Source organism: Paenirhodobacter sp., from assembly GCF_047600745.1.
Taxonomy (GTDB): Bacteria; Pseudomonadota; Alphaproteobacteria; order Rhodobacterales; family Rhodobacteraceae; genus Rhodobacter.
This window is the reverse complement of record NZ_JASGKI010000004.1, coordinates 1,014,203-1,069,211: the sequence shown is the minus strand read 5'-3', so window position 1 is coordinate 1,069,211 and position 55,009 is coordinate 1,014,203. Positions and strand designations below refer to the sequence as shown.

Genomic DNA, 55,009 nt, shown 5'->3' with positions numbered 1-55,009 from the left:
GCCTCGGGGCCCGATAACATCGCCCGGATCCGGCAGTTGCGGGCCTATGCGGGGGCGGCGCTGCCGCTGCCGGTGCAGCGCGCGTCCGAGCGGGTCTGGGCCGAGGAAACCCATGTGGTCGAGAACCGCGCGCTTTATGCCGCGAAATTCGCCGATGCCGCCGAGATCTTCGCGGGCGTCAACAGGTTCCGGCTGCCCGATGGCGGCTTCTTCCTGTGGCTGCCGGTCGAGGATGGCGAACAGGCGGCGCTGAAACTCTGGCGCGAGACGGGGGTGCGGGTGCTGCCCGGCGCCTATCTGGGTGCCGAGGTGGGCGGGGTGAACCCCGGCCAGGGCTATATCCGGGCGGCACTCGTCGCCCCAAGAGAAGAAACGCAGCGTGGGCTCATCCGGCTCCGCGACTGCCTCTACACGTGAGGACGGGCATGGCTTCGTATCAGGCACGGCAACGCGATCCGCTTCTGGACCGGAACACGCAGGCGGCGCTGGAACGCCGGTTGCGCGAATTCGCGGGCATGGCGCTCGTGGCGGTGGGGATTCTGGTGGCGATGATGCTGGGCAGCTATTCGCCCGACGATCCAAGCTGGATGGCCGTATCGGACGAGCCGGTCCACAACTGGCTGGGGCGGATCGGGGCGGGGATCGCCTCGCCGCTTTACGTCATCATCGGGCGGGGGGCGTGGCTGGTGCCCGCCGGGCTGATCGTCTGGGGGCTGCGCTGCATCCTGCACCGGGGCGAAGAGCGCGCGGCGCAGCGGGTGGTGTTCTACCCGATCGGCATCGCCATCGCGTCGGTCTATGCCGCGCTGCTGGTGCCGGGCGAGGGCTGGGGGCAGGCGTTCGGTCTTGGCGGCCATTTCGGCGACATGATCGCCGGGGCGGTGCTGGGCATGTCGCCGGTGTCGGGCTCGTTCGGGCTGAAGCTGATGTCCTTCATTCTGGCGATCGCGACGGTGGCGATCAGCCTGTTCGTGCTGGGCTTCGACCGGATGGAACTGCGCGCGATCACCCGGTTCCTCGTGCTGGGGTCGGTCGCGGCCTATGAGAATGCGCGGCGTCTGCTGGGGCAGGGGATGCAGGCATCGGTCCTTGCGGCGGAAGGTCTGGCCGAGCGTCGCCGTCAGGCGAAGGCCGAGGCGGCGCAGCGGGCGGCCGAACTGGCCGATTGGCAGGCGCAGCAGGATTGGGGTGCGGAGGGCGGCTATGAACAGCCCGCGCCGAAGCCCACGCTGATGGCGCGCATCCGCCGCGCGGTCGAGCCGCAATATGACGCGCCCTATGAGCCGGAGACCTATGCCGAACCGGTGGCCCCCGAAGAGCGGGTGAAGGCCCGGATCGCCCGCGCGGTGCAGACCCGCGCCGCGGCGCCGATGGTCCATGCCGAACCGGATTGGGAAAACGAGACGCTGGCCGAACCCGACTGGCAGGCCGCGCCGAACGAATTGCGCGCCGCGCCGCGGATGGAGCCGGTGCGTGAGGCGCCGCAACCCGTGGCGACACCGGCTTCGGTGCTGTCGGCGGTGGCGAAACGTCTGGCGCGTGGGGCAAAGCCCGCTCCGGTGCAGCCGGTGAAGCGCACCGAGCCGCCGCTTCAGGCCCGGCCCCGGTTCATGCCCGCCCCTGCCATGCCCGACCTGCGCCCGCTGCCGGAACCGGTGGCGGAGGCCGGGATCGTGGCGGAGGAAGAGCATTGGTCGGCGCCGGAGGCCCCGGCCTGGACCGAAGAGGACGATTTCGACCGCAACGCATTCGCCGAACTGGATGACGATGTTCCGCCGCTGCCGTCGGCCCTGAGCGGGGCGGGGGGCGCCGCGCCGCGGATCACGCTGAACCGTCAGGCGATCCCGCCCGCGCCGGAGCGCCGTGTAGTCGCGCCGCCGAAGAAGGCCGCCGTGCCGTCGAAACAGGCGATTGCCGAGGCGCAGCCCGCGCTGGCCTTTGAGACGCCGAAGCGTCCCACCTATGAGACGCCGCCGCTCAGCCTGCTGACCAATCCGGCGACGATCCACCGCCACCAGCTTGCCGACGAGGCGCTGGAGGAAAACGCGCGGATGCTGGAATCGGTGCTGGACGATTACGGCGTGAAGGGGGAGATCGTTTCGGTCCGCCCGGGGCCGGTGGTGACGATGTATGAACTCGAACCCGCGCCGGGGCTGAAGGCGTCGCGCGTCATCGGGCTGGCTGACGACATCGCGCGGTCGATGTCGGCGCTGTCGGCGCGGGTGTCGACGGTGCCGGGGCGCTCGGTGATCGGGATCGAACTGCCGAACGCGCATCGCGAAAAGGTGGTGCTGCGGGAAATCCTGTCCGCGCGCGATTTCGGCGACAGCAACATGCGGCTGCCGCTTGCGCTCGGCAAGGATATCGGCGGCGCGCCGGTGATCGCCAATCTGGCGAAGATGCCGCACCTGCTGATCGCGGGGACGACGGGTTCGGGGAAATCGGTGGCGATCAACACGATGATCCTGTCGCTGCTGTACAAGCTCAGCCCCGAGGAATGCCGCCTGATCATGATCGACCCGAAGATGCTGGAACTCAGCGTCTATGACGGCATCCCGCATCTGCTCTCCCCCGTCGTGACCGACCCGAAAAAGGCGGTGGTCGCGCTGAAATGGGTCGTGGGCGAGATGGAGGAGCGCTACCGCAAGATGTCCAAGATGGGCGTGCGCAACATCGACGGCTACAACGGCCGGGTGCGCGAGGCGATGGCCTCGGGCGAGATGTTCAAGCGCACCGTCCAGACCGGCTTTGACGAGGATACCGGCGAACCCGTTTTCGAGACCGAGGAGTTCCAGCCGACGCCCTTCCCCTATATCGTCGTCATCGTCGACGAAATGGCCGACCTGATGATGGTCGCGGGCAAGGAGATCGAAGCCTGCATTCAGCGTCTGGCACAGATGGCGCGGGCCTCGGGGATCCATCTGATCATGGCGACGCAGCGCCCCTCCGTGGACGTGATCACCGGCACGATCAAGGCGAACTTCCCGACCCGGATTTCCTTCCAGGTGACCTCGAAGATCGACAGCCGCACCATTCTGGGCGAGCAGGGGGCGGAGCAGCTCCTGGGCATGGGCGACATGCTGTATATGGGCAATGGCGCGCGCATCACCCGGATCCACGGCCCCTTCGTCAGCGACGAGGAGGTCGAGGAGATCGTCACCCATCTGAAGAGCTTCGGCCCGCCGGAATACATGTCGGGCGTGGTCGACGGACCGGACGAGGAAATGGCCTCCGACATCGACCAGGTGCTGGGCCTTGGCGGCAATACGGATGGCGAGGATGCGCTGTATGATCAGGCGGTGGCGATCGTGATCAAGGATCGCAAATGCTCGACCTCCTACATCCAGCGCAAACTGGGCATCGGCTACAACAAGGCTGCCCGGCTGGTCGAGCAGATGGAGGATCAGGGCGTCGTCAGTGCCGCGAACCATGTCGGCAAGCGCGAGATCCTGGTTCCGGAACAGTAAGTTGAAGAGCCCCGCCCACGGCGGGGCTTTTGCTTTGCGCGCACCGCGCTATGGTTGCGCCATGAAGATGCTTCGTTTCGCCCTCGCGCCCGTTCTCGCCCTGATGCTCTCGGCGCCTGCCTTTGCGCAGGCGATCCCGCTTGCCGAAATCTCGCGCTATCTCAACAGCATCGGCACGGCCTCATCGCCCTTCACGCAGGTGAATGCCGACGGCTCGACCTCGACCGGAACGGTCTACATCAAGCGCCCCGGTCGGGCGCGGTTTGAATATAACGGGAACAAGAGCCTCGTGCTGGCCTCGGGCGGGCAGGTGGCGATCTTCGATCCGAAATCGAACCAGCCGCCGACGCAATATCCGCTGTCGCGCACGCCGCTGAACCTGATTCTGGGGGCGGACATCGACCTCGGCCGGGCGCGGATGGTGGTGGGGCAGAAGTCGGACGGCAAGACGACGACGGTGATCGCGCAGGATCCGGACCACCCGGATTACGGCACGATCAGCCTGGTGTTCTCGGCCAATCCGACGCAGTTGCGGCAATGGGTGATCACCGATCAGGCCGGCAAGAAGACGGTGGTGATCCTTGGCGAGATGAAGAAGGACGTCGATCTGGGCAGCCGGATCTTCAGCATCGACGCCGAGACGCGGGCGCGCAAGAACTAGCGCCCGCAGCTTGCCAGTTGCGCGCCATACATATTCGCGCGCCGCTGCACCTTGTCCGCCGTCGCGATCAGCCAGCCCTTGGAATTGTGGCTGCCCCTGGCGAATCCCTGCCGCCCCTCGTGATAAGCGAGATACTGGCCGCGGGCGTCGGATTTCGGGATCCCGAGCGCGCGGGTCGAGCCGTCCATATACCAGCCCATGAAGTCCGAGGCGTCCTGAAACTTCGCCCAATTCGCGCTGCGCCGCCCGGTGGCCTTCTGATAGTCCCGCCAGGTCGAATCAATCGCCTGACTGTAGCCATAGGCCGAACTCTGCCGCCCGAGGGGGATGATCCCGAGCGCATAGCGGTGCGGTGTCTTGGCGGTGCCGATGAACTTCGATTCCTGATGGAAAGTCGCCATCTGCACATGAACCGGCACGCCCCATCGGGATTCGGTGCGTTTCATCGCCGCGAAATATTGCGGCTTCTCGCGTGCCAGCAGGCAGGCGTTGTCCAGATTCTTCGGCGCGCGGGAATTTCCACTCCCGCAGGAGGCAACCATCAACAGGATGGCCAGCTTCAGGAACTTGTTCATGTCTGCTCTGCCCGATCGGTCTTGTTTTCTGCGATTCTACGGGAAATCCCGGAAAGGTGAAATGACAAAGCGCTGATCGACGGCTGCCGCGATCATCATGGTTAAGGGTTCCCTGATCCGGCGGTTGCGCGGAGTCGTGGGCGTTGTGGGCGGTTAACCTGTTCTGAAAGCGGGAATATTCTGCGAGGGAGTCGGGCGGGGCGGTGATTCAAAACATCTGGCTGCACCGCGGCATTCCGGTCACGGCGGGGCGAAGTCTCGCCGAACCCGCCGTGTCACATGTTTACCTGCGGCGCTTTGAGCGCTAGGAGAGCGTCAGGAATCGGCATCATGCAGACAGCAAGCGCAAAATATCATATTGGGCAGATCGTCCGGCACCGGAAGCACCCCTTCCGGGGCGTGGTTTTCGACGTCGATGCACAATTTTCCAACACCGAAGAATGGTATGAATCCATCCCGGAGGAGAACCGCCCGGATCGGGATCAGCCGTTTTATCATCTGCTCGCCGAGAACGATGACAGCTACTATGTGGCCTATGTCTCGGAACAGAACCTGGTCGAGGACAATTCCGGCGAGCCGATCGAGCATCCGGATCTTCCGGATATGTTCGGAGACCTGCGGGACGGAATTTATCCGCTGCATTTCCAGATGAACTGACCCCGCGGGTCGCAGGAGGATGCTTCGCGGTGTCGAGTCAGGGGCGCGGTCCTGGTTCTCCGCAAGTAGCGAATCGGCCTCTGATCTCGTGCGGCTGATTCATCGCCAACCGGGCCGTGCTGCCCGGAGCTGCGAATGACGCCCCGGATAATCGCTGTTTTGCGGGATTGATCGCGGGCCGGGCAAGAGGCCCGATGATCCGCGTATATTCTTACGTTTCATCCGTCTACGTCGACATGGGCGGTCGCTTGGGACCACACGGGGAGGCGCTAACCCAACCGGGTCGAATGGCGAATCCCGACCTCCTCCGCCCGGGCGTTCCGGAAACAGGCGCAGGGTTTCCGGGATAACAGTGTCCTCTGCGTTGCATTTGGAGCCGGACCGGGGCGTCCGGGCGAGGTTCAATGCGCTGGCCATCGATTTACGGGTCGCCGGGGGGGTAAGACGGCCCAAAACGCCAATGGGCCGGGTCGTTCCCCGGCCCGAAGACTTGGGCTCCCGGCTTGCCCAAGCGTTTTCTGCTGATGGTGAGACGGCATTACGCTTGACGGGATGATCGTGGTGAAGGCTTTTGACCGGCGGAGGTGGACCACCGTTCCGTAGCTTCTCGCCGGGGCGGGGAAGCCCTGTCACCGGCCCGGTTTCGCGGGACGTGTCATGCCGGCCCGGCCAGGGTGCGGCTCTTGATCAAGTTTTGTCCCACGGCGCGGATCCCTGCAACCGCACCGACCCAGCGTTTCGCTTGGAGCGGAAACACCGGCACGCCGCCGGGCCGAGAATGCCTTGGCCCGCTGACGGGCATCGCCCTGCTCTCATGATGGCTCCCTCACATCTGCCGTGCCGGATTCGCCGAATTCGAGCCAGACCGCCGAAACATCGTCGCCCAGATGGCCCCCGGCGAAATCCTCAAGCCGGGCGCGGAGGGGATTCCAGGAACGCCGTTCCGCGCAGATGCGCGCCCGAGGTGATGAGCGAGGCCAGCCCGGCCTCTCCCAGCATCTGGCCCGCGGGAGAACTCGCCTCGGTGATCCCGTCGGAGCCCAGCAGCAAACGGTCTCCGGGTCGCAGCACCGCAGTGATCGTTTCGTAGCTTGCTTCCTCGATCAGGCCGATCGGCAGGCCGCCGGTGCCCAGAAACTCTACCGCGCCGTCATGGCGCAGGATCGCGGGCATCGGATGGCCCGCCTGCACCAGCGCGACCTCGCCTGAGATCAGATCGACATCCGCGTAGATCAGGGTGAAATAGCTTTCGGTCCTTAGTTCCTCGAACACCAGCCGGTTCAGCGTTGCGGCCAGTTCGGCGGGATCGCGCGCGTCGTAGATGCCGAATTCGGTTTGCACCAGCGCGACATTCTGTTCGGGTGAAGCGCCCGACAGATAGCCCGAAATCCGCGCCGCCATCAGCGCCGAGGTGATCCCGTGCCCGGCGACGTCGATGCCGTAAATCCCGACACGCCGCGCGTTGATTGGAAAGAAGCCGACCAGATCGCCCCCGACATGCCCGGACGAGCGCAGCAGCAGCGACACCTGAGCGTTGCCGAAGGACCGGAACGTTTCCTTCACCAGGCTCTGCTGGAGCTTGCAGGCCTCGACCAGATCACGGTCGATCGAATCATAGAGGCCCTGCAATTCGCGCAACGCCGATCCGAGCATCTGGTTCTTCTCTTGCAGTTCCCGCTCCATGCGCAGGATCCGCTCGCCCGCGCTGAGCCGGGCGCGCAGTTCCTCGCCGTTCACCGGTTTCGCGAGGAAATCGTCGGCCCCGCTTTCGAGCCCGACAGCCACGTCGTTCTTTTCGTTCTTCGAGGTGAGCAGCAGGAAATAGCCGTAATGCGCCCGGTCCATCTGCCGGAAAGCCTGACAGAATTCGATCCCCGACATGCCGGGCATCACCCAGTCGGACAGGACGAAATCCGGCGGATCCTGGGCGCAGAGCACTAGCGCCTCCTCGGCGGAATTGGCTTCCTCGACCAGATAGCCCGCGCGCGCGAGCTGGGACGACAGAATGCGGCGCTCCATGCGGCTGTCGTCGACGACCAGCACCCGCCGCGGCTGGCTGGCATCCTCTTGTTTCATCGCGAGCCGGGCCTTTGCCATCACCATCCTGTTTGTTCGGGGAAGGGTCATCCTGTGGGCGGTAGCATCGCGGCGCAGTTTTAAGATCCCGTGAACGTCAACCGGGCAGGTTTTATCAGCCGGGTTAAGGCTCGGGCAATCATTCGGGGGCATTCTGCGGGGACGGGATTTGCCCGGCTGGGGATGGTGATGATTGACTGGGGCCGCGTCGGCGAGTTGCGCGACGAGATCGGAAACGAGGATTTCGCCGATGTGGTGAACCTGTTTCTGGAAGAGGTGGGCGAGACGCTGGACACGCTCAATTCCAATCCGGCGGAACTGGGCGCGCGGCTGCATTTTCTGCGCGGATCCGCCTGGAATCTGGGATTCCGCGCGTTCGGGGATCTGTGCCATCAGGGCGAACAACTCTGCGCCGCGGGCCAGCCGCAGCGCGTGGATATTGCGGCGTTGCGGCGGTGCTACAGCGAATCCTGCGACGTCTTCCTTGCCGGTGCCTAGATCAGGAATTCGGCAAGGGCGGAATCATCGGTGATGTCGCGGTAGCTGAACCCCGCGGCGTCGAGCTTCTGCGTCAGTTCGCGGAACGCCTCCGGACGCTTGGTTTCGATCCCGATCAGGATCGAGCCGAAGTTCCGCGCCGATTTCTTCAGATACTCGAACCGCGCCACATCGTCGTCGGGGCCCAGCATGTTGAGGAACTCGCGCAGGGCGCCGGGGCGTTGCGGCATCCGCAGGATGAAATATTTCTTCGTCCCGGAATAGCGTTGCGCGCGTTCTTTGACCTCGGGCAGGCGCTCGAAGTCGAAATTGCCGCCGGAGGTAACGCAGACCACGGTCTTGCCACGGATCTCTTCGGCCAGTTCGGGCAGCACGTCCACCGACATCGCTCCCGCCGGTTCCAGGACGATCCCCTCGACATTCAGCATCTCGATCATGGTGATGCAGATCCGGTCCTCGGGCGCGCGCAGGATCTGTTCCGGACGGACCCATTTCAGCGCGGCGAAGGGCAGGTCGCCGATCCGCGCCACGGCGGCGCCATCGACGAAGCTGTTCACCTCGCGGATCGTCACCGGGGCGCCCGCGTCGATCGCCGCGGTCAGGCTGGCGCCGCCAGCGGGCTCGACGAAACGGAAATCGGTGTCGGGCGCGGTTGCGCGCAGATAGCCGGTGACCCCGGAGGCCAGCCCGCCGCCGCCGACCGGCAGGATCACCAGATCGGGCGCCTGTCCAAGCTGGTCGAGGATCTCCACCCCCACCGAAGCCTGCCCCTCGATCACGTCCTCATCGTCGAAGGGCGCGAGGAAATGCGCCCCGGCCTCGGCGCAATAGGCCTTCGATGCCGCCAGCGTCTGGTCGAAATAGTCGCCGGTCAGCACGATCTCGATCGCTTCGCCGCCAAAGACCCGGGTCTTGTCGACCTTCTGCTGCGGCGTGGTGACGGGCATGAAGATCGTGCCCTTCGCGCCGAAATGGCGGCAGGCCAGGGCCATGCCCTGCGCGTGATTGCCCGCCGAGGCACAGACGAACTGCCGCGCCTTCGGATCGCGCTCCAGTTGTCGGCGCATGGCGGTAAAGGCCCCGCGCAGCTTGTAGCTGCGGACCGGGGTCAGGTCTTCGCGCTTCAGCCAGATGTTGGCGTCGTAGCGCTTGGACAGAAACGCGTTGCGCTGGAGCGGCGTCGGCTCGAAGAGCGTGCGTAGCGCGCGGGTGGCGGCAAGGGCTTCTAGGGCAAACTGGGTCATGCCGCCGATTAGACCCAGCCGCGCGGAATTGGCAAGATCAGATCAGATCCCGGCCCTCGACATAATAGCCGTAAAGCGTGGTCAGCAGCGACAGCGTGAACATCGTCGTGAACCAGTTCAGCAGGACATTTTCCAGCAGCATGATCAAGATCCCGGCGTCCGGCAGCATCATGCCAATGACAGCGATGACGATGCCCGCAAGCACGACCGCCCCCCAGACGATCACCATCAGCAGCAGCAGGGTGACGGTCTGGCCCTTGGTCGCCGCCCAGACGGTACCGATCCGCGCCCCTTCGTCGAGCGCGGCGCCCGGCAGGCTTGCCATGAGGCGCCAGTAGACCGGGCCGATAAGAACCGTGGCCGCAAGGAGCAGCAGAACAATGCGCAGCGCCCCGGCATCGGCGGGGACGATCCAGTTGACCGCGAGGATAAGGACAGCGGCGCCCAGACCGAGAACGATGCAGATGAGCAGGGCGCGCAGAAAATAGGCGATGACACGCCCGGCGCGGATCCGCGGCAGCCAGCCCACCGGTTCCTTCGAGAAGCACGGCGCGATGCCAGTTGACCGCGCTGACCATCATCACCAGCGTCGTCACGATCACCAGTGCGAAGATGCCGCCCGGTCGAGCTGGGCCGCCGAGGCCGCTGCCGCCGTGGAAAGAGGTGTTGGCGATGCTCAGCAGGCCGACGGTTATCACGACGATCACAAAAAGCCACGGCACCAGCGACACCTTCACCGCCATTCCGAAATTGCGCCACAGCATGCCGAGCGCATGCGTGAAAATCTTCCATGCTACCATGTCTAACGTCCTGAAAATATGTCGCGTTCCGGTTGTAGGAGGGAACCATGCCCGCGTCCATCACAGTCTTGCGGTTTGCCATGCGATTCCCGGTCGCGTGGAAACCGCCGCATCAGGTCAGATCCCGTTGTTCGGCAAAATGGGCGTAAAGCGTGGTCAGCCGCGAGGCCGAGACCAGTGCTCCGCCCAGAGGGAGAGGGCGTTCAGGGGGCGCTCAGACCACGGCGATCGGCGCGCCCGAGTTGAGCGCCACCCGCCCGAAGCAGCCCGCCGGTCTGGGCCGCAGCACCGCGCGATGCTGATGATCGCCGCCATCGCCGTCACGATCTCCTGCACCAGATCGAGGACGGCCCGCTCCGGGCCGCGCAGGCCCAATCCGCCCGCCAGCCCCCCATGGCAGCAGCGGCACCTTCCTCACCACGGGATGGCGGCCCAACATGCGCAAAGATCTTTCATGCCGTCATGATCCGCCTCAGGGTTGTATTTTTGCGCCGCGCCTGAGCCTATCCCTGTGCCCCATACAATTCTTGGCCGCCTCGGGCCTTGAGATGCGGGGCGAAACGCTCTATCCCCGCCCGCAAAGTTCAACCGGAGGCCTTCCCATGTCCGCGCCGAAGAAAGTCGTGCTTGCCTATTCCGGCGGTCTCGACACCTCGATCATCCTGAAGTGGCTGCAAACCGAATATGGCTGCGAAGTGGTGACCTTCACCGCCGACCTTGGCCAGGGCGAGGAGCTGGAGCCCGCGCGGAAGAAGGCCGAGCTGCTGGGCATCAAGCCGGAGAACATCAACATCGTCGATCTGCGCGAGGAATTCGTGCGCGACTTCGTGTTCCCGATGTTCCGGGCGAATGCGGTTTATGAGGGGCTCTATCTGCTGGGCACTTCGATCGCGCGGCCGCTGATTTCGAAGCACCTGGTCGAGATCGCGCAGCGCACCGGCGCCGATGCGGTGGCGCATGGCGCGACCGGCAAGGGCAACGACCAGGTGCGGTTCGAGTTGGGCGTCGCGGCGCTCGACCCGTCGATCAAGGTGATCGCGCCGTGGCGGGAATGGAGCCTGCTGTCGCGCACGCAGCTTCTGGATTTCGCCGAGAAGCATCAGATCCCGATCGCGAAGAACAAGCGCGGCGAGGCGCCGTTCTCGGTCGATGCGAACCTGCTGCACACCTCCTCCGAGGGCACCGTTCTGGAAAACCCGGCCGAAGAGGCGCCCGATTACGTTGCGCAGCGCATCGTGCCGGTGGAGCAGGCACCGAACGAGCCGGAATTCATCGAGGTGACCTTCGAGAAGGGCGATGCCGTGGCGATCAACGGCGAGGCGATGTCGCCCGCCACGATGCTGACCGCGCTGAACGAATATGGCGCGAAACATGGCATCGGCCTGCTGGACTTCGTGGAAAACCGTTTCGTCGGCATGAAGTCGCGCGGCGTCTATGAAACCCCCGGCGGCACGATCCTGCTTGAAGCGCATCGCGGCATCGAACAGATCACGCTGGACAGCGGGGCGGGGCACCTGAAGGACTGGATCATGCCGCGCTATGCGGAACTGGTCTACAACGGCTTCTGGTTCAGCCCGGAGCGCGAGGCGCTTCAGGCGCTGATCGACAAGACGCAGGAATATGTCACCGGCACCGTGCGGCTGAAGCTCTACAAGGGCTCGGTGCGGACGGTGGCGCGCTGGTCCGACTATTCGCTCTATAGCGAAAAGCATGTGACCTTCGAGGAAGATGCCGGCGCCTATGATCAGAAGGACGCGGCGGGCTTCATCCACCTGAACGCGCTGCGGCTGAAGCTGATTGCGGCGCGCAATGCCCGTGTGAAGAAATGAGCGTCAGGGCCGCCATCGTCACCGTATCGGACCGCGCCCATGCGGGCCTGTATGAGGACAAGGGTGGCCCGGGCTGCGAAGACTGGCTTCGGGGCGTGGTGACCTCGCCCCTGAGCATCGACCGGCGGATCATCCCGGACGGGCGCGAGAGCGTCGCCGGGACGTTGCGCGCGCTGGTGGCGGAGGGGGCGGACCTGATCCTCGTCACCGGCGGCACCGGCCCCGCGCCGCGCGACGAAACGCCCGAGGGCGTGGCCGATGTGATCGAAAAGGTTCTGGACGGATTCGGCGAGGAAATGCGCCGCGCCTCGCTCGCCGAAGTGCCCACCGCCATTCTCTCGCGGCAGACGGCGGGGATCGCGGGCAAAAGCCTGATCATCACCCTGCCGGGCAAGCCTTCGGCCATCGCCACCTGCCTGAACGCGGTGTTTGCGGCGGTGCCCTATTGCCTCGACCTGATCGGGGCGGGGAGGATCGAAACCGATCCGGCGAAGATCACGGCGTTCCGTCCGAAGACTTGAGCACATCGCGCAGCACGACGGCATCGTTGTGTTCTGTGTCGTGGGCGGCATAGACCAGCGTCACCACACCCGCCATGGCCCGCAACTGCGCGAGCGCCGCGCCCTGCGTTGCCAGTTCGGCGTGGTAGCGGCGCTGGAACTCCTCCCATTTCGCCGGATCATGGCCGAACCATTTGCGCAACTCGGTGCTGGGCGCGATCTCCTTCATCCAATCGTCGATCCGCGCGGCCTCCTTCGACAGCCCGCGCGGCCAGAGCCGGTCGACCAGAATGCGCCGACCATCCTCGGGCGCGGGCGCGTCATAGGCGCGTTTCAGGCGGAAGGTCATCGCTTCACGCTCGCCGTGACATAGTTCACCGACAGGTCGCGCGACGACAGGCTCCAGCCCCAGGTGACCGGGTTGAACACCATGCCCTTGCGGTCCACCGGGTCGAGCCCGGCCTTGCGGATCAGGGTGAACAGCTCGTCGGGCGTGATGAACTTCGACCAGTCATGCGTGCCGACGGGCAGCCAGCGCATCACCCGTTCCGCCCCGACGATCGCCATCAGCCAGCTTTTCGGATTGCGGTTCAGCGTCGAGCAGATCATCAGCCCGCCGGTCTTCAACAGCCCCGCGCAGGTATCGGTGAAGCCCTGCGGATCGGCGACATGTTCGATGATCTCCATCGCCAGCACCACGTCGAAGGTTTCGCGAATGTCCTCGGCGGCACAGTGGCGATAGTCGATCTCAAGGCCCGACTGTTCCGCATGCAGCCGCGCGACGGGGATGTTGCGCTCGGCCGCATCGGCGCCGACCACCGTCGCCCCCAGCCGCGCCATGGGCTCCGACAGCAGCCCGCCGCCACATCCGATGTCCAGCAGCCGCAGCCCCTCGAACGGGCGCGGCGCGCGCAGGTCACGCCCGAACTGCGCCGCGATCTGCTGCGTGATGTAATCCAGCCGGCAGGGATTGAGCATGTGCAGCGGCTTGAACTTGCCCGTGGGATCCCACCATTCGGCTGCCATCGCCTCGAATTTCGCCACTTCGGCGGGGTCGATCGTGTTCGTCGCGGTTTCCATGCCACCCCCTGCAAATCCGTGTCGTCCCCGGTAGCGGGGCGCGCTGAGCCGCTATATAGTCCGCATATGGACAGAAACGCAGGGCAAAAGCGCAGCGCCAGCGCCTTTCTTTACCCGCCGGTCGAGCCCTTCGACCAGCGGATGCTGGACGTGAGCGACGGCCATCGGATCTATGTCGAGCAATCCGGCCATCCGCAGGGCCGCCCGGTGGTGGTGTTCCACGGTGGGCCGGGGGGCGGGTGCAGCCCGGCGATGCGGCGCTTCTTCGACCCGGCGCATTACCGGATCATCCTGTTCGATCAGCGCGGCTGCGGCAGGTCGCGGCCCCATGCCTCGGTCGAGGCGAATACCACATGGCACCTGGTCGCGGATATCGAGCGGATCCGCGAGGTGCTGGGGATCGGTTCCTGGCTGGTGTTCGGCGGCAGCTGGGGGGCGACGCTGGCGCTGGTCTATGCGCAGGCGCATCCGGACCGGGTTCAGGGGCTGATCCTGCGGGGCGTGTTCCTGGCGATGCGGTCGGAACTCGACTGGTTCTATGGCGGCGGGGCGGGGCAGTTCTTCCCAGATCTGTGGGAGCAGTTCATCCGCCCGATCCCGGAGGGCGAGCGCGGCGACCTGATCGCGGCCTATCACCGGCGGCTGTTCTCGGGCGACTATGCCGAGGAAGCGCGCCATGGCCGGGCCTGGGCGATGTGGGAAAACGCTTTGGCTTCCGTCGATTACGACGGTTTCCCCGGCGAGGCGCCGGCCGATTACGCGCGGGCCTTTTCGCGGCTGGAGAACCATTACTTCACCCATGGCGCCTTTCTGGAGGAAGACGGCCAGATCCTGCGCGACAGCCGCAGGATCGAGCATATCCCGGCGGTGATCGTGCAGGGGCGGATGGACATGATCTGTCCGCCGGTTTCGGCCTGGCGGCTGGCGCGGGGCTGGAAGCGGGCGGACCTGCGGCTGATCCCGGCGGCGGGCCATGCGCTGAGCGAGCCGGGTATCACCGCGGCGCTGGTTGCCGCGATGGACCGGCTGCGCTGATCGCGGACCGCCTTCCCCTTCGGTCGCGGTGCCCGTCTGACCGGGGTCCGGATGCTGTTCACGAAGGAAAATCCGCATTCCGACCCGTCCGTTGCCGAAGCTGTTGCGGCGGGTCGTGCCGGTCACCGACCGGGCCGTCACGCTGAAGCTGCCGAACCGGGCGGGCAGGGTGGTGCCGCTGCTGTGCGCGCTGGTGGTGATCGAATGCGCCGATGTCATCTTCGCGGTCAATTCGGTGCCTGCGGCATTCACCCTCACCACCGATCCCTTCGTGGTCCCTGCGTCGATCTTTGCCGTTCTGGAGCTGCGGGCGCTGTATTTCGCGCTGTCGCTGCTTTGCCTGGCTGAAATACACGCTGCTTCTGGCGTTCACCGGCGCGAAAATGTTCATCGCGGGCCTGATGGGATGGGGGAAACTCCCGCCGGTCTGGTCGCAGGGCATCACCGTGGAGATCCCGATGGCGGGGATCGCCGGTTCGCTTCTGAAGACGCGGGCCCGAGAGGCTTGCAAACTCGGGGCATTTGCCTTATATGAGCATCAACAGCGGCGCGCCGGGGTCCATACCCGGTGCCCACCGGGAAATATCAACGGGCCGCTACGGCCCGTTTTTTGTTATTCAGGGGATCGGAACATGACCGACCTTATCGCCAAGACAGCGCTCGATCGCCGGTTGGCCGAGATCGTCACCCCCGTGATCGAGGGGCTGGGCTATGAACTGATCCGGCTGCGGATGCAGGGCGGTCGGCACCCGCTGTTGCAGATCATGGCGGACAAGCCCGAAGGCGGCATCGACGTGGAGGATTGCGCGACGATCTCCACCGCCGTTTCCGCCGCGCTCGACGTCGAGGATCCGATCGAGGAGAAATACACGCTCGAAGTGTCTTCCCCCGGCATCGACCGGCCGCTGACCCGGCTGAAGGATTTCGACCTCTGGGCGGATTACGAGGCCCGGCTGGAAACGACCGAACTGATCGACGGCCAGCGCCGGTTCAAGGGGTTCCTGCGCGGCACCGAGGGCGACGAGGTGCTGATCGAGATCGAGCAGGGCAAGGAAACGGTGACGATCGGGTTGCAGTTCGATTGGCTCTCCGATGCCAAGCTGATCCTGACGGACGAGCTGATCGCCGAAATGCTGCGGCAGAAGAAGGTTTCCGAAACGGTCGACGAGGCCGCTTTCGACGCGATCGAAGAAGAAACGAATTCCCCCGACGAGGAGCACTGAGTCATGGCCATCACCTCTGCGAACCAGCTTGAGCTTTTGCAGACCGCCGAAGCCGTTGCGCGCGAGAAGATGATCGACCCGGATCTGGTGATCCAGGCGATGGAAGACAGCCTCGCTCGGGCGGCGAAGTCGCGCTATGGTTCGGAGATGGACATCCGCGTCCATATCGACCGCAAGACCGGCCGGGCGACCTTCACCCGGGTGCGGACGGTGGTCGAGGATGAGGCGCTGGAGAACTACCAGGCGGAGCTGACCGTCGCGCAGGCGAAGCAATACAAGTCGAATCCGCAGGTCGGCGACGAGATCATCGACGAGGTTCCGCCGGTCGACCTGGGCCGGATCGCCGCGCAATCGGCCAAGCAGGTGATCTTGCAAAGGGTCCGCGAGGCCGAGCGCGACCGGCAGTATGACGAGTTCAAGGACCGCAAGGGCACGATCATCAACGGCGTGGTCAAGCGCGAGGAATACGGCAATATCATCGTCGATGTGGGCCGTGGCGAAGCCATCCTGCGCCGCAACGAGAAGATCGGCCGCGAGAGCTATCGCCCGAACGACCGGATCCGCGCCTATGTGAAGGACGTGCGCCGCGAAGCCCGCGGCCCGCAGATCTTCCTCAGCCGCACCGATCCCCAGTTCATGGCGGAACTGTTCAAGATGGAAGTGCCGGAAATCTATGACGGCATCATCGAGATCAAGGCGGTGGCCCGCGACCCGGGGTCGCGCGCGAAGATCGCGGTGATTTCGCATGACAATTCGATCGACCCGGTGGGCGCCTGCGTCGGTATGCGCGGCTCGCGCGTGCAGGCCGTGGTGGGTGAGCTTCAGGGCGAGAAGATCGACATCATCCCGTGGAACGAGGATCAGGCGACCTTCCTCGTCAACGCGCTGCAACCGGCGGAAGTGTCGAAGGTTGTCGTGGACGAGGATGCGGGCAAGATCGAGGTCGTGGTGCCGGACGAGCAACTGTCGCTCGCCATCGGCCGGCGCGGGCAGAACGTGCGGCTGGCATCGCAACTGACGGGTCTCGACATCGACATCCTGACCGAGGCCGAAGAATCGCAGCGACGGCAGGCGGAATTCGCCGAGCGCACGAAGCTGTTCGTCGATGCGCTGGACCTGGACGAATTCTTCGCGCAACTGCTGGTTTCCGAAGGGTTCACCAACCTGGAAGAAGTGGCCTATGTCGATATTGACGAGTTGACCGCGATCGAGGGGGTCGACGAATCGACCGCCGAGGAATTGCAGGCGCGCGCCCGCGATTACATCGAGGCGCAGAACGCCAAGGCGATCGAGGCGGCCAAGGAACTGGGCGTCGAGCAGTCGCTGTTCGATTTCGATGGCCTGACCCCGCAGATGGTCGAGGCGCTGGCGAAGGACGGCATCAAGACGCTCGAAGACTTCGCGACCTGCGCGGACTGGGAACTGGCCGGTGGCTGGACCACGGTGAACGGGCAGCGGGTGAAGGACGAGGGCATCCTTGAGAAGTTCGGCCTGAGCCTTGAGGATGCGCAGGGCCTGATCATGACCGCGCGCGTTCAGCTTGGCTGGGTCGATCCGTCCGAGCTGGAAGCGGCGGAAGAGGAAGAGGTCGCGGAAGAATGACTCGCGGGGGCCGGGACAAGATGAACGACGAGCCGGAACGGCGCTGCATCGTCACGGGCGATGTGGGGCCGAAGGCCGGGCTCGTGCGATTCGTGCTCGGCCCCGACGGGATGATCTATCCCGACCTGGCGGAGAAGCTGCCGGGCCGGGGGATCTGGGTGACGTCGGATCGCGACGTGATCGAGAAGGCGGTGAAGAAGGGGCTTTTCGCGCGCGGGGCCAAGGCTCCGGCGCAGGTGCCCGGAAATCTTGCCGATATGGTCGAGGAAGGGCTTGCGCATCGCGTCGTTGAGCTTATCTCCTTGGCACGAAAGGCTGGCTACGCTGTGGTCGGCTTTGAAAAGGTCAAGGGCTGGCTGGCGGATGGCAAGGCCAGAGTCCTGTTGCAGGCGTCGGACGGCTCCGACCGGGGGAAGGGGAAATTGTGGACCCCTCCCGGCGGGCGCTGGTTCGGCTGTCTGACTTCGTCGGAATTGGGTTTGGCTTTCGGTCGCGATCATGCGATACACGGCGCGCTTGCGGCGGGGGGACTCACCAATCGCGTGATAACGGAAGCGGCAAGGCTTGCGGGGATGCGCAAGCGGGACGGCGGCGCGACCGCCATGAAGGATACGAAGACGGCATGAACGATACGGACGGCAAAAAACCTCTTGGCCTCGGCGGTGCGCGCCCCGGTTCGGTGAAGCAGAGCTTCAGCCACGGGCGCACGAAGAACGTCGTGGTCGAGACGAAACGCAAGAAGGTTGTGGTGCCGAAGCCGGGTGCCGCGGGCGGCAAGCCGGGGAACCCCGCGCTTGGGGATCCGTCGCGCCGTCCGGCGGGGATCTCGGATGCCGAGATGGAGCGCCGTCTGGCCGCCCTGCGCGCTGCCAAGGCCCGCGAGGCCGAGGAAATCGCGCAACGCGCCGCCGATGAAAAGGCGCGCGAGGAAGAGCGCGAGCGCCGCCGGGCCGAGATCGAGGCCAAGGAGCGCGAAGAGCGCGAGCGCGAAGAAGCGCTGCGGCTGAAGGCCGAGGAAGAGGCACGCAAGGCCCGTGAGGCCGAGTTGCGCGCCCAGAAGAAAGAAGAAGTCCGCGCGAAACCCGCGGCCAAGGCTGCGCCGGCGGATCCGGCTGCGGCGGAGGCTGCGGCGGCGCGCGCGGCGACCAAGGGTGTTTCGACGCTTGCTCCGCGCAAGACTGATCGTGACCGCGATGATCGTGGCGGCGACCGCGACCGCAATGCCAAGGGCAAGGGCGACGAAGGCCGCCGTTCGGGCAAGCTGAGCCTGAGCGACATCGAAGGCGAGGGCGGGCGTCAGCGCTCGCTGGCCGCGATGAAGCGCAAGCAGGAAAAGGCGCGTCAGAAGGCGATGGGTTACGGCCAGAAGGCCGAGAAGCAGGCGCGTGACGTGCAGCTGCCGGAAACCATCGTCGTGTCGGAACTGGCGAACCGGATGGCCGAACGCGCTGCCGATGTCGTCAAGGCGCTGATGAAGATGGGCATGATGGTCACCGCGAACCAGACCATCGACGCCGATACCGCAGAACTGGTGATCGACGAATTCGGCCACAACGCCGTGCGCGTGTCGGATGCCGATGTGGAACAGGTCATCGACCAGGTTGCGGACAAGGACGAGGATCTGCAATCGCGCCCGCCGATCATCACGATCATGGGCCACGTCGACCACGGCAAGACCTCGCTGCTGGACGCGATCCGCAATGCGAATGTGGTGTCGGGCGAAGCCGGTGGCATCACGCAGCATATCGGCGCCTATCAGGTGAAGACCGAATCGGGGGCGGTGCTGACCTTCCTCGACACGCCCGGCCACGCGGCGTTCACCTCGATGCGGGCCCGTGGCGCGCAGGTGACGGATATCGTCGTGCTGGTGGTGGCGGCGGATGACGCCGTGATGCCGCAGACGGTCGAGGCGATCAATCACGCCAAGGCCGCCAAGGTGCCGATGATCGTGGCGATCAACAAGATCGACAAGCCCTCGGCCAATCCGCAGAAGGTCCGCACGGATCTGCTGCAACATGAGGTCGTGGTCGAGGAGATGGGCGGCGAGGTCCAGACCGTCGAGGTTTCCGCCAAGACCGGGCTGGGGCTCGACAAGCTGCTGGAAGCGATCGCGCTGCAAGCCGAAATCCTGGAACTGCGCGCCAACCCGAACCGGGCGGCGCAGGGTGCGGTGATCGAGGCGAAGCTTGACGTGGGCCGTGGCCCGGTGGCGACGGTTCTGGTGCAGAACGGCACGCTGAAGCGCGGCGACATCTTCGTTGTCGGCGAACAGTGGGGCAAGGTCCGCGCGCTGATCAACGACAAGGGCGACCGGGTTGAGGAAGCCGGCCCTTCGGTTCCGGTCGAGGTGCTGGGCATCAACGGCACGCCCGAGGCGGGCGATGTGCTGAACGTCGTCGAGACCGAGGCACAGGCCCGCGAAATCGCCGATTACCGGATTTCGGCGGCGAAGGACAAGCGCGCCGCTGCCGGTGCCGCGACCACGCTGGAACAGCTCATGGCGAAGGCCAAGGCGGATCAGAACGTCGCCGAGTTGTCGGTCGTCGTGAAGGCGGATGTTCAGGGTTCGGCCGAGGCGATCGTCCAGGCGCTGGAGAAGATCGGCAACGATGAGGTCCGCGTGCGGGTCATCCATTCGGGCGTCGGCGCGATCACGGAAAGCGATATCGGTCTGGCCGAGGCTTCGGGCGCGCCGGTCATCGGCTTCAACGTGCGGGCGAATGCGCCGGCACGGGCCGCAGCGAACCAGAAGGGCGTCGAGATCCGCTATTACTCGATCATCTACGACCTGGTGGATGACATCAAGGCGGCCGCCTCGGGCCTGCTGAAGAACGAGGTCCGCGAAAACTTCATCGGCTATGCCGAAATCAAGGAAGTCTTCAAGGTCTCGGGCGTCGGCAAGGTCGCCGGTTGCCTCGTCACCGAAGGCGTGGCGCGCCGTTCGGCGGGTGTGCGTCTGCTGCGCGACAACGTGGTGATCCACGAAGGCACGCTGAAGACGCTGAAGCGCTTCAAGGACGAGGTTAAGGAAGTGATCTCCGGCCAGGAATGCGGCATGGCCTTCGAGAATTACGATGATGTACGCCCGGGCGATGTCATCGAAATCTTCGAGCGCGAGGAAGTCGAACGCAGCCTGTGACCACGGGGCCTTCGGGCCCCGATCACCTACTGGAAATGAAAAAGGGGACCCGGTGGGTCCCCTTTGTTTTCATGGTATGGGTTGTGTGGGTGCGGGGGGTGAAAACTACTGGTTACAGAGCCTCGAGGGGCTCATTTCGTAACCGGACGACCGACATAAAGGCGATCATCCACACGCACGACAATGCGCCCATTGTCGAGTTGAGTTTCAAACGTACCTTGCACGGATACGCAGGTTCCGACGGTGATGGTGCGAAGCATGGGGTGTCTCCTCCAGTCCTTGTAATAAGAAACGTCGCATGAAATTCACGGATTGCCAACAGAAAAGCCATGTTGGCGAAATAAATGTTTGTTTCTGCGGCGCGGCGTAAACTATTGTTGCTCGGAGGGGAATATCCTTGTGCGCGGTGGATAAGCGCAATACATGCGGAGATGTGGTATTATATTACCTGATCTTGCAGAGCATGCTGCTGCAATGATCGAATGATCATGATGCAGGCGCAGCATGCCCGTTTGCAGGCGGTGACCTTCAGGTCACAGCCATTGTTGAAGGATGGGGATCAGCGGCTCATCTGCGGGCGGCATCGGGTAGTCGCGCAGTGCGGAGGGGCGAATCCAGGCCAGTTTCTGGCCCTCGCGCGGGGAAGTGATTCCCTCCCACCGGCGGCAGGCGAAGAGCGGCATCAGCAGGTGGAAGTCGTCATAGCTGTGCGAGGCGAAGGCCAGCGGCGCGAGGCAGCTATGCCAGGTGTCGATCCCCAGCTCCTCCTTCAACTCGCGGATCAGCGCCAGTTCGGGCGTTTCGCCGGGTTCGACCTTGCCGCCGGGGAATTCCCACAGGCCCGCCAGCGACTTGCCCTCCGGGCGCTGTGCGAGCAGCACCCGGCCATCGGTGTCGATCAGCGCCACGGCGGAGACCAGCACGATCCGTTTGGGCGTGGGGGCGGGGGCGCCTTCCGGCCCGCACCCGCCGCTCACGAGCGGTAATCCGCGTTGATGTCGATGTAGCGATGCGTCAGGTCGCAGGTCCAGACCGTCTTTGCCGCATCCCCCAGGCCCAGGTCCACCGAGATCACCAACTCGTCGTTCTTCATATAGGCCGACGTGGCTTCCTCGCTATATTCCGGCGCGCGCCAGCCGTTTTCGGCAAGCACCAGATCGCCGAAGCTGATCCGCAGCCGGTCGCGCTCGGCCCGGGCGCCGGACTTGCCGACGGCCATCACCACGCGGCCCCAGTTCGCATCCTCACCGGCACAGGCGGTTTTCACCAGCGGCGAATTGGCGATGGCAAAAGCGACCTTCCCGGCATCCGCGTCGCTTTCGGCCCCGGTCACCCGGACCTCGATGAACTTCGACGCGCCTTCGCCGTCCTTCACCACCTGTTTCGCCAGATCGAGCATCACGTCCTTCAGCGCCGCCTCGAAAGCCCGCGCGGTTTTCGAGCGCAGATCGCTGATTTCCGCCGCCGGGCTGCGGCCCGTTGCGGCCAGGATCAGCGCGTCCGAAGTCGAGGTGTCGCTGTCCACGGTGATCGCGTTGAACGTGTCGCCCACATTGCGCGACAGCATCTTTTGCAGGTTGGCCGCCGAGATCTTCGCATCGGTAAAGAGATAGACCAGCATCGTCGCCATGTTCGGCGCGATCATCCCCGAGCCCTTGGCGATGCCCGCGATCCGGATTGGCCCACCGTCACCCGCGATTTCGGCGGTGGCGCCCTTCGGGAAAGTGTCGGTGGTCATGATCGCGCGGGCGGCGGCCTCCATGCCTGCGGGGCTCAGGCCGTCCTTCAGCGCGCCGATCGCGGCGACGATCTTCTCATGCGGCATCGGTTCGCCGATCACCCCGGTCGAGGAGGAGAACACCCGCGATACCGGGACGCCAAGCGCCTCGGCCACCGCGCCGGTGACCGCATCGACCGATTCCTGCCCGCGCGCGCCGGTGAAGGCATTGGCATTGCCGGAATTGACGATAATCGCCGCACCGGCCTCCGGCGCGACGGCCGCCTTCAGCTTCGCCTGACAGTCGAGAACGCAGGCCGCGCGGGTCGAAGACGTGGTGAACACCCCTGCCAGCGCCGATCCCGGCGCGATCCGCGCCAGCATCACATCCGTCCGGCCCTCGTAGCGCACCCCGGCCGCGATGGCCGAGAATTCGACGCCCTCGATCACCGGCAGGGCGGGGAAGGCTGCGGGGGCGAGCGGCGAAACCGGGTTGAGCTTCTTGTTGACCTTGACCAGAACCTCGGTCGCCTTTTCGGCAACCTCGTCGAAGACGTCTTCCGCGACATCCTCTGCCTGGGCCTTCAACTCCCGGACTTTCGCCTTGAGCCGGTCGATCTTGTCCTTCAGCTCGCGCTTCTTCGCCATCTCTCTCTCCCCCGCGAAATCGCCCCGGCCTTACTGGCCGAGGATCGTGTTGTCCTTGAGAACGGCCGGGTCGATCCCGTCCGTCATCTTCTCGACCTTGGCGGCCTTGACCGTTTCGGTCACGCGGTCCTGCACGGCCTTCTGCTTCAACTCGCCCACGATCTGGTCCTTGACCTCATCGAGCTTCGGCGCGGTGGCGGGGCGGCTTCTCGAACAGCTTCACGATGTGCCAGCCGTATTGCGTCTGCACCGGCCCGACGACCTGACCGGGCTTCATGTCGACGATGACTTCGGAAAACTCCGGCACCATCTTTTCCAGCGTGAACCAGCCGAGATCGCCGCCGTTCGAGGCCGCGCCGTCCTGCGACTTGGCCTTCGCCTCTTCGGCGAAATCCTTGCCGCCGTCGATTTCGGCCTTCACTGCCTTGGCCTCGTCCTCGGTCGGCACGATGATATGGGCGGCGTGATATTCAAGGCCCGGCTTGGTCTTGGCATATTTCTCGTCATAGGCCTGCTGGATCAGCTTTTCATCCGCAGCGTCATTCGCGGTCTTGTCGAGCACGACCCCCGCCAGATAGGCGCGCCGTTCCACCTCAAGCGCGATATCGTCCTTTTTCGTCTTCATGCCCTCGCCAATCTCGGCCAGCGCGGTCTGCTGAACCAATTGGTCGAGGATGCCGGTAAACAGCACATCATCGGGCAGTTGCAGATATTCGGGCGGCAGGTTCTGGCGCACGGCCAGCATCTGGCCCAGCGTGATATCCGTCCCGTTCACGGTGGCAACAACCGTGTCGGCGGTCGGTTTTTTCGCATCCTGCGCGAAGGCCGCACCGGCGAGGCAGGCGACAACGGCCACTGATCCCAGAAGTTTAGACAGATTAGGCATGAACGCCTCCGTGATGGGCCGCGGCATGCCCGCAGCGTTGACACTCAGACAGGGGCCCCTTACATCGCCATAGGTCCTGTGAAGGCCCGCTGTCCCTTATTTCGCTAGCCGTTCTAGGCGGGCGCTTCCGGGGCGGCAAGGCCGCATTTCACACGATTTGGTCAATGAACCCGCGGGGAAAAAATGCTCGGCCTCGGAACTATCGCGAAAAAGGTCTTCGGCACGCCGAACGACCGCAAGGTGAAATCCATCCGCCCGCTGGTCGCAAAGATCAATGCGCTTGAACCGGAGTTCCAGAAGCTCGACGATGCCGGGATCAAGGCGAAGACCCGCGAATTGCAGGAACGGGTGCAGGTGAAGGGCGAGAGTCTGGACAGCATCCTGCCCGAAGCCTTCGCCAATTGCCGCGAAGGGGCGCGTCGCGCGCTTGGCCTGCGGGCCTTCGACGTGCAGTTGATGGGCGGGATCTTCCTGCATCAGGGCAATATCGCCGAAATGAAGACGGGCGAGGGCAAGACCCTGATGGCGACCTTCCCGGCCTATCTGAATGCGCTGGCGGGCAAGGGCGTGCATGTCGTCACGGTGAACGACTACCTGGCGCGGCGCGACGGTGAATGGATGAGCAAGGTCTATGGCGCGCTCGGGCTGACCACCGGCGTCGTCGTGCCCTATCAGCCCGACGAGGAAAAGCGCGAAGCCTACCGCGCCGACATCACCTATGCGACCAACAACGAGCTGGGCTTCGACTACCTTCGCGACAACATGAAGGGTTCTGTCGAGGAGATGATGCAGCGCGGGCATTTCTTTGCCATCGTCGACGAGGTGGACAGTATTCTGATCGACGAGGCGCGCACGCCGCTGATCATCTCCGGCCCGTCGCAGGACCGCTCCGAACTGTATAAACTCGTCGACAAATATATCCCCGAGCTGAAGCCCGAGCATTACACGATCGACGAAAAGACCCGGAATGCCACCTTCACCGAAGAGGGCAACGAATTCATGGAGAACCGGCTGCACGAGGTTGGTCTGCTGCCGGCGGACCAGACGCTCTATGATCCGGAATCCACGACGCTGGTGCATCACATCAACCAGGGCCTGCGCGCGCACAAGCTGTTCCACAAGGATCAGAACTATGTGGTGGCGAATGGCGAGATCGTGCTGATCGACGAATTCACCGGCCGGATGATGAAGGGGCGGCGGCTTTCCGACGGCCTGCATCAGGCGATCGAGGCGAAGGAAGGCGTGCAGATCCAGCCCGAGAACGTGACGCTGGCCTCGGTGACCTTCCAGAACTATTTCCGGCTGTATGAGAAGCTGTCGGGCATGACCGGCACCGGCATGACCGAAGCGGAGGAATTCGCCGAGATCTACAAGCTGGGCGTCGTCGAGGTGCCCACCAACCGCCCCATCGCGCGGAAGGACGAGCACGACCGCGTATATCGCACCGCGCGCGAGAAATACGAAGCCGTGGTCGAGGCGATCAAGGAGGCCCACAAGAACGGCCAGCCGATGCTGGTCGGCACGACGTCGATCGAGAAATCCGAAATGCTGTCGGCGATGCTGGACAAGGAAGGCGTGCCGCATAGCGTGCTGAACGCGCGCCAGCACGCGCAGGAGGCGAAGATCGTCGCCGATGCCGGGCGGCCCGGTGCGGTGACCATCGCCACCAACATGGCCGGGCGCGGCACCGACATCCAGCTTGGTGGCAATGTCGAGATGCAGGTGCTTGACGAACTCGCCGCCCATCCGGAGGCGAACCCCGACGAGATCCGCGCCCGGATCGAGGCCGAGCATGCCACCGAGAAGGAAAAGGTCAAGGCGGCGGGCGGGCTGTTCGTCCTGGGCACCGAGCGGCACGAAAGCCGCCGGATCGACAACCAGTTGCGCGGCCGTTCCGGCCGTCAGGGCGACCCGGGCCGGTCGTTGTTCTTCCTGTCGCTGGAAGACGACCTGATGCGGATTTTCGGTTCGGAAAAGCTGGACGCGGTGCTGTCCAAGCTGGGCATGAAGGAAGGCGAGGCGATCATCCACCCCTGGGTGAACAAGTCGCTCGAACGCGCGCAGGGCAAGGTCGAGGGGCGCAACTTCGACATCCGCAAGCAGTTGCTGAAATTCGACGATGTGATGAACGACCAGCGCAAGGCGATCTTCAGCCAGCGCCGGGAGATCATGGAGGCCGAGGATATTTCCGAGATCGCGCGCGACATGCGCGTGCAGGTGATCGCCGATCTGGTCGACCGCCACATGCCGCAGCGGAGCTATGCCGATCAGTGGGACATCGAGGGCATGCATCAGGCGGTGAGCGAGAACCTCAACATGGATCTGCCGATCGCCGCCTGGGCAAAGGAAGAGGGCGTCGACCAGCATGTGATGATCGAGCGGATCGAGGCCGAGACCGACGCCTATATGGCCCAGAAGGCCGAGGGCTTCGGGCAGGAGACCATGCACGCGATCGAGAAGCAGATCCTGTTGCAGGCCATCGACACCCGCTGGCGCGAGCATCTGGTGACGCTGGAGCATCTGCGTTCGGTCGTGGGCTTCCGCGGCTATGCGCAGCGCGATCCGCTGTCGGAATACAAGAACCGAGGCGTTCCAGTTGTTCCAGGCCATGCTGGACGGGCTGCGCTTCGACGTGACCAAGCGGCTGTCGCAGATCCGGCCGATGACCGAAGAGGAGCGTCAGGCCCTGTTTGCCCAGCAGATGGCGCAGATGGGTATCGAGACGGAAGAACCCGCTTCGGCGGCGCTGCCGGGCTTTGACGAGGCGGATCCCTCGACCTGGGGCAATCCGGGCCGGAACGATCCGTGCCCCTGTGGCTCGGGCGAGAAGTTCAAGCATTGCCACGGCAAGCTGTGACGCAATGAAAAACCCCGGCGGCAGAGATGCCGCCGGGGTCCGCGTGCGTTATTCGGCGTCGTTCATCGGCGCGGCGTTCAGCAGGGCATAGCCCGAGGCGCCCAGCCGGTCGTAAAGGGCAAGCTGGGTTTCGAGGAAGTCGATATGTCCTTCCTCATCCGCCAGCAATTCGTCGAACAACTGCTTCGAGACGTGATCGCTCACTGTCGCGCAATATTCGCGGGCCTCGGTGTAGAGGGCGCGGGCATCCTGTTCCGCCGCCAGGTCACATTCCAGCGTCTCGCGCGGGCCTTCGCCAATTCGCAGCGGGTCGAGCTTTTGCAGATTCGGATGGCCTTCGAGGAACAGGATCCGCGCGATCAGCTTGTCGGCGTGGCCCATCTCCTCGATTGATTCCTCGCGGGACTTTTTCGCCATCTTTTGCAGGCCCCAGTCTTCCTGCATGCGGAAGTGAAGCCAGTATTGCGAGACGGCGGTCAGTTCGGAACGAAGCGCTGCGTTGAGGTATTCAATAACCTTTGCGTCGCCTTTCATGCCCTTTTTCCTTTCCAATGGCGCGTGCCCGGAGGCCGCGCAGTTCCACAGGCACCTCCAGATTATCATTTGAGCGCATGGTGGAAAGGAAAAGCGGCATGCAGCCGCCACAATCCGCCCTTTTGCCAAGGGCGTGATAGATCTTGCCGGGCGTGATGATCGCCATCGGATCCGAGGCCCGCATCCAGTCGATTGCCGCATGGATGTCGGTATCGGAGATACGTTGGCAATGGCAGACGATCATCGCGGACCCTCAGGCTGGTCTGTTTAGATGACCAAAAATCTCGGAAAAGTCAATCCGACAAAATTCATAAGGAACACGATCGCGTGCGGGCAACCGTTTTCATGCCCGCCGGTTTGCGCTAGGGTCTGACAAAACAACCGAGCAGAGGCGCCCATGTCCGTTTCGATGCTGTCCACATTCATCAAGCCGATGCACCGCGAGGGGCGCAAGTTCGTCGCGATCTTTGCGGGCATCACGCTGGTGCTGTTCGTGATCTGGGAACCCCTGGGCTGGATCGGGGTCGGGGCGACGGTGTGGTGCTATTATTTCTTCCGCGATCCGCAGCGGGTGACGCCCACGCGCGACGGGCTGATGGTTTCGCCCGCCGATGGGGTGGTGTCGCTGCTGGAACCCGCGGTGCCGCCGGTCGAACTCGGGCTGGGGGATCAGCCGATGACGCGGGTTTCGGTCTTCATGTCGGTGTTCAATTGCCATGTGAACCGGCTGCCGCTGGCGGGGCGAATCCTGACGGTGGCTTACCGGCCGGGCAAGTTCCTGAACGCCTCGCTCGACAAGGCATCGTCGGATAACGAACGCAACGGCCTCGCGGTCGAGACCGCCGACGGGCGCCGCTATGGCGTTGTGCAGATCGCCGGGCTGGTCGCGCGCCGCATCCTGTGCGAGGTCAAGCCCGGCCAGCAGTTGATGACCGGCGAGCGGTTCGGGCTGATCCGCTTCGGCTCGCGGCTCGACATCTACCTGCCCGAAGGCGTGCAGCCGCTGGTCTGCATCGGCCAGACGATGGTCGCGGGGGAGACGGTGATCGCGGATCTGGCCTCTGACGAACCCGCGCGGCTGGGGGGCATCCGCTGATGCCGACGGGGGATCGTGACCAGATGCCGTTCCTGCTGCTGTTGCCGAATCTGGTGACGATCGCGGGGATGTGCCTTGGGTTGACGGCGATCCGCTTCGCCATGGTCGGGCGGTTCGAGATCGCGGTGATTCTGGTGATCCTCTCGGCGCTGATCGACGGGATGGACGGGCTGATCGCGCGGCGGCTGCGGGCGACCTCCGAATTCGGCGCGGAGCTCGACAGCCTGTCGGATTTCCTGTGCTTCGGCGTCGCGCCCGGGCTTCTGGTCTATCGTTTCGCGATGGGCGAGGGGAATGCGCTCGGCTGGGTCTTCGTGCTGGTCTATGCCGCCGCCGGATGCCTGCGGCTGGCGCGGTTCAACGTGATGCGGGGCGAAGACGGCGCGGGCAAAACCCATTTCACCGGCGTGCCCGCGCCCGCCGGGGCGATGCTGGCGCTGCTGCCGATGTTCCTGACGCTCTCCGACCTGCTCGATGCGCGGGACTGGCCGATGGCGACGGCGGTCTGGCTCGCGCTGGTGGGGGTGCTGATGATCTCGCGCCTGCCCACGCCCTCACCCAAGGCGATGCGGGTGCCGCGGTGGGGCGTCGGCGCGCTGCTGATGGGAACGGTGATCGGCATGGGCCTGATCTTCAGCCGGTTCTGGAGCTTCATGGTGGTGGTGGATCTGGCCTATGCGGTCACCCTGCTGCCCGGCCTGTGGCGCACGCGGGGCCGTATCCTGCGCTGAACATGGGCGTATTTCAGCCACAATTCCGCTGACCTTTGCATTCCCCTTTGCCGCACGGGCGGCTCTGTCACATATTTTTTGCCATGCGGCAGGAAACCTTGCTCGTCCGAAGCGCATTACGTTGCTGCACAGGAGAGGATAAGTCATGGCAGAGTTCGCCCTTCCGCGCCGCAAGATCTACCGCAGTCTCTTCGTATCGGATCTGCATCTTGGGGCGTGGGGCAGCCGCGCGGCCCGCTTCCGCGAATTCCTGCGCGATACCGAGGCGGAAACGATCTATCTCGTCGGCGATATTTTCGACGTCTGGCACAACGGACGGCTGCACTGGAGCGCGGTGCATGACGAGATCGTCGAGGATCTGCTGGCCCGGGCGCGCTCCGGCGTGCGGGTGGTCTATCTGCCGGGCAACCACGACAATGCCGTGCGCGCGATCGACAGCCCGCAGTTCTCGGCCTTCGAGCTGTGCGAAACGGCGGTTCATACCGCCGCCGACGGCACCACCTATCTGGTCCTGCACGGCGATCAATGCGACGCGCGGATCCTGCGCTGGCATGTGATGACCCGGATCGGCAGTCGCGGCAATGCGATCCTGCGCGCCGCCGATCAGTGGCTGAAGCAGCGCCTGCACCGCACATCGGAACGCGGTCTGTTTGAACTCGCGATCCTCGGGGTGAATGCGCTGATGCTGGTCGGGAACCGGTTCGAGGAGCGGCTGGCGGCGCTGGCCCGTGCGGGTGGGCATGACGGCGTGATCTGCGGCCATTACCACAAGGCCGCGCTGCATCTGCGCGATGGCATCGTCTATGCGAATTGCGGCGATTGGGTGGACAATCAAACCGCGATCGTCGAGCGTTCCGACGGCACGTTGCAGGTGCTGGAATGGTCCGGCGAAACCCGGAGCGCCGAGGTCTGGAGCCCGGAGCGCAGGTTTTCGTCGTGATCGCTCTCGCGGCGCTGTCTCTGGTGGTGCATCTTTGCTCCGCCGCGCTGGCGGCCTGGCGCTATCTTTGGCCCGGGCGGGAGCGGGTCGGGGCGCGACCCTTCGTCAGCATCATCCGTCCGGTCTGCGGTCTGGACCGTTACGACGCCGAGACGCTGCGCTCGACCTTTACCCTCGACTGGCCGGATTACGAGATCCTGTTCTGTGCCGCCCGCGCGGACGACGCGGCCGTGCCGCTGGTGCAGCGGCTGATCGCGGAGTTCCCGGCCCGCCGGGCGCGGCTGCTGATCGGCGAAGACCGGATCAGCGGCAATCCGAAGCTGAACAATGTCGCGAAGGGCTGGCGTGAAAGCCGGGGCGAGATCGTCGCGATGATTGACTCGAACGTGCTGCTGCCGCCGGATTACCTGTCGCAGGTGATGGCGCGGTTTCAGGGCGATACCGGCCTTGTCAGCAGCCCGCCCGCCGGGATCCGGGGCGAGGGGATGGCGGGCGCGCTGGAATGTGCCTTCCTGAACGGGATGCAGGCGCGCTGGCAGTTGGCGGCGGATCAGCTGGGCCTCGGATTCGCGCAGGGCAAGAATCTGGTCTGGCGCCGCGCGGTTCTGGACCGGGCGGGTGGTCCGGCGGCGCTCGGCCATGATCTGGCGGAGGATGTGGCCTCGACCAAGGCCGTGCGGGCGCAGGGGCTGCGGGTGCGGCTGGCGCGGCGGGCCTTTGTCCAACCGATCGGGCCGCGCCACTTCCGCGCAGTCTGGGACCGGCAGTTGCGCTGGTCGCGGGTGCGGCGCGCGGGCTTTCCGGGGCTGTTCCTGGCCGAGGCGCTGGTGGGGCCGGTGCCGCCGGTGTTGGCGCTGGCCTTCACTGCGCCGGGGTTGATTCTGCCGTTCCTGCTGCTGTGGTATGGCGCGGAATGGCTGCTGTGCCGGATCGCGGGCTGGCCTGCGGGGGGGCGCGATCTGGCGGCGATGGGGCTGCGCGATCTGCTGTTGCAACCGTTGTGGTGCGCCACATGGCTGCGCAGGGGTTTTGAATGGCGCGGCACGGCGATGGATGCGGTGAAATGAGCCTGCCGGTCACCTGCGTAATCCCTGCCTTCAACGAGGCGCCCCGGATCGCGGCGGTGCTGCGGTCGGTCGTCGGCCATCCGGCGATTGCCGAGGTCGTGGTGGTGGATGACGGCTCGTCGGACGGCACGGCGGAGGTCACGCGCGGTATCAAGGGCGCCCGGCTGATCGCGCTGCCGCAGAACCGGGGCAAGAGCTGGGCGGTCTCCGTCGGTATCGAGGAAGCCCGCCACGACCATATCCTGCTCCTCGACAGCGACCTGATCGGCCTTGGCCCCGCTGCGCTCGACGCGCTGATCGCCCCGGTGAGGGAGGGGCGTTCTGATGTCTCCATCAGCCTGCGCGGCAATGCGCCCTGGCCCTGGCGGGCGATCGGGCTCGACTATATTTCGGGCGAAAGGGTGGTGCCGAAGCGGTTCCTTGGCACGCCCGGGGCGCTGCGTGCCCTGCCGCGATTCGGGCTGGAGGTGGACATGAACCGCCGCCTGATCGCCGAACGCGCCCGCATCGCCGTGGTGCGCTGGCCCGAGGTCGCGAGCCCGTGGAAGGGGGCAAAGCGTGGCCGCTGGCAGGGGATCCGGGCCGATGCGCGGATGTTGGGCGACATGTTCCGCACCATCCCGCCTTATCAGGCCGTCGGCCAGATCTGGGCGATGCGGCGTCTGCGCGCCATATGAAAACGCGGCCCCGAAGGACCGCGTTTCCGAAAGATAGTCGCGAAGATCAGCGCTTCGAGAACTGGAACGACCGGCGGGCCTTCGCCTTGCCGTATTTCTTCCGTTCGACGACGCGCGAGTCGCGGGTCAGGAAGCCCGCCGCCTTCAGTGCAGCGCGCAGCGAGGGCTCGTGCAGTTGCAGCGCCTTCGAGATGCCGTGCTTCACCGCACCGGCCTGACCCGAGAGGCCACCACCGGCAACGGTCGCGTAGACATCATACTGGCCTTCGACGCCAGCGATGCCGAACGGCTGGTTCACGATCAGCTGAAGCACCGGACGCGCGAAATAGGCGCTCATGTCCTTGCCGTTGACCACGATCTTGCCCGAACCGGCCTTGACCCAGACACGGGCCACGGCGTCCTTCCGCTTGCCGGTCGCATAGGCGCGGCCTTGGGCGTCGCGCACCGGCTCGCGCGGAGCGGCGGTCTCGACGACGGCGGCGGGGGTGCCCGCAACGGCCGACTTCAGATCATCGAGGGATTTGAGTTCTTCGGCCATGATCAGCTCCGGGTGTTCTTCTTGTTCAGCGACTTGACGTCGAGAACTTCGGGTTGCTGGGCTTCATGCGGATGCGCGGCACCGGCATAGACACGCAGGTTCGACATCTGCTCGCGGCCCAGACGGTTGCGCGAGATCATGCGCTCGACGGCCTTGATCACGACGCGCTCGGGGTGGGCGCCTTCCAGCACCTGACGCGCGGTGCGGAACTTGATCCCGCCCGGGTGGCCGGTGTGCCAGTAGTAGCGTTTGTCTTCGCGCTTCGTGCCCGTCATCTGCACCTTGTCGGCGTTGATGATGATCACGTTGTCGCCCATGTCCATGTGCGGCGTGAAGGTTGCTTTGTGCTTGCCACGCAGACGCATGGCAACGATCGAAGCGAGACGGCCCAGAACGACGCCTTCAGCGTCGATCAGGATCCACTTCTTTTCGATCTCCGCCGGTTTCGCGGTATAGGTTTTCATTGCAGATCGCCCTTTGAAGGGTTGTGGAATTCGGATGTGGGCTTTTCAACGATCCGGCCGCAAAAAGCAAGCCCGCTGGTGTCGAATTAATGTAGTAAAAACAATAGCTAACAAAATAGGTATTTTAATACCTCAGTTCTTGCGCACCACATAGCGCAGCACGCCCCCGGTGTCTTCGGCCGAAATCAGCCCATGTCCGGCCTGCGCGCAGAAATGCGGCACGTCGATCCAGCTTGCCCCATCCGTCGCCAGCAGTTCCACCACCGCGCCACGGTCCAGCCCCTCCAGCACCTTGCGCAGGCGCAGGACGGGAAGCGGGCACAGCAGGCCGCGCGCGTCGATCCGGGTCAGGGGTTCCATATCCGCCGGCTAGCCCGCCCGCGGAGAAATGTCCACGGGTGACGGCGGCGCCGGGCGATGCTAGGAAGGGCCATGTTTGGAATTGACCTGATGGATGCCGCCTTCCTGCCCGCTGCGCTGATCGCGCTGGCGGCGGGGATTTTGTCGTTTCTCAGCCCCTGCGTGCTGCCGATCGTGCCGCCTTATCTGGCCTATATGGGCGGGGTTTCGGTGACGGAAATGGCCGGTGGCGGGGCGCGGCGGCGGGCGCTGACGGCGGCGGTGTTCTTCGTGCTGGGCCTGTCGACGGTCTTCCTGCTGATGGGGATGAGTATTTCGGCCCTCGGTCGGGCGCTCGGCGCGTGGCAGGACACGTTGACCAAGGCTTCCGGCGCGCTGATCATGCTGTTTGGCGCGCATTTCGTCGGCGTCTACCGGATCGGCTTTCTTGACCGCGAGGCGCGGATGGAGGCGAAGGATGCGGGCGGCTCGGCCTTCGGGGCCTATCTGCTCGGCCTCGCCTTCGCCTTCGGCTGGACGCCCTGCCTCGGGCCGGTGCTGGCGGCGATCCTGTCGATGGCGGCATCGGGCGGGGATGTGTCGCGCGGCGCGGCACTGCTCGCGTTCTACGCCGCGGGGCTGGGTGTGCCATTCCTGCTGGTGGCGGCCTTCTTCCCCGGCCTGCGCGGTGTCATGGGCTGGATGCGGCGCCACATGGGGCGGATCGAGAAGATCTCCGGTCTGCTGCTTTGGACCGTCGGGCTGATGATGCTGACGGGGCAGTTCACCGCCTTCGCCTTCTGGCTGCTGGAGACCTTCCCGGCGCTCGCCGCGATCGGCTAGGCCCAGTCGGGCGCGCGCTTTTCGATGAAGGCGCAGATGCCTTCGTCGGTGTCGCGCAGCATCATGTTCTCGACCATCACCTCGGCGGTGTGCCGATAGGCATCGGCAAGGCTCATCCCCGCCTGATCGTAGAATGCCCGCTTGCCGATCCGCACCGCGGCGGAGAGCTTCGCCGCCACGGTCTGCGCCAGCCGCTCCGTTTCCGCCGCCAGATCCCCGGCAGGCACGACCCGGTTCACCAGCCCGACCTCCCGCGCGCGGGCGGCATCCAGGAATTCCCCGGTCGTCAGCATCTCGAACGCGGTCTTGCGCGGCACGTTGCGGCTCAGCGCCACCATGGGCGTCGAGCAGAACAGCCCGATGTTGACCCCGTTCACCCCGAACCGCGTGCCCTCGGCGGCTACCGCCATGTCGCAGGTCGCGACCAATTGGCAGCCCGCCGCCGTGGCGATGCCATGCACCTGCGCGATCACCGGCTGCGGCAGGGTGGGGATCAGTTGCATCACCTCGGCGCAGCGCGCGAACAGATCGGCGAAATAGCCGCGCCCGCCATCCTCGGCCTGCCGCCCGGCCTGCATCTCCTTCAGGTCATGGCCCGCGCAGAACGCCTTTCCGGCGCCGGACAGCACGATCACCCGCGTTCCGTCATCCTCCCCCAACTCCGTCAGCCGCGCCTTCAGCGCCGCCAGCATCGCATCGGACAGCGCGTTCAGGCTGCCCGGAGCATTCATCCGCAGATGCGCAACCGTGCCCGCGCGCGTCAGTTCCACCAGTTCCGTCATTGCAATTCCTCCCTCTCGCTGGAACTCTAGCGGCAGGAAGAGCGGGGAGGAAAGATGGAATTGGCGATGGACGGCCCGGCGCTGGAGGCCTTCGTGGCGCGCGAATTTCCGCAGGTCGCGGGGGATTTCGCGGTCGAGGCGGTGGGCGAGGATCTGGTGTTGCGGCTGCGCGTAGCCGATCGGCACCTGCGGCCCGGGGGGACCGTTTCGGGGCCGAACATGTTCGCGCTGGCGGATGTGGGGATCTATCTGGCGATCCTGAGCCGCCTTGGCCCGGTGGCCCTGGCGGTGACGACGAATGCCACGATCGACTTCATGCGCAAGCCGGCGGCGGAGCGCGATCTGGTGGCGAAGGTGCGGCTGCTCAAGCTGGGCCGGACGCTCGCGGTAGGCGATGTGCTGATCTATTCGGAGGGTGAGACGGAGCCGGTGGCGCGCGCCTCGATGACCTATGCGCTCCCCAAAACGTAAACGCAAACCCCCCGCCGGAGCGGGGGGCTGGCATCAACCGTAGGTGCGGGCGAGCCATTTTTCCAGCCAGTGGATCGAATAATCGCCCTTCTGGATGTCGGGCTCGGCCAGCAGCGCGTGGAATAGCGGCACGGTGGTATCCACCCCGTCCACGATCAGCTCGCCAAGCGCGCGGCTCAGGCGGGCCAGCGCCTCCTGCCTGTCCCGGCCATGGACGATCAGCTTGCCGATCAGGCTGTCGTAATAGGGCGGGATCCTGTAGCCGTCATAGATCGCGCTGTCCATCCGCACGCCAAGGCCGCCCGGCGCGTGGTATTGCGTGATCGTGCCGGGGCAGGGGGTGAAGCCCGGCAGCTTCTCGGCATTGATCCGCACCTCGATCGCGGCGCCGCGGATGTGCAGATCCTTCTGATGGAACTCCATCGGCAGGCCGGCGGCGACGCGGATCTGTTCGCGGACCAGATCGACGCCATAGATCGCCTCGGTCACCGGATGTTCCACCTGCAACCGGGTGTTCATCTCGATGAAGTAGAACTCGCCATCCTCGAACAGGAATTCGATCGTGCCCGCGCCCGCGTATTTCAGTTCCGCCATCGCCTTGGCGACGACCGAGCCGATGCGCTCGCGCTGCTCGGGGGTGATGCAGGGGCCGGGGGCCTCCTCGAACACCTTCTGGTGGCGCCGTTGCAGCGAACAGTCCCGCTCGCCCAGATAGACGGCGCGGCCCTTGCCGTCGCCGAACACCTGAATCTCGATATGGCGCGGCTTCTGGAGGTATTTCTCCATATACACTTCGTCATTGCCGAAGGCGGCCTTGGCCTCGCTGCGCGCGGTGCGGAAGGCGACTTCGAGTTCGGCCTCGCTCAGCGCGACCTTCATGCCGCGCCCGCCGCCGCCCGCCGTCGCCTTGATGATGACCGGATAACCGATCTCCTGCGCGATGCGCTTCGCCTCATCGACCTCGTGCACGCCACCGGCCGAACCCGGCACCACCGGGATCCCCAGTGATTTCGCGGTGTCCTTCGCGGTGATCTTGTCGCCCATGATGCGGATATGTTCCGCGCGCGGCCCGATGAAGGTGATGTTGTGGTCTTCGAGCGCCTGCACGAAATTCGCGTTTTCGGACAGGAAGCCATAGCCCGGATGGATCGCCTGCGCGCCGGTGATCTCGCACGCCGCGATGATCGCCGCGACGTTCAGATAGCTTTCGGAGGACGGCGGCGGCCCGATGCAGACGCTTTCGTCGGCCATGCGCACGTGCATGGCGTCGCTGTCGGCCGTGGAATGCACCGCGACCGAGGCGATCCCCATCTCGCGGCAGGCCCGGATCACGCGCAAGGCGATCTCGCCGCGGTTGGCGATCAGGATCTTGTCGAACATCTGCCCGCCCTCACTCGACGATCATCAGCGCGCCGCCGTATTCGACGGGGGCGCCATCGTCGATCAGCACGCGCTTGACGGTGCCCGCGCGCGGCGAGGGGATGTGGTTCATCGTCTTCATCGCCTCGATGATCAGCAGGGTCTGGCCTTCCTTCACCACGTCGCCGACCTTGACGAAGGCCTGCGCGCCGGGTTCGGGGGCCAGATAGGCGGTCCCGACCATAGGCGAGGTCACCGCGCCGGGCAGCCGCGCCGGATCGGCCTCCGCGGGCGCTGCGGCGGGGGTCGCTGCGGCAGCGGCGGCAGGGGCGGGGGCAGCCGCCACCGGAGCGGCCACGACCGTCGCCTGCTTCACCACGCGGACCTCAAGGCTGTCATCCTCGCCATATTCCCGCACCACCGAAATCTCGGTCAGTTCGTTGCGGTTCAGAAGCTCGGCGAGCGCCTGGATGAAGGCCACGTCGTTGTCATGGGATTGTTTGGTCATGCCGTCCTCAAGGGGTGCTGTCAGGTCTGTGCCTGCCCGGTCTTTTCGCGCCGGGGGTTGCCACGTCATTTTTGCCTTATACGCGACCAATCCGGCAGAGGAAAGCATGAACGGGGGCTCCGTAAAATGCCTTGTTTTGTGGCAGGGGGCAGGGGGGCGCATAGTGTTTCGGCGATTGCCCTGGTCTGCCGCGGCGCGGCGTATTTTACCACTTGATAAAAAAATCCACGCTGGCACCGTGAAGAGAACGACAAGCCAGGGAGGTCCAAAGTGACCAACAGCCAGTTCACGCCGGGCATTGCGCCCGGTCGGCTGCCGCAGGGCAGCTATGCGGCGAATTTTGCCGATCTTTCGCCGCCGCTCGATGCGCATCAGGCGCAGGTGGCGGCGGATCGGTGCTATTTCTGCCATGATGCGCCCTGCGCCGAGGCCTGTCCGACCGCGATCGACATCCCGCTGTTCATCCGCCAGATCATGACCGGCACGCCGGAGGCGGCGGCGAAGACGATCCTGGGCCAGAACATCCTTGGCGGCATGTGCGCGCGGGTCTGCCCGACCGAAAACCTGTGCGAGGGCGCCTGTGTGCGGGAAACCGCCGAGGGCAAGCCGGTCGAGATCGGCGCGCTGCAACGCTATGCCACGGATGCGATGATGGCGAAGCAGAGCCACCCTTTCGCGCGCGGCCCCGCGACCGGGAAATCGGTCGCCGTGGTGGGGGCGGGTCCGGCGGGGCTTGCCTGTGCGCACCGGCTGGCGATGAAGGGCCATGAGGTGACGGTCTTCGAGGCGCGGCCCAAGGCGGGCGGGCTGAACGAATACGGCATCGCCTCCTACAAGGCGGTGGAGCAGTTCGCATCGCGCGAAGTGGACTGGCTGTTGCAGATCGGCGGGATCAGGGTCATCGGCAACTGGATGCTGGGCCGCGCGGGGGACGGGACGCTCGTGGACCTTCTGGCGGATCATGACGCGGTGTTTCTGGGCATGGGGCTTTCGGGCGTCAACGCGCTTCGGCTGGCGGGAGAGGACAAGACCGGCATCCTGCCCGCGACCGAGTTCATCGCCGAGCTGCGGCAGGCGGGCGACCTTGCGGCGCTGCCGGTCGGGCGGGAGGTGATCGTGATCGGCGGCGGGATGACGGCGGTCGATGCGGCGGTGCAGGCGAAGCTGCTGGGCGCGCTGAACGTGACCATCGTCTATCGCCGCACGCGGGCCGAGATGCCCGCCTCGGTCTATGAACAGGAACTGGCGCTGTCGAAAGGGGTGCGGATCATCGAGAACGCCACGCCGGTGGCGATCCATGGCAATGGCGCGGTGCGCGAGGTGGAATTCGCGACGGGAGAGGAGACCTTCCGCCTGCCCGCCGATCAGGTCTTCAAGGCGATCGGCCAGCGGCTTGGCCCGATGCCGGAGGAAATCCGGCTGGCGGGGGGCAGGATCTGGGTCGATGGCGCGGGGCGGACATCGGCCGCCGGGGTCTGGGCGGGCGGCGATTGCGCCGTTGGCGGCGAAGACCTGACCGTGACGGCGGTGGCCGAGGGCCGCGATGCCGCCGAGGATATTCACAGCTACCTGATGGGGGTCTGAGATGGCTGACCTGCGTTCCGACTTCATCGGCATCAAATCCCCGAATCCGTTCTGGCTCGCTTCGGCGCCGCCGACGGACAAGGAATATAACGTGCGCCGCGCCTATGAGGCGGGCTGGGGCGGCGTGGTGTGGAAGACGCTGGGCGCCGAAGGGCCGCCGGTGGTCAATGTCTCCGGCCCGCGCTACGGCGTGATCTATGGCGGCGACCGGCGGGTGATGGGGATCAACAATATCGAACTGATCACCGACCGGCCTTTGGAGGTGAACCTGCGGGAGATCAAATCGGTCAAGCGCGACTACCCCGACCGCGCGCTGGTGATCAGCCTGATGGTGCCCTGCGAGGAGGATAGCTGGAAGGCGATCCTGCGCCAGATCGAAGACACCGGCGCCGATGGGGTCGAGCTGAACTTCGGCTGCCCGCATGGCATGGCGGAGCGCGGCATGGGCTCGGCGGTGGGACAGGTGCCGGAATATATCGAAATGGTCACCCGCTGGGTGAAGCAGTATTCGCGAATGCCCTGCATCGTGAAGCTGACGCCGAACGTGACCTCGATCCTGCCGCCGGCGATGGCGGCGCGGCGCGGCGGGGCGGATGCGGTCAGCCTGATCAACACGATCAAATCGGTGACATCGGTCAATCTGGACGATTTCGCGCCGGAGCCGATGATCGACGGCAAGGGCACCCATGGCGGCTATTGCGGCCCGGCGGTGAAGCCGATCGCGCTCAACATGGTGGGGGAGATCGCGCGCCATGCCGAAACCCGCGGCCTGCCGATTTCGGGTATCGGCGGGGTGACGACCTGGCGCGACGCGGCGGAGTTCCTCGCGATGGGGGCGGGGAATGTGCAGGTCTGCACGGCGGCGATGACCTATGGTTTCAAGGTGGTGCAGGAGATGATTTCCGGCCTGTCCGACTATATGGACCGGAAGGGTTTTACCTCGGTCGATGAAATTATCGGCCGCGCGGTGCCGAATTTCACCGAATGGCAACACCTGAACCTGAACCATGTCACCAAGGCGGTGATCGACCAGGATGACTGCATCAAATGCGGCCGCTGCTATGCCGCCTGCGAGGATACCTCGCATCAGGCGATCGCGGTGGGCGAGGGGCGGGTCTATTCGGTCAAGGACGAGGAATGCGTGGCCTGCAACCTCTGCGTCGATGTCTGCCCGGTCGATTGCATCGACATGAAGACCCTGCCGCTGGGCGCGGTGGATCCGCGCACCGGGCGGCCCGTCGCGCCCTATGCCAACTGGACGACGCACCCGAACAATCCGATGGCTTGATTATGGCATGGGGCGCACTACACTCGCCCCATGACCGAAGTTTCCGCCACCCCCGCCGCGCTGCAACTGCTGGCCGAGATCGTCGCCGATCACGGCCCGGTGCTGTTCCACCAGTCGGGCGGCTGTTGCGACGGATCGGTGCCGATGTGCTATCCGCAGGGGGAATTCCTGATCGGCGACAGTGACGTGCGGCTGGGCGAGGTCGGCGGCATGCCGGTCTATATCTCCGGCCCGCAATTCGCGGCATGGCAGCACACCGACCTGATCATCGACGCGGTGCCGGGGCTGATGGGCGGCCAGTTCAGCCTGGACAACGGCCGCCCGATGCGTTTCGTGACCCTTTCGGAGGTCTGCGTCAGATAGCCTTCGCCTTGGCTTTCTTCAGCGACTTGGCGTGGTTGGAAATCCAGTCCATCGCCGCCAGCAGCACGCCCGAGATCACGAAGACGACGTGGATGATCAGCATCCATTTGATCTTGTCCGCCGGGTATTTGTCGACATCCATGAACACCTTCAGCAGGTGGATCCCGGAAATCGCCACGATCGAGGCGATCAGCTTGAGCTTCAGCGCCGAGAAATCGACCTCGCCCTGCCAGTCGGGGCGGTCCTCGTGGTCGTCCAGATCCATGCGCGAGACGAAATTCTCGTAGCCCGAGAAGATCACGATCACCACCAGATTGGCCGCCAGCGTCAGGTCGATCATCGACAGCACCGCCATCACCGCGTCATCGACCTCCAGTTGCGGCAGGATCATGAGGTAATGCACCAGCTCCTTGAGGAACGACCACAGCAGGATCAGGAGCGCCCCCACCAGCCCAAGATACATCGGCGCCATCAGCCAGCGGCTGGCGAAAAGCACCCGTTCGATTGCCTTTTCCATTCTTCCCCTCGTTCGTTCGATCCGGCGGAGATAGGCAGGAATGCTGCGGATGCAAAGGGCTCAGTCGGCCTTTCGGAAGGCCGAGGGGGTCTTGCCGGTCTTCAGGTGGAAGGCGCGGGTGAAATAGGCCGGGCTGGTGAAGCCGAGCCGGTTGGATATGTCCTTCACCGGCGCCTGCGTATCGGCCAGCAGGCGGCGGGCCTCATAGAGGCGGCGGTCCTGCAACAGGTCATGGGCGGAGCGCGCGCAGGTCTGGCGGCAGACCCGGCTCAGATGCGTGGGCGTGACGCCGAGCACGGCGGCGAAATCGGCGATACCGAGACCCGTGCGGAAATCGCGTTCCAGCAGGTCGACATAGCGCGCGGCCAGCTTGCGGGCGGCGTCGGAGGGCTGCGCCTCGTTGACCGTCACCGCGCCCTGCCGTTCGAGCCAGACCCCGATCAGGCCGAGGTGCATCTGCGCCGCGCGGTCGGCGCCGGGTTTCTTGCTTTCCAGTTCGCGGCTGGCGGCCTCGATCAGGGCAGAGAGTTCGATCTGCGGCCCGCTCTCGCGGATGCGCAGGTGCAGCGCCGTTCCGGGCAACAGGATGTCGCCATCCCGGCCGAAGAAGACGGCGGCGCCCTGCGTCTGTGGGCCGACCTCGAAGCCGTGCATCACGCCCGCCGGGATGAAGACCGCGTTATGCGCGCCGTAGCCGCGCGTCAGCCCGCCCAGTGTGATCCGGCCCTGACCGCGGGTGAACCACAACAGGCAGGGTTCCGGCAGGGCGCGCATCGCCTCGACCCGCCAGCGTCCGCCCTGCGCGAGGCGGGTCACCGGCAGGATGCGGGCGCGCGCGGCTTCGGGGGCATATTGCGACAGGGGCGGAGTGCTGAACAGTTTCATGGGCGCGTCCCGGCTTTGTCCTGCGTCTGAGGATAGGGGCGGAGGCCCTTGTCTCCAACAGGTTTTTCCGGGTCGGCGGAAGGCGGGTCAGGGACGCTGGATCTTGTGCCAGTCGCGCATCCGCGCGCGAAACCATGTGCGTTGCCGCTTCGCATATTGCCGGGTGGCGGCCTGTGCGCGGGCGACGGCCTCTGCCATCGGCAATTCTCCGCGCAGATGCGCGATCAGTTCGGGCGCCCCGATCGCCTTCGCCCAGAGCGCCGAAGGATCCCAGACCGGTGCCACCGCGCGGACCTCCTCCAGCGCGCCCTCCGCCATCATCTGGGCAAAACGGCGGTCGATCCGTTCCGCCAGCCAGTCCCGTTCGGCCTCAAGCAGCAGCGGCACGCAGGCCGTGAGCGGCAGGAGCGGCGGCGGCGTGTCGTCCTGCCAGGCGGCGAGGCCACGCCCGGTCGCGCGCTGCACCTCCCAGGCGCGCTGCACCCGCATCGGGTTCCGCTGGTCGATCCGGGCGGCGGTGGCGGGGTCCAGATCGGCCAACATCCGCGCGGCGGGCAGGGTGTTCGCCTCGGCCCGGACCTCGGGCGGGGTTTCGGGGATTTCGGCCAGCCCCTCGGTCAGCGCGGTGAAATACAGCCCCGTGCCGCCGACGATCACCGGCCGCGGCCCGCCCGCGCGATGGGCGGCGAGAATCGGGGCGATTTCGCGCAGCCACTGGCCGACGGAATACTCCGCGCCCGGATTGCGATGGCCATAAAGCCGGTGCGGCACGCTCTGTTCGTCGTCCGGGGAGGGCCGGGCCGACAGCACGCGCCAGCACGACCAGACCTGAAGCGCATCGGCATTGACCACGATCCCGCCCGCCCGCGCGATCCGGATCGCCAGCGCGGATTTCCCCGAAGCCGTCGGCCCGGCGATCAGCACCGGAAGATCGGATGGAATATCAAGGGGATCGGGCAGGGTGTGGCTCCTTGTCGCAAATCCGGCGAAAGCCGTTGTTGAACCCGGGCGCCATTTGCGACATTTTGCGGCGCGATGACAACCGGAAATGGGAATCCCGAGATGAGTGCAGAGGCCGAGCCGACTGTGAAGTATAAGCGCGTGCTGTTGAAGATCTCGGGCGAGGCCCTGATGGGGGATCAGGGCTATGGCCTGCATCCGCCGACCGTCGCCCGTATCGCGCGCGAGGTGAAGGCGGTGCATTCGCTGGGCGTCGAGATCTGCATGGTGATCGGCGGCGGCAACATCTTCCGCGGCCTTGCGGGCTCCGCGCAGGGGATGGAGCGCACCACGGCCGACTATATGGGCATGCTGGCCACGGTGATGAACGCGCTCGGCATGCAGGCGCAGCTTGAGGCGCTCGGCCTGCATACGCGGGTGATCTCGGCGATTCCGATGGATCAGGTCTGCGAACCCTACATCCGCCGCCGCGCCGTGCGGCACCTGGAAAAGAAGCGGATCTGCATCTTCGCCGCGGGCACCGGCAACCCCTATTTCACCACCGACACGGCGGCGACGCTGCGCGCGAACGAAATGAACTGCGAAGCGATCTTCAAGGGTACGAAGGTCGATGGCGTCTATGACAAGGATCCGAAGAAACACGCCGATGCGAAGCGCTACGACAGTGTGTCCTATGACGAATGCCTGCAAAAGAACCTGGGCGTGATGGATGCTTCGGCGATCGCGCTGGCGCGGGACAACGACCTGCCGATCATCGTGTTCTCGCTCGACGAGCCGGGCGGTTTCCGCGGTATTCTGGCCGGGCAGGGAACCTATACCACCGTCCGGCGATAAATCGCCGGCTGGTAAGGGATCGTTCACGATCCCTCGGCAATAAAGGCCACGGGGAAAGCACAATGCCCGCTTTCCCCTATCCATTCGCCGCCAAGGCGGTTACAAGAAGCTGAAATGCAAGACCCCCGGGGGAACCCATGGCAGACGAAATCGAAATCGACATCGACGACCTCGAACGCCGGATGGACGGCGCGATGGCTTCGCTGAAGCATGAATTTTCTTCCCTGCGGACGGGGCGGGCCTCGGCGACGATGGTGGATCCGGTGATGGTCGATGCCTATGGCTCGATGACGCCGGTCAACCAACTGGGCACCGTCAACGTGCCGGAGCCGCGAATGGTGACGATCAACGTCTGGGACAAGGGGCTGGTCAACAAGGTCGAGAAGGCGCTGCGCGAATCCGGCCTGGGCATCAATCCGCAGACCAACGGCACGATCATCATGCTGCCGATTCCGGAACTGAACGAGGAACGCCGCCGCGAGCTGACCAAAGTCGCCGCGCAATATGCCGAAAGCGCCCGCGTCGCGATCCGCAACGTGCGCCGCGACGGCATGGACCAGGTGAAGAAGGCGAAGGGCTCCGGCATGTCGGAGGATGACGTCAAGTTCTGGGAAACCGAAGTCCAGGAACTGACGAACCGCCAGATCGCGCTGGTCGACAAGGCTTTGGAAGCAAAGCAGGCAGAGATCATGCAGGTTTGATCCCTGCCGGAGGGCCCAGAGCCGTGACCCAGATCCCGGAAGCGACTGGCGGCGCCGATTATGGCGTGAACCATGTGGCTATCATCATGGATGGCAATGGCCGCTGGGCCAAGAATCGCGGCTGGCCCCGGCTGGTGGGCCATCGCCGCGGCGCCGAGCGGGTGAAGGAGATCGTCCGCGCCTGCCCGGATATGGGCGTGCGCTGGCTGACGGTCTATGCCTTCTCGACCGAGAACTGGAAGCGCTCGACCGAGGAAGTGCTTGGCCTGATGGGCATTTTCGCGCGCTACATCGAAAAGGAAGCCGATGGGCTTTCGGCGGAGGGGGTGCGGCTGCGCTTCATCGGCGCGCGCGAGCGGCTGGACCCGAAGTTGCAGGCGCTGATGGTGGGGATCGAGGAGCGAACGGCGTCCAACACCCGGCTGAACTTCAACGTGGCAATCAATTACGGCGGGCGCGACGAGCTGCGCCGGGCCTTCATCCGCTGTGCGCAGGATGTCGCCGAGGGGCGGTTGTCGCCCGATGCGATCAACGATGCGGCGATTTCGGCGCGGCTGGATACGGCGGGGATGCCGGATCCGGATCTGGTGATCCGGACTTCGGGCGAATCGCGGACATCGAATTTCCTGCCCTGGCAGGCGGCCTATGCGGAATACGAGTTCACGCCGACGCTCTGGCCCGATTTCACGCCCGAGGAGATGGCCCGGATCCTGTCCTGTTTCGGCATGCGCGAAAGGCGCTTCGGCGGGGCCAAGGCATGACGGCGCCTTCGGGCAGATGGGGCGACCTGAAGGCGCGGCTGATCTCGGGGCTGGCGATGCTGCTGGCTGGGGCGGTGGCGATCTGGCTGGGCGGCACGGTCTTCAGCGCGCTGGCGGTGGTGGTGACCGGGCTGCTGGTTCAGGAACTGGCCGCGATGACGGCGCAGGGGCGGTTGCCGCGCGCCTGGGGGCTGGGGGTGTTTGCCGGTGCCGTGCTGGCCTGGGTGCTGTGGATGCATTCCCCCTTCGCGCTGGCGGCGCTGGTGCTGCCCTCGGTGCTGGGGCTGTGGCGGATCGGGCGTGACCGGATCGTCTGGGCGGTCTATGCCTTCGCGATGATGCTGACGGGCTATGGCCTGGTCGCGATCCGGGACGGGCTGAACCCGCCCGCGGGGATGTTCGCGCTGCTGTGGATCATTGCGGTGGTGGTGGCGTCGGATGTGATGGGCTATTTCGCCGGGCGGATGATCGGCGGGCCGAAGTTCTGGCCGCGCATCAGCCCGAAGAAAACCTGGTCGGGCACCGTGGCGGGCTGGATCGGGGCGGTTCTGACGGGGGCGCTGTTCGTGGTGCTGGCCGGGGCCGAGACGCGGATTCTGTGGCTGTCGCCGCTGCTGGCCTTTGCCGGGCAGATGGGCGATGTCGCGGAAAGCTGGATCAAGCGGCGCGCCGGGGTGAAGGACAGCTCGAACCTGATTCCCGGTCATGGCGGCGTGATGGACCGGTTCGACGCGCTGATCGGTGCGGTGGTCATGGTGCTGCTGATTTCGCAGGCCGGGTTGCTGCCGCGGTTCGGAGGATAGACATGCGCAGGGTTTCGGTCTTCGGTTCCACCGGCTCGATCGGTGTGAATACGCTCGACCTTCTGGTGCGGGCGCAGGGAGAATTTCAGGTCGTCGTGCTGACCGGCGGGCGGAACGTGGATCTTCTGGCGTCGCAGGCGCGCGAATTGCGGGCCGAGGTGGCGGTGACGGCCTATGACGACGCATTGCCCGCGCTGCGCGCCGCCCTGCACGGTTCGGGCGTGGAGGCCGCGGCCGGGACGGCGGCGCTGATCGAGGCGGCGGAACGTCCGGCCGATTGGGTGATGAGCGCGATCGTCGGCGCGGCGGGGCTGGCGCCCGGCTTCGCCGCGCTGCGCCACGGCACCACGCTGGCGCTGGCCAACAAGGAAAGCCTCGTCGCCGCCGGTCCGCTGCTGCTGGCCGAGGCCCGCCGGCATGGCGCCCGCATCCTGCCGGTGGACAGCGAACATTCGGCGGTGTTCCAGGCCCTGACCGGCGAGCGGATCGAAGAGGTCGAGCGCGTGATCATCACCGCGTCCGGCGGGCCGTTCCGCGACTGGACCCTTGCGCAACTGGAGCGTGCGACGCTGGCCGAGGCCTCCACTCATCCGAATTGGGCGATGGGGCAGCGGATCACCATCGACAGCGCCTCGATGTTCAACAAGGCGATGGAACTGATTGAAACGCGGGAGTTTTTCGGCATCGCGCCGGAGAAGATCGACACCGTGGTCCATCCCGAAAGCCTGGTCCATGCGCTGGTCGGTTTCCAGGACGGGGCGCTGATGGCGCATCTGGGTGCGCCGGACATGCGCCATGCCATCGGCTATGCGCTGAACTGGCCCGCGCGGCGGGATCTGCCGGTGGCGCGGCTCGACCTTGCGGCGATCGGGCGGCTGACGTTTCAGGCGCCGGATCCGGTGCGGTTCCCGGCGCTGCGGCTGGCGCGCGAAGTCATGGCCATCGGCGGCTCTGCGGGGGCGGTGTTCAACGCGGCGAAGGAAGTGGCGCTCGACGGGTTCATCGCTGGCCGGATCGGCTTCATGGATATGGGGCGGCTGGTGGAATCGGTGCTCTCGGACATGTCATCGCGGCAGGGTCTTGGAACTGCGCCCGCCAGCCTTGATAACGTTCTGGCAACGGATGCCGAGGCGCGCGCCCTCGGACGTGAACGGATTTCCACCGGAAGGATCTGACCCTTGGACCTGCTCCCCGATTTCGGCAATGCGCTCTATACGGTCGTGGCCTTTGTCGTCGCCCTGTCGATCATCGTCACGGTGCATGAATACGGCCACTATATCATCGGGCGGCTGTCGGGGATCCGGGCGGAGACCTTTTCCATCGGCTTCGGGCCGCGGCTGTTTTCCCGGGTGGACCGCCACGGCACGCGCTGGCAGGTGTCGGCGCTGCCCCTCGGGGGCTATGTGAAATTCCTGGGCGACGCCAATGCGGCCTCCGCCGGGGCGGACCCTTCCATCGCCCGGCTGAGCCCGGAGGAGCGGCGCCACACCATGCACGGCGCGCCGCTCTGGGCGCGTGCGGCCACGGTGGTGGCGGGGCCGGTGTTCAACTTCATCCTGTCGATCCTGATCTTCGCGGGGCTGTTCCTGTGGCAGGGGCAGGCCACGCCGGAGCCGACGATCGGGTCCGTTCACGCCCTGCCCGGCGGGCCGGGCGGGTTGCGCGCGGGGGACAGGATCCTGGCCATCGGCGGGATCGAAACGCCGGATTACGCGGGGCTGAACAAGGCCGTGCAGGAGGCGCCGGCGGGGGAGAGTATCGGTTGGACGGTGGGCCGGGACGGCCGGACCGAGGATGTGCAGGGGCCGCAGCCGATGCCGCCGCGCCTGTCCGGCGTCATGCCGCAATCGGCCGCCTATGACGCGGGGCTGAAGGCGGGCGACGTGGTGACCGAGGTGAACGGCCAGCCGATCTGGCGCTTCACCGACCTGCGCGAGGCGACGGCGGCGGGGAAGGGCGCACCGATGGCGCTGACCGTCTGGCGCCCGGGTTTGGGCGGTGGCGAGGTGCTGCACCTGACGCTTACCCCGCGCAGCACCGATGTGCCCACCGCGACCGGGTTCGAGACCCGCTACATGATCGGCGCCACCGGCGACATGGCCTTCGCGCCGCTGACCGAGCGGATGGGGCCGGTGGATGCGCTCAGCGGCGGCGCGCGGCAGGTCTGGACGGTGGTGTCCTCCTCGCTTTCCGCGCTTGGCCATATGGTCGCGGGGCAGATTTCATCGTGCAACCTGCGCGGTGCGATCGGTATCGCCGAGGGGTCGGCGGCGGCGGCAAAGGCCGGGGTGGCGGATTTCATCTGGTTCATCGCGGTGCTGTCGACGGCGGTGGGCTTCATGAACCTGTTCCCGATTCCGGTTCTGGACGGCGGGCATCTGGTCTTTCACCTGTATGAGGGCATCACCGGCAAGCCGCCGTCGGAGCGGATCATGAACGGGCTGATGGCGGTGGGGCTGTCGTTGGTGCTCACGCTGATGCTGTTTGGCCTGTGGAACGACATTAGGTGCCCCTGAGGCGGATTCCGTCCCACTTGTGCTTTTGACAAGGGGGCGCTTTCCGGCTACCTCTGGACCAAGAACAAGAGGCAGTTTCGAGGACAGGACATGTCGAACCGGCAACACGCAGTCTTTGCGCGGTGGGGTCTTGCGCTCCGCCTTTCGACGGCGGCTCTGGCCGGAACGACGGCTCTGATGCTGCCGATGGTCGTTCAGGCGCAGGAATACCGCTTTTCGCAGGTGCGCGTCGAAGGGCTGGACCGGATCGAACCGGCAACCGTCCTGTCCTATGCCAAGATCGCGCGGGGCAGTGCCGTCAGCGCGGGTGCGCTGAACGACGCCTATCAGCGGTTGCAGGGCTCGGGACTGTTCGAGAAGGTCGAACTGGTGCCGCAGGGTGGCACGCTGCTGATCAAGGTGCAGGAATATCCGACGGTCAGCACCGTGGCCTTCGAGGGCAACAGCATCATGAAGGATGACGTGCTGGCCAAGCTGGTGAAGACGAAGACGCGCAAGGTCTTCTCTCCGTCGACGGTCGAGGGCGACGCCGACCTGATCGCGCAGGGCTATGCCGAGGCCGGGCGCTATGCCGCGCGTGTCACGCCGAAGGTGATCCGCCGCGACGGCAACCGCGTCGATGTCGTCTTCGAGGTGATCGAGGGCAAGGTGTCCGAGGTCGAGCGCATCACCTTCACCGGGAACCGCTCCTATTCGGACCGCAAGCTGCGGCAGATTCTGGCGACGAAACAGGCGGGCTTGCTGCACCGGCTGATCTCCTCCGACAGCTTCGTGCCCGACCGGGTTGAGGCCGACCGGCAGATGCTGATCGACTTCTACCGCTCGCGCGGCTACCCGGATGTTGAGGTGACGGGTGTGTCGTCGGAAATGGCGCGCGACCGCAGCGGGTTCTTCATGACCTTCAACATCCGCGAGGGGCAGCAATATTCGTTCAACCAGATCACCACGGTTTCCGAGGTGACGGAGCTGAACGCCGCCGATTTCGAGGGGCTGGCGAAGATCCGGCAAGGGGCGATCTATTCGCCGACGGCGATCGACCTGGCCGTCACCCGGATGGAGGAACTGGCGCTGCGCAAGGGCGCGAATTTCGTTCGGGTCGATCCGCGCATCACCCGCGACCCGCGCACGCAGACGCTGAACGTGCAGTTCGCGCTGGTCCGGGGGCCGCGTCTGTTCGTCGAACGGATCGACATCGAGGGCAACAACACCACACAGGACCAGGTGATCCGGCGCGAGTTCCGCACCGTTGAGGGCGACCCCTTCAACCCGCGCGAAATCAAGCGCTCCGCCGACCGGATCCGCGCGCTCGGGTTCTTCAAGACGGCGGAGGTCAACACCCGGCAGGGCTCCGGCCCTGATCAGGTCGTGGTCGACGTCAATGTCGAGGAGCAGCCGACCGGCTCGCTCTCCTTCGGCGCGAGCTATGGCGCGGCTTCGGGCTTCGGCATCAACGTCGGTCTTCAGGAACAGAACTTCCTCGGTCGCGGCCAGTATCTCGGCGTGAACATCGGCACCACCTCGGGCACGCAATCCAGTTCCGTGGATTTCATCGAGCCCTATTTCCTCGGTCGTGACCTGAAGGCGCGGATGCATGTGTGGTATAATACCACCGAGAACGACAATTCGGAATATTCGACCCGGCGGTTGGGGCTGTCGCCGTCGATCGAATTCCCGATCGCCGAGAATTCGCGGCTGGAGCTGCGCTACACCTATGCGCGCGACAAGCTGTATGATGTGGAGCAGTACAACCCCACCGAAAATACCGGCTCGTCGCCGATCCTGTGGCATGAACAGGAACTGGGCGAGCGGGCGACCTCGGCGCTTGGCTATACCTATACCTGGGACACGCGCCGCACCGGGATCGACCCGCGCTATGGCTTCACCTTCCGCTTCGGTCAGGATTTTGCCGGCGTTGGCGGGGATGTGGAGGCGCTGAAAACTACCGCCTTGCTGCGCGCCGAACGCAAGATCTGGCACGAGGAAGTGACCGTGCGGGCGGAGCTTGAGGGCGGCGCCATCCATAAGCGGGGCGATACCGAACTGACGCTGCTCGACCGCTTCGGCGGCTACGGCAAGGTCCGGGGTTTTGAATCCAACGGCTTCGGCCCGCGTGATCTGGGTGCGCCGAACAAGGATGCGCTTGGCGGCAAATACTATGCGGCGCTGCGGCTGGAATCGGAATTCCCGCTCGGCTTCCCCGAGGAATACGGCATCACCGGCGGCCTGTTCTGGGATACCGGCTCGCTCTGGGGGCTCGACAACAAGCACGGCGTGCAGGATCCGATTGACGACGACATGCACATCCGCTCCGCGGTCGGGTTCTCGGTCTTCTGGCGCTCCGCGATCGGCCCGCTGCGGCTGAACTTCTCGCGCGCGATCAAGAAGGAAGACTATGACAAGGAGCAGAACTTCGACCTGACGATCTCGACGCAGTTCTGATGCGGGTGCGGGCCGGTCTTGTTGCGCTGCTGCTGGCGGGGCTGCCTCTGGCCGCCCCGGCGCAGCAGGCCGAGCCGGTGATCCGCCTGCCCAATCCGGTGCTGACGCTCGACTGGGACCGGCTGTTCGAGGGGACGCAGTGGGGCGAGCGGATCCGGGCCGAGCTCGAAACGCAGTCGAAGGATCTCCAGCAGGAGAACAACCGTATCGCCGACGACCTGATCGCCGAGGAAAAGGCGCTGACGGATCGCCGCGCGACGATGGATCCGGAGAAATTCCGGGCCGAGGCCAATGCCTTCGACGAACGCGCGACCGGCATCCGCAACGCGCAGAAGGCGAAGGCGCAGGCGCTGAGCCAGCATCTCGAAGACGAACGTCAGGCGTTTCTGGAGGCCGTTTCCCCATTGCTGGACGACCTTCTGGCGCAGCGCGGGGCGGTGGTGGTGCTGGACCGCCGCGCGATCATCCGGGGCATCGCCAATGCCGATGTGACCGAAGAGATCGTGCATCTGGTCGATCAGAAGTTCGGCGATGGCGGAACGAAGCCCTGAGCCGTTCTTGCCAAGGGCTGCCCGCGTTGCTAGCAAGATCCAAGCCGTTGAAGGACCGATGATGACCGAACCTGCTCCGCATACCCATGCCGACCTCGCGCTGATCAAGCAGATCATCCCGCACCGCTACCCGTTCCTGATGATCGACAGGGTGCGCGACATCGTGCCCTTTGAAGGCGCGGTGGGGGTGAAGATGGTGACCGGCAACGAGCCGCATTTCACCGGCCACTTCCCGGAAGAGCCGGTGATGCCCGGCGTGCTGATCGTCGAGGCGCTGGCGCAGACGGCGGCGATCGTGGTGGGCATTTCCACCAACATCATCGGCGGCGACATGCTGACCTATTTCATGGGCATTGATTCGTGCAAGTTCCGCCGCAAGGTGGTTCCTGGCGAGGTGCTGGAACTGCATGTGAAATGCCTCCGTCCGGGCGGCAAGGTCTGGAAGTTCCGGGGCGAGGCCAAGGTGGATGGTGAAATGGCCGCCGAGGCCGAATTCATGGCCATGATGGCGCCGAAGCCGAAGGCCTGAGGAGAGAATCATGGCGATTGATCCGGGGGCGGTCATCCACCCATCATCGGTGATCGAGGACGGCGCGCAGATCGCGGCGGGGGTCAGCATCGGCCCGTTCTGCCATGTCGGGCCGGAAGTGGTGCTGCATCCGGGCGTCAGCCTGCAATCGCATGTAGTCGTCACCGGTCAGACCGAGATCGGCGAGGACACCAGCGTCTTCGCCTTCGCCTCGCTCGGCCAGATCCCGCAGGATCTGAAGTTCAAGGGCGAGAAGACCAGCCTGGTCATCGGCAAGCGCAACCGCATCCGTGAATATGTCACGATGAACACCGGCACCGAGGGCGGCGGCGGCGTGACCCGGGTGGGCGACGACTGCCTGTTCATGTCGTCCTCGCATGTCGCGCATGACGTGATGATCGGAAATCGGGTGATTCTGGTCAATTCGGTCGCCATCGCCGGGCATTGCCATCTTGAGGATGACGTGATCGTCGGCGGTCTGTCGGGCGTGCATCAATGGGTGCGGATCGGCCATGGCGCGATGATCGGGGCGCTGTCGATGGTGACGGCGGATGTGTTGCCCAATGCGCTGGTCGCCGGGCCGCGCGCGGATGTCGAGGGGCTGAACCTTGTCGGGTTGAAGCGTCGGGGTGTCGCGCGCAGCGACATTGCCGCGCTGCGCGACCTGTATCATGTGCTTTCCGAGGGCAGTTTCCGCGAAACCGCGCGCAGGCTGCATGACGAGGGGCCGGAAAGCCCGCTGGTGCGGGAGGTTCTGGACTTCATCCTCGGCCCCTCGGATCGCAGCTTCCTGACCCCCCGGCCGCACAAATGAGCCAGACCGCGCTGATCGCCGGCACGGGGGCGCTGCCTGCCTTGCTGGCGGCGGAGCGGCCCGACCTGCTGATCTGCGAGTTGGAGGGCTTCCCCTCCGGCCTGCCCGCCGCGATCCGGTTTCGGGTCGAGCGGCTGGTGCCCTTCCTCAACGATCTGATCAAGCGCGGCATCCGGCAGGTCTGTTTCGCGGGTGCGATCCAGCGGCCGAAGATCGAGGCGTCGAAATTCGATTTCCGCACGCTGACGCTGGTGCCCCGGATCATGTCGGCGATCCAGCAGGGCGACGATGCGACGCTGCGCGCGGTGATCGCGCTGTTCGAGGAGAAGGGGCTGACCGTCGTCGGCGCCGACCGGATCGCGCCCGGGCTGGTCGCGGAGGCCGGGGTGCTGGTGGGGCAGGTCTCGGAGCGGGACCGGACGGATGCGGCGCGGGCGGGCGATATCGTCGCGGCGCTTGGCGCGGTGGATGTGGGGCAGGGCGCGGTGGTGTCGCGGGGGCTGTGCCTCGCGGTCGAGGCTTTGCCGGGCACCGATGCGATGCTGGATTTCGTCGCCCGCACCCGTCAGCGCGAGGGCGGCGTGCTGTTCAAGGCGCCGAAGCCGGGGCAGGATCTGCGCATCGACATGCCCGCCATTGGCCCGCGCACGGTGGAAAAGGCGGCGGAGGCGAAGCTGTCCTGCATCTGCTGGAAGGCGGGCGGAGTGCTGATGCTGGACCGTGCCGCGACGCTGCGCGCGGCGGAACAGGCGGGCATCGCGCTCTGGGGGATCGCATGAAGCTGTTTCTGGTCGCGGGTGAGGCGTCGGGGGACAAGCTCGGCGCCGCGCTGATGGATGGGCTGCGCAGCCTGACCGATGTCAGCTTCACCGGCGTCGGCGGCGCGCAGATGGAGGCGCGGGGGCTGGAGAGCCTGTTCCCGATGGAGGAGCTTTCGGTGATGGGCATCGCCGAAGTCCTGCCGAAATACCGCCAGTTGAAACGCCGCATCGCCGAGACCGCGCAGGCGGTTCTGGACAGCGGGGCTGAGGCGCTGATCACCATCGACAGCCCGGATTTCTGCCTGCGCGTGGCGCGGATCGTCAAGGCGGCGAAGCCCGGCCTGCGCACGATCCATTACGTTGCGCCCTCGGTCTGGGCTTGGCGGCCGGGGCGGGCGGCGAAGATGGCGCGGGTGATCGACCATGTTCTGGCGCTCCTGCCGTTCGAGCCGCCCTATATGCAGGCCGCCGGGATGAGCTGTGATTTCGTCGGCCATCCGGTGGTGGCGGAGCGCCGCGCCACGCCGGAACAGGCCACCGAATTCCGCGAAACGCTGATGATCGGGCCAGAGCAGCCGCTGGTGCTGTGCCTGCCCGGATCGCGGCGGGGCGAGGTGACGCGGCTGGCCCCCCGGTTCGCCGAGGCGCTGGACCGGCTGCGGGCGGATCAGCCCGGCCTGCGCGTGGTGGTGCCGACGGTGCGCGGTGTCGCCACCATGGTGCGCGACATTGTGGCGGAATGGCCGGTCGCGCCGATTGTCGTCGAGGCGCCGGAGGACCGGCTTGCGGCCTTTGCCGCCGCCGATCTGGCGTTGGCGGCCTCCGGGACGGTGAGTCTTGAGCTTGCGGCGAACCGGGTGCCGATGGTCATCGCCTATGATGCGAGCTGGCTTAGTTGGCATATCGTGTGGAACATGCTGCGGGTCGATACGGTGACGCTGGTGAATCTGGTGTCCGAAACCCGGGCGATTCCGGAATTTCTCGGGCCGAAATGCCGCCCGGGTCCGATTGCGGAGAGCCTTGCGGCGCTGCTCGGGAACCCGGCGGCGCGGGAGGCCCAACTGGCGGCGATGAACGAGACGATGCACCGTCTGGGCGAGGGTGGTGAGCCCCCCGGCCTGCGGGCGGCGCGTTCGGTTCTGGCGGAGCTTCAGGCGGGATCGAGCGGGATCACATCCACCGCCTGACGGCTGTCATGCCCGCCGGCGGAGCGCATGACGCCCCGCACCGGCGCCACATCGGAATAGTCGCGGCCATAGGCGACGACGACATAATCAAGCCCTGCCTGCTGGTCGTTCGTCGGGTCGAATTCGACCCAGCCGATGTCGCGCCCGACCCAGGCCCGGACCCAGGCATGCATCGCATCCGCTCCTTCGAGCCGGGGTTGTCCGGGCGGCGGAAAGGTCCGCAGGAACCCGGAGACATAGCCCGCCGGAATGCCGATCCCGCGCAGGGCGGCGATCATGATCTGGGTGAAATCCTGACACACGCCGCGGCGCTTGACGAAGGCTTCGGCGGGCGAGGTGTCGACGGTGGTGGCCTCGGCGTCGAATTCCATTTCGCGGTGAAGGCGCCGCCCGATGGCCTCCACCGCCTGCAAGGCAGTCATGCCGGGCGTCAGCGTGTCGCGCGCGAAGGCGGTGATTTCCGGCAGCGGCATCACCCGCGGGCTGGCGCCCAGGAAATGATGCGGGGCGCCGGGCGCGAGGCTTTGTTGCGCCGCGATCTCGGCGGGCAGATGCTCCAGCGGCGGCGACAGGTCGAGCCCCTGCGGCCCGGGCGCACGCAGTTCCACCCGCGCGGCGAGTTGCAGCGAAACGGAGTCGATCGGCGCGTGCCAGGCGACGGCGGTCGTCGCAT

58 protein-coding genes and 2 pseudogenes (2 of these 60 cut by a window edge) are annotated in these 55,009 nt (G+C 65.6%); 37 read left to right on the top strand and 23 right to left on the bottom strand.

From position 1 onward, the window contains the following. From QM789_RS13960 to QM789_RS13950, 3 genes and pseudogenes are all read left to right on the top strand, one after another. A pseudogene (locus tag QM789_RS13960) lies at positions 1–417 on the top strand (aminotransferase class I/II-fold pyridoxal phosphate-dependent enzyme); it begins 763 nt to the left of the window's first position. 8 nt (positions 418–425) lie between these two features. Beyond that, positions 426–3,467, top strand: coding sequence for a DNA translocase FtsK 4TM domain-containing protein (locus QM789_RS13955; RefSeq protein ID WP_420352473.1), 3,042 nt, complete (start codon positions 426–428; stop codon positions 3,465–3,467). Positions 3,468–3,528: 61 nt separating this feature from the next. Further along, the gene (locus QM789_RS13950) at positions 3,529–4,128 is read left to right on the top strand and encodes a LolA family protein (protein ID WP_420352472.1); all 600 of its coding nucleotides are present in this window, start codon (positions 3,529–3,531) and stop codon (positions 4,126–4,128) included. Here the strand turns inward: QM789_RS13950 and QM789_RS13945 are convergent. Then, on the bottom strand, positions 4,125–4,703 hold the full coding sequence (locus QM789_RS13945; protein ID WP_420352471.1) for a lytic transglycosylase: 579 nt from the start codon (positions 4,701–4,703) through the stop codon (positions 4,125–4,127). The genes QM789_RS13950 and QM789_RS13945 overlap by 4 nt on opposite strands. A 330-nt stretch (positions 4,704–5,033) precedes the next feature. Between QM789_RS13945 and hspQ the strand changes: the two genes are divergently transcribed. Next, positions 5,034–5,360, top strand: coding sequence for a heat shock protein HspQ (gene hspQ, locus QM789_RS13940; RefSeq protein WP_420352470.1), 327 nt, complete (start codon positions 5,034–5,036; stop codon positions 5,358–5,360). A 906-nt stretch (positions 5,361–6,266) separates the two neighbouring features. Here the strand turns inward: hspQ and QM789_RS13935 are convergent. Continuing rightward, the gene (locus QM789_RS13935) at positions 6,267–7,457 is read right to left on the bottom strand and encodes a PP2C family protein-serine/threonine phosphatase (RefSeq protein WP_420352469.1); all 1,191 of its coding nucleotides are present in this window, start codon (positions 7,455–7,457) and stop codon (positions 6,267–6,269) included. Between the two features lie 168 nt (positions 7,458–7,625). Here QM789_RS13935 and QM789_RS13930 point away from each other — a divergent pair, with 168 nt between their 5' ends. Then, on the top strand, positions 7,626–7,934 hold the full coding sequence (locus QM789_RS13930; RefSeq protein WP_420352468.1) for an Hpt domain-containing protein: 309 nt from the start codon (positions 7,626–7,628) through the stop codon (positions 7,932–7,934). Here QM789_RS13930 and ilvA read toward each other — a convergent pair. Together ilvA and QM789_RS13920 are read right to left on the bottom strand one after the other, a co-directional pair. Next, positions 7,931–9,178, bottom strand: a complete 1,248-nt coding sequence (gene ilvA / locus QM789_RS13925; RefSeq protein ID WP_420352467.1) for a threonine ammonia-lyase IlvA — start codon at positions 9,176–9,178, stop codon at positions 7,931–7,933. The genes QM789_RS13930 and ilvA overlap by 4 nt on opposite strands. Before the next feature lie 37 nt (positions 9,179–9,215). Next, positions 9,216–9,707 carry a hypothetical protein gene (locus tag QM789_RS13920; RefSeq protein ID WP_420352466.1) on the bottom strand — a complete coding sequence of 164 codons (492 nt, stop codon included), beginning with the start codon at positions 9,705–9,707 and terminating at the stop codon, positions 9,216–9,218. 32 nt (positions 9,708–9,739) lie between these two features. On the opposite strand from QM789_RS13920, the gene QM789_RS13915 reads away from it, so the two are divergent. The 3 genes from QM789_RS13915 (at position 9,740) to mog (ending at position 12,328) form a co-directional block, all read left to right on the top strand. Further along, positions 9,740–10,444, top strand: a complete 705-nt coding sequence (locus tag QM789_RS13915; protein ID WP_420352465.1) for a hypothetical protein — start codon at positions 9,740–9,742, stop codon at positions 10,442–10,444. Positions 10,445–10,580: 136 nt separating this feature from the next. After that, positions 10,581–11,807 (top strand): argininosuccinate synthase, encoded by a 1,227-nt coding sequence (locus tag QM789_RS13910; protein ID WP_420352464.1) that lies wholly within the window; start codon positions 10,581–10,583, stop codon positions 11,805–11,807. Beyond that, complete coding sequence (gene mog / locus QM789_RS13905) at positions 11,804–12,328, top strand: molybdopterin adenylyltransferase (RefSeq protein WP_420352463.1); 525 nt, start codon at positions 11,804–11,806, stop codon at positions 12,326–12,328. Before QM789_RS13910 ends, mog begins: the two co-directional genes overlap by 4 nt. Here the strand turns inward: mog and QM789_RS13900 are convergent. Then, the gene (locus QM789_RS13900; RefSeq protein WP_420352462.1) at positions 12,303–12,656 is read right to left on the bottom strand and encodes a DUF488 domain-containing protein; all 354 of its coding nucleotides are present in this window, start codon (positions 12,654–12,656) and stop codon (positions 12,303–12,305) included. The two genes, mog and QM789_RS13900, sit on opposite strands and share 26 nt — an antisense overlap. Further along, on the bottom strand, positions 12,653–13,387 hold the full coding sequence (gene ubiG / locus QM789_RS13895) for a bifunctional 2-polyprenyl-6-hydroxyphenol methylase/3-demethylubiquinol 3-O-methyltransferase UbiG (protein ID WP_420352461.1): 735 nt from the start codon (positions 13,385–13,387) through the stop codon (positions 12,653–12,655). Before ubiG ends, QM789_RS13900 begins: the two co-directional genes overlap by 4 nt. A gap of 66 nt (positions 13,388–13,453) precedes the next feature. Between ubiG and pip the strand changes: the two genes are divergently transcribed. The 6 genes from pip to infB all read left to right on the top strand — a co-directional run bounded on the left by pip (position 13,454) and on the right by infB (position 20,386). Then, entirely contained in the window at positions 13,454–14,422 is a 969-nt protein-coding gene (pip, locus tag QM789_RS13890) for a prolyl aminopeptidase (protein WP_420352460.1), read from the top strand. A gap of 115 nt (positions 14,423–14,537) precedes the next feature. After that, positions 14,538–14,957, top strand: a complete 420-nt coding sequence (locus QM789_RS13885; protein ID WP_420352459.1) for a TerC family protein — start codon at positions 14,538–14,540, stop codon at positions 14,955–14,957. A gap of 97 nt (positions 14,958–15,054) precedes the next feature. Further along, on the top strand, positions 15,055–15,645 hold the full coding sequence (gene rimP, locus QM789_RS13880; protein WP_420352458.1) for a ribosome maturation factor RimP: 591 nt from the start codon (positions 15,055–15,057) through the stop codon (positions 15,643–15,645). Between the two features lie 3 nt (positions 15,646–15,648). Then, on the top strand, positions 15,649–17,247 hold the full coding sequence (nusA, locus tag QM789_RS13875) for a transcription termination factor NusA (RefSeq protein WP_420352457.1): 1,599 nt from the start codon (positions 15,649–15,651) through the stop codon (positions 17,245–17,247). Beyond that, a complete protein-coding gene (locus tag QM789_RS13870) occupies positions 17,244–17,873 on the top strand; it encodes an RNA-binding protein (RefSeq protein ID WP_420352456.1) in 630 nt (209 codons plus the stop codon). The genes nusA and QM789_RS13870 overlap by 4 nt, the downstream gene beginning before the upstream one ends. Beyond that, positions 17,870–20,386 carry a translation initiation factor IF-2 gene (infB, locus tag QM789_RS13865; RefSeq protein ID WP_420352455.1) on the top strand — a complete coding sequence of 839 codons (2,517 nt, stop codon included), beginning with the start codon at positions 17,870–17,872 and terminating at the stop codon, positions 20,384–20,386. Before QM789_RS13870 ends, infB begins: the two co-directional genes overlap by 4 nt. Positions 20,387–20,517: 131 nt before the next feature. Here infB and QM789_RS13860 read toward each other — a convergent pair whose 3' ends face one another. From QM789_RS13860 to QM789_RS13840, 5 genes are all read right to left on the bottom strand, one after another. Further along, positions 20,518–20,646, bottom strand: coding sequence for a hypothetical protein (locus QM789_RS13860; RefSeq protein ID WP_420352454.1), 129 nt, complete (start codon positions 20,644–20,646; stop codon positions 20,518–20,520). 273 nt (positions 20,647–20,919) lie between these two features. Beyond that, positions 20,920–21,363 carry a (deoxy)nucleoside triphosphate pyrophosphohydrolase gene (locus QM789_RS13855; RefSeq protein ID WP_420352453.1) on the bottom strand — a complete coding sequence of 148 codons (444 nt, stop codon included), beginning with the start codon at positions 21,361–21,363 and terminating at the stop codon, positions 20,920–20,922. Then, on the bottom strand, positions 21,360–22,751 hold the full coding sequence (gene argJ, locus QM789_RS13850; protein ID WP_420352452.1) for a bifunctional glutamate N-acetyltransferase/amino-acid acetyltransferase ArgJ: 1,392 nt from the start codon (positions 22,749–22,751) through the stop codon (positions 21,360–21,362). Before argJ ends, QM789_RS13855 begins: the two co-directional genes overlap by 4 nt. A 30-nt stretch (positions 22,752–22,781) precedes the next feature. Further along, positions 22,782–22,910, bottom strand: coding sequence for a hypothetical protein (locus tag QM789_RS13845; protein ID WP_420352451.1), 129 nt, complete (start codon positions 22,908–22,910; stop codon positions 22,782–22,784). A gap of 16 nt (positions 22,911–22,926) precedes the next feature. Continuing rightward, positions 22,927–23,637 (bottom strand): peptidylprolyl isomerase, encoded by a 711-nt coding sequence (locus tag QM789_RS13840; protein ID WP_420352450.1) that lies wholly within the window; start codon positions 23,635–23,637, stop codon positions 22,927–22,929. Between the two features lie 183 nt (positions 23,638–23,820). Here QM789_RS13840 and secA point away from each other — a divergent pair. Next, positions 23,821–26,494 (top strand): annotated as a pseudogene (secA, locus tag QM789_RS13835) (preprotein translocase subunit SecA). 48 nt (positions 26,495–26,542) lie between these two features. Here the strand turns inward: secA and bfr are convergent. After that, positions 26,543–27,028: a bacterioferritin gene (bfr, locus tag QM789_RS13830; RefSeq protein ID WP_420352449.1), complete on the bottom strand. Its 486-nt coding sequence runs from the start codon at positions 27,026–27,028 to the stop codon at positions 26,543–26,545. Beyond that, a complete protein-coding gene (locus tag QM789_RS13825; RefSeq protein WP_420352448.1) occupies positions 27,003–27,272 on the bottom strand; it encodes a (2Fe-2S)-binding protein in 270 nt (89 codons plus the stop codon). The genes bfr and QM789_RS13825 overlap by 26 nt, the downstream gene beginning before the upstream one ends. A 153-nt stretch (positions 27,273–27,425) precedes the next feature. Here QM789_RS13825 and QM789_RS13820 point away from each other — a divergent pair, with 153 nt between their 5' ends. The 5 genes from QM789_RS13820 to QM789_RS13800 all read left to right on the top strand — a co-directional run bounded on the left by QM789_RS13820 (position 27,426) and on the right by QM789_RS13800 (position 31,539). Continuing rightward, positions 27,426–28,124 carry a phosphatidylserine decarboxylase gene (locus QM789_RS13820; protein ID WP_420352447.1) on the top strand — a complete coding sequence of 233 codons (699 nt, stop codon included), beginning with the start codon at positions 27,426–27,428 and terminating at the stop codon, positions 28,122–28,124. Then, a complete protein-coding gene (gene pssA, locus QM789_RS13815) occupies positions 28,124–28,855 on the top strand; it encodes a CDP-diacylglycerol--serine O-phosphatidyltransferase (protein ID WP_420352446.1) in 732 nt (243 codons plus the stop codon). Before QM789_RS13820 ends, pssA begins: the two co-directional genes overlap by 1 nt. Before the next feature lie 145 nt (positions 28,856–29,000). Further along, the gene (locus tag QM789_RS13810; protein ID WP_420352445.1) at positions 29,001–29,795 is read left to right on the top strand and encodes a UDP-2,3-diacylglucosamine diphosphatase; all 795 of its coding nucleotides are present in this window, start codon (positions 29,001–29,003) and stop codon (positions 29,793–29,795) included. Continuing rightward, the gene (locus tag QM789_RS13805; protein WP_420352444.1) at positions 29,735–30,862 is read left to right on the top strand and encodes a ceramide glucosyltransferase; all 1,128 of its coding nucleotides are present in this window, start codon (positions 29,735–29,737) and stop codon (positions 30,860–30,862) included. Before QM789_RS13810 ends, QM789_RS13805 begins: the two co-directional genes overlap by 61 nt. Next, positions 30,859–31,539, top strand: a complete 681-nt coding sequence (locus QM789_RS13800; RefSeq protein ID WP_420352443.1) for a glycosyltransferase family 2 protein — start codon at positions 30,859–30,861, stop codon at positions 31,537–31,539. Before QM789_RS13805 ends, QM789_RS13800 begins: the two co-directional genes overlap by 4 nt. Positions 31,540–31,585: 46 nt before the next feature. Here QM789_RS13800 and rpsI read toward each other — a convergent pair whose 3' ends face one another. From rpsI to QM789_RS13785, 3 genes are all read right to left on the bottom strand, one after another. Continuing rightward, positions 31,586–32,077, bottom strand: a complete 492-nt coding sequence (gene rpsI, locus QM789_RS13795) for a 30S ribosomal protein S9 (RefSeq protein ID WP_420352442.1) — start codon at positions 32,075–32,077, stop codon at positions 31,586–31,588. Positions 32,078–32,079: 2 nt separating this feature from the next. Further along, positions 32,080–32,541 carry a 50S ribosomal protein L13 gene (gene rplM, locus QM789_RS13790; protein ID WP_420352441.1) on the bottom strand — a complete coding sequence of 154 codons (462 nt, stop codon included), beginning with the start codon at positions 32,539–32,541 and terminating at the stop codon, positions 32,080–32,082. A gap of 132 nt (positions 32,542–32,673) precedes the next feature. After that, the gene (locus QM789_RS13785) at positions 32,674–32,901 is read right to left on the bottom strand and encodes a sulfurtransferase TusA family protein (RefSeq protein ID WP_420352440.1); all 228 of its coding nucleotides are present in this window, start codon (positions 32,899–32,901) and stop codon (positions 32,674–32,676) included. 72 nt (positions 32,902–32,973) lie between these two features. Between QM789_RS13785 and QM789_RS13780 the strand changes: the two genes are divergently transcribed. After that, a complete protein-coding gene (locus tag QM789_RS13780) occupies positions 32,974–33,723 on the top strand; it encodes a cytochrome c biogenesis CcdA family protein (protein ID WP_420352439.1) in 750 nt (249 codons plus the stop codon). On the opposite strand, the gene QM789_RS13775 is transcribed toward QM789_RS13780, so the two are convergent. Continuing rightward, positions 33,720–34,505: an enoyl-CoA hydratase gene (locus QM789_RS13775; protein WP_420352438.1), complete on the bottom strand. Its 786-nt coding sequence runs from the start codon at positions 34,503–34,505 to the stop codon at positions 33,720–33,722. The two genes, QM789_RS13780 and QM789_RS13775, sit on opposite strands and share 4 nt — an antisense overlap. A gap of 54 nt (positions 34,506–34,559) precedes the next feature. Here QM789_RS13775 and QM789_RS13770 point away from each other — a divergent pair, with 54 nt between their 5' ends. Next, positions 34,560–34,976 (top strand): PaaI family thioesterase, encoded by a 417-nt coding sequence (locus QM789_RS13770; protein ID WP_420352437.1) that lies wholly within the window; start codon positions 34,560–34,562, stop codon positions 34,974–34,976. A gap of 33 nt (positions 34,977–35,009) precedes the next feature. Here the strand turns inward: QM789_RS13770 and accC are convergent, their stop codons facing one another. Both accC and accB read right to left on the bottom strand, forming a co-directional pair. After that, positions 35,010–36,356 (bottom strand): acetyl-CoA carboxylase biotin carboxylase subunit, encoded by a 1,347-nt coding sequence (gene accC / locus QM789_RS13765; RefSeq protein WP_420352436.1) that lies wholly within the window; start codon positions 36,354–36,356, stop codon positions 35,010–35,012. 10 nt (positions 36,357–36,366) lie between these two features. Continuing rightward, positions 36,367–36,843: an acetyl-CoA carboxylase biotin carboxyl carrier protein gene (accB, locus tag QM789_RS13760; protein WP_420352435.1), complete on the bottom strand. Its 477-nt coding sequence runs from the start codon at positions 36,841–36,843 to the stop codon at positions 36,367–36,369. Positions 36,844–37,113: 270 nt separating this feature from the next. Here accB and QM789_RS13755 point away from each other — a divergent pair, with 270 nt between their 5' ends. Genes QM789_RS13755 through QM789_RS13745 form a run of 3 tightly spaced genes read left to right on the top strand, consistent with a single transcriptional unit; the run spans position 37,114 to position 40,078 of the window. After that, complete coding sequence (locus tag QM789_RS13755) at positions 37,114–38,427, top strand: NAD(P)-dependent oxidoreductase (protein ID WP_420352434.1); 1,314 nt, start codon at positions 37,114–37,116, stop codon at positions 38,425–38,427. Between the two features lies 1 nt (position 38,428). Beyond that, a complete protein-coding gene (gene preA / locus QM789_RS13750; protein WP_420352433.1) occupies positions 38,429–39,715 on the top strand; it encodes an NAD-dependent dihydropyrimidine dehydrogenase subunit PreA in 1,287 nt (428 codons plus the stop codon). 30 nt (positions 39,716–39,745) lie between these two features. Continuing rightward, positions 39,746–40,078 (top strand): DUF779 domain-containing protein, encoded by a 333-nt coding sequence (locus QM789_RS13745; protein WP_420352432.1) that lies wholly within the window; start codon positions 39,746–39,748, stop codon positions 40,076–40,078. Here the strand turns inward: QM789_RS13745 and QM789_RS13740 are convergent. From QM789_RS13740 to miaA, 3 genes are all read right to left on the bottom strand, one after another. Then, a complete protein-coding gene (locus QM789_RS13740; RefSeq protein WP_420352431.1) occupies positions 40,071–40,595 on the bottom strand; it encodes a TIGR00645 family protein in 525 nt (174 codons plus the stop codon). The genes QM789_RS13745 and QM789_RS13740 overlap by 8 nt on opposite strands. A gap of 60 nt (positions 40,596–40,655) precedes the next feature. Further along, positions 40,656–41,480 carry an AraC family transcriptional regulator gene (locus tag QM789_RS13735; RefSeq protein ID WP_420352430.1) on the bottom strand — a complete coding sequence of 275 codons (825 nt, stop codon included), beginning with the start codon at positions 41,478–41,480 and terminating at the stop codon, positions 40,656–40,658. Positions 41,481–41,567: 87 nt separating this feature from the next. After that, positions 41,568–42,440, bottom strand: coding sequence for a tRNA (adenosine(37)-N6)-dimethylallyltransferase MiaA (gene miaA / locus QM789_RS13730; protein ID WP_420353316.1), 873 nt, complete (start codon positions 42,438–42,440; stop codon positions 41,568–41,570). A gap of 102 nt (positions 42,441–42,542) precedes the next feature. Here miaA and pyrH point away from each other — a divergent pair, with 102 nt between their 5' ends. From pyrH to lpxB, 12 genes are all read left to right on the top strand, one after another. Next, the gene (gene pyrH / locus QM789_RS13725; RefSeq protein WP_420352429.1) at positions 42,543–43,274 is read left to right on the top strand and encodes a UMP kinase; all 732 of its coding nucleotides are present in this window, start codon (positions 42,543–42,545) and stop codon (positions 43,272–43,274) included. 137 nt (positions 43,275–43,411) lie between these two features. Further along, positions 43,412–43,975: a ribosome recycling factor gene (frr, locus tag QM789_RS13720; RefSeq protein ID WP_420352428.1), complete on the top strand. Its 564-nt coding sequence runs from the start codon at positions 43,412–43,414 to the stop codon at positions 43,973–43,975. Between the two features lie 86 nt (positions 43,976–44,061). Then, positions 44,062–44,736: a polyprenyl diphosphate synthase gene (uppS, locus tag QM789_RS13715; protein ID WP_420353315.1), complete on the top strand. Its 675-nt coding sequence runs from the start codon at positions 44,062–44,064 to the stop codon at positions 44,734–44,736. Next, on the top strand, positions 44,733–45,539 hold the full coding sequence (locus QM789_RS13710) for a phosphatidate cytidylyltransferase (RefSeq protein ID WP_420352427.1): 807 nt from the start codon (positions 44,733–44,735) through the stop codon (positions 45,537–45,539). The genes uppS and QM789_RS13710 overlap by 4 nt, the downstream gene beginning before the upstream one ends. Before the next feature lie 2 nt (positions 45,540–45,541). Continuing rightward, positions 45,542–46,714, top strand: a complete 1,173-nt coding sequence (gene dxr / locus QM789_RS13705) for a 1-deoxy-D-xylulose-5-phosphate reductoisomerase (RefSeq protein WP_420352426.1) — start codon at positions 45,542–45,544, stop codon at positions 46,712–46,714. Between the two features lie 3 nt (positions 46,715–46,717). Next, positions 46,718–48,055 carry an RIP metalloprotease RseP gene (rseP, locus tag QM789_RS13700; protein WP_420352425.1) on the top strand — a complete coding sequence of 446 codons (1,338 nt, stop codon included), beginning with the start codon at positions 46,718–46,720 and terminating at the stop codon, positions 48,053–48,055. Positions 48,056–48,232: 177 nt separating this feature from the next. Continuing rightward, positions 48,233–50,494 carry an outer membrane protein assembly factor BamA gene (gene bamA, locus QM789_RS13695; protein WP_420352424.1) on the top strand — a complete coding sequence of 754 codons (2,262 nt, stop codon included), beginning with the start codon at positions 48,233–48,235 and terminating at the stop codon, positions 50,492–50,494. Next, positions 50,494–51,045, top strand: a complete 552-nt coding sequence (locus QM789_RS13690; RefSeq protein WP_420352423.1) for an OmpH family outer membrane protein — start codon at positions 50,494–50,496, stop codon at positions 51,043–51,045. Before bamA ends, QM789_RS13690 begins: the two co-directional genes overlap by 1 nt. A 61-nt stretch (positions 51,046–51,106) precedes the next feature. After that, positions 51,107–51,574 carry a 3-hydroxyacyl-ACP dehydratase FabZ gene (fabZ, locus tag QM789_RS13685; protein ID WP_420352422.1) on the top strand — a complete coding sequence of 156 codons (468 nt, stop codon included), beginning with the start codon at positions 51,107–51,109 and terminating at the stop codon, positions 51,572–51,574. A gap of 10 nt (positions 51,575–51,584) precedes the next feature. After that, positions 51,585–52,388, top strand: a complete 804-nt coding sequence (lpxA, locus tag QM789_RS13680) for an acyl-ACP--UDP-N-acetylglucosamine O-acyltransferase (protein ID WP_420352421.1) — start codon at positions 51,585–51,587, stop codon at positions 52,386–52,388. Next, positions 52,385–53,167 carry an LpxI family protein gene (locus QM789_RS13675; protein WP_420352420.1) on the top strand — a complete coding sequence of 261 codons (783 nt, stop codon included), beginning with the start codon at positions 52,385–52,387 and terminating at the stop codon, positions 53,165–53,167. The genes lpxA and QM789_RS13675 overlap by 4 nt, the downstream gene beginning before the upstream one ends. Further along, positions 53,164–54,336, top strand: a complete 1,173-nt coding sequence (gene lpxB, locus QM789_RS13670) for a lipid-A-disaccharide synthase (RefSeq protein WP_420352419.1) — start codon at positions 53,164–53,166, stop codon at positions 54,334–54,336. Before QM789_RS13675 ends, lpxB begins: the two co-directional genes overlap by 4 nt. Here lpxB and QM789_RS13665 read toward each other — a convergent pair. After that, positions 54,300–55,009: the 3' portion of a transglutaminase family protein gene (locus QM789_RS13665; RefSeq protein WP_420352418.1), read on the bottom strand. The gene runs 178 nt beyond the window's last position; the window shows 710 of its 888 coding nt (coding positions 179–888); its start codon lies beyond the right edge, outside the window; it ends in the stop codon at positions 54,300–54,302. The two genes, lpxB and QM789_RS13665, sit on opposite strands and share 37 nt — an antisense overlap.

Bases quoted from the DNA above. Each gene is read 5' to 3' on its own strand.
- QM789_RS13955 (WP_420352473.1), top strand. From the start codon at position 426: ATGGCTTCGTATCAGGCACGGCAACGCGATCCGCTTCTGGACCGGAAC.
- QM789_RS13950 (WP_420352472.1), top strand. From the start codon at position 3,529: ATGAAGATGCTTCGTTTCGCCCTCGCGCCCGTTCTCGCCCTGATGCTC.
- QM789_RS13945 (WP_420352471.1), bottom strand. From the start codon at position 4,703: ATGAACAAGTTCCTGAAGCTGGCCATCCTGTTGATGGTTGCCTCCTGC.
- hspQ (WP_420352470.1), top strand. From the start codon at position 5,034: ATGCAGACAGCAAGCGCAAAATATCATATTGGGCAGATCGTCCGGCAC.
- QM789_RS13935 (WP_420352469.1), bottom strand. From the start codon at position 7,457: ATGGCAAAGGCCCGGCTCGCGATGAAACAAGAGGATGCCAGCCAGCCG.
- QM789_RS13930 (WP_420352468.1), top strand. From the start codon at position 7,626: ATGATTGACTGGGGCCGCGTCGGCGAGTTGCGCGACGAGATCGGAAAC.
- ilvA (WP_420352467.1), bottom strand. From the start codon at position 9,178: ATGACCCAGTTTGCCCTAGAAGCCCTTGCCGCCACCCGCGCGCTACGC.
- QM789_RS13910 (WP_420352464.1), top strand. From the start codon at position 10,581: ATGTCCGCGCCGAAGAAAGTCGTGCTTGCCTATTCCGGCGGTCTCGAC.
- mog (WP_420352463.1), top strand. From the start codon at position 11,804: ATGAGCGTCAGGGCCGCCATCGTCACCGTATCGGACCGCGCCCATGCG.
- QM789_RS13900 (WP_420352462.1), bottom strand. From the start codon at position 12,656: ATGACCTTCCGCCTGAAACGCGCCTATGACGCGCCCGCGCCCGAGGAT.
- ubiG (WP_420352461.1), bottom strand. From the start codon at position 13,387: ATGGAAACCGCGACGAACACGATCGACCCCGCCGAAGTGGCGAAATTC.
- pip (WP_420352460.1), top strand. From the start codon at position 13,454: ATGGACAGAAACGCAGGGCAAAAGCGCAGCGCCAGCGCCTTTCTTTAC.
- rimP (WP_420352458.1), top strand. From the start codon at position 15,055: ATGACCGACCTTATCGCCAAGACAGCGCTCGATCGCCGGTTGGCCGAG.
- nusA (WP_420352457.1), top strand. From the start codon at position 15,649: ATGGCCATCACCTCTGCGAACCAGCTTGAGCTTTTGCAGACCGCCGAA.
- QM789_RS13870 (WP_420352456.1), top strand. From the start codon at position 17,244: ATGACTCGCGGGGGCCGGGACAAGATGAACGACGAGCCGGAACGGCGC.
- infB (WP_420352455.1), top strand. From the start codon at position 17,870: ATGAACGATACGGACGGCAAAAAACCTCTTGGCCTCGGCGGTGCGCGC.
- QM789_RS13860 (WP_420352454.1), bottom strand. From the start codon at position 20,646: ATGCTTCGCACCATCACCGTCGGAACCTGCGTATCCGTGCAAGGTACG.
- argJ (WP_420352452.1), bottom strand. From the start codon at position 22,751: ATGGCGAAGAAGCGCGAGCTGAAGGACAAGATCGACCGGCTCAAGGCG.
- QM789_RS13840 (WP_420352450.1), bottom strand. From the start codon at position 23,637: ATGCCTAATCTGTCTAAACTTCTGGGATCAGTGGCCGTTGTCGCCTGC.
- bfr (WP_420352449.1), bottom strand. From the start codon at position 27,028: ATGAAAGGCGACGCAAAGGTTATTGAATACCTCAACGCAGCGCTTCGT.
- QM789_RS13825 (WP_420352448.1), bottom strand. From the start codon at position 27,272: ATGATCGTCTGCCATTGCCAACGTATCTCCGATACCGACATCCATGCG.
- QM789_RS13820 (WP_420352447.1), top strand. From the start codon at position 27,426: ATGTCCGTTTCGATGCTGTCCACATTCATCAAGCCGATGCACCGCGAG.
- pssA (WP_420352446.1), top strand. From the start codon at position 28,124: ATGCCGACGGGGGATCGTGACCAGATGCCGTTCCTGCTGCTGTTGCCG.
- QM789_RS13810 (WP_420352445.1), top strand. From the start codon at position 29,001: ATGGCAGAGTTCGCCCTTCCGCGCCGCAAGATCTACCGCAGTCTCTTC.
- QM789_RS13805 (WP_420352444.1), top strand. From the start codon at position 29,735: ATGGTCCGGCGAAACCCGGAGCGCCGAGGTCTGGAGCCCGGAGCGCAG.
- QM789_RS13800 (WP_420352443.1), top strand. From the start codon at position 30,859: ATGAGCCTGCCGGTCACCTGCGTAATCCCTGCCTTCAACGAGGCGCCC.
- rpsI (WP_420352442.1), bottom strand. From the start codon at position 32,077: ATGGCCGAAGAACTCAAATCCCTCGATGATCTGAAGTCGGCCGTTGCG.
- rplM (WP_420352441.1), bottom strand. From the start codon at position 32,541: ATGAAAACCTATACCGCGAAACCGGCGGAGATCGAAAAGAAGTGGATC.
- QM789_RS13785 (WP_420352440.1), bottom strand. From the start codon at position 32,901: ATGGAACCCCTGACCCGGATCGACGCGCGCGGCCTGCTGTGCCCGCTT.
- QM789_RS13780 (WP_420352439.1), top strand. From the start codon at position 32,974: ATGTTTGGAATTGACCTGATGGATGCCGCCTTCCTGCCCGCTGCGCTG.
- QM789_RS13775 (WP_420352438.1), bottom strand. From the start codon at position 34,505: ATGACGGAACTGGTGGAACTGACGCGCGCGGGCACGGTTGCGCATCTG.
- QM789_RS13770 (WP_420352437.1), top strand. From the start codon at position 34,560: ATGGAATTGGCGATGGACGGCCCGGCGCTGGAGGCCTTCGTGGCGCGC.
- accC (WP_420352436.1), bottom strand. From the start codon at position 36,356: ATGTTCGACAAGATCCTGATCGCCAACCGCGGCGAGATCGCCTTGCGC.
- accB (WP_420352435.1), bottom strand. From the start codon at position 36,843: ATGACCAAACAATCCCATGACAACGACGTGGCCTTCATCCAGGCGCTC.
- preA (WP_420352433.1), top strand. From the start codon at position 38,429: ATGGCTGACCTGCGTTCCGACTTCATCGGCATCAAATCCCCGAATCCG.
- QM789_RS13745 (WP_420352432.1), top strand. From the start codon at position 39,746: ATGACCGAAGTTTCCGCCACCCCCGCCGCGCTGCAACTGCTGGCCGAG.
- QM789_RS13740 (WP_420352431.1), bottom strand. From the start codon at position 40,595: ATGGAAAAGGCAATCGAACGGGTGCTTTTCGCCAGCCGCTGGCTGATG.
- QM789_RS13735 (WP_420352430.1), bottom strand. From the start codon at position 41,480: ATGAAACTGTTCAGCACTCCGCCCCTGTCGCAATATGCCCCCGAAGCC.
- pyrH (WP_420352429.1), top strand. From the start codon at position 42,543: ATGAGTGCAGAGGCCGAGCCGACTGTGAAGTATAAGCGCGTGCTGTTG.
- frr (WP_420352428.1), top strand. From the start codon at position 43,412: ATGGCAGACGAAATCGAAATCGACATCGACGACCTCGAACGCCGGATG.
- uppS (WP_420353315.1), top strand. From the start codon at position 44,062: ATGGATGGCAATGGCCGCTGGGCCAAGAATCGCGGCTGGCCCCGGCTG.
- QM789_RS13710 (WP_420352427.1), top strand. From the start codon at position 44,733: ATGACGGCGCCTTCGGGCAGATGGGGCGACCTGAAGGCGCGGCTGATC.
- dxr (WP_420352426.1), top strand. From the start codon at position 45,542: ATGCGCAGGGTTTCGGTCTTCGGTTCCACCGGCTCGATCGGTGTGAAT.
- bamA (WP_420352424.1), top strand. From the start codon at position 48,233: ATGCTGCCGATGGTCGTTCAGGCGCAGGAATACCGCTTTTCGCAGGTG.
- QM789_RS13690 (WP_420352423.1), top strand. From the start codon at position 50,494: ATGCGGGTGCGGGCCGGTCTTGTTGCGCTGCTGCTGGCGGGGCTGCCT.
- fabZ (WP_420352422.1), top strand. From the start codon at position 51,107: ATGACCGAACCTGCTCCGCATACCCATGCCGACCTCGCGCTGATCAAG.
- lpxA (WP_420352421.1), top strand. From the start codon at position 51,585: ATGGCGATTGATCCGGGGGCGGTCATCCACCCATCATCGGTGATCGAG.
- QM789_RS13675 (WP_420352420.1), top strand. From the start codon at position 52,385: ATGAGCCAGACCGCGCTGATCGCCGGCACGGGGGCGCTGCCTGCCTTG.
- lpxB (WP_420352419.1), top strand. From the start codon at position 53,164: ATGAAGCTGTTTCTGGTCGCGGGTGAGGCGTCGGGGGACAAGCTCGGC.